Annotated in this window: 52 protein-coding genes and 5 pseudogenes (1 of these 57 only partly in view); 35 read left to right on the top strand and 22 right to left on the bottom strand. The window is 70.2% G+C overall.

The genetic code is table 11. The features are described from left to right. The 7 genes from ACIBTS_RS37510 to ACIBTS_RS37480 all read left to right on the top strand — a co-directional run. On the top strand, positions 1-79 hold the 3' portion of the coding sequence (locus ACIBTS_RS37510; protein ID WP_399325157.1) for a HipA family kinase. The gene continues 677 nt to the left of window position 1, outside the view; 79 of the gene's 756 nt are visible here — the last part of the coding sequence; the start codon falls outside the window, past its left edge; its stop codon occupies positions 77-79. Continuing rightward, complete coding sequence (locus ACIBTS_RS37505; RefSeq protein WP_334583112.1) at positions 76-492, top strand: DUF3037 domain-containing protein; 417 nt, start codon at positions 76-78, stop codon at positions 490-492. Before ACIBTS_RS37510 ends, ACIBTS_RS37505 begins: the two co-directional genes overlap by 4 nt. A 155-nt stretch (positions 493-647) precedes the next feature. Then, complete coding sequence (gene fabG / locus ACIBTS_RS37500) at positions 648-1409, top strand: 3-oxoacyl-ACP reductase FabG (protein WP_399325156.1); 762 nt, start codon at positions 648-650, stop codon at positions 1407-1409. 13 nt (positions 1410-1422) lie between these two features. After that, complete coding sequence (locus ACIBTS_RS37495; protein WP_319672636.1) at positions 1423-2178, top strand: SDR family oxidoreductase; 756 nt, start codon at positions 1423-1425, stop codon at positions 2176-2178. Positions 2179-2397: 219 nt separating this feature from the next. Next, the gene (locus tag ACIBTS_RS37490; protein ID WP_399325155.1) at positions 2398-3981 is read left to right on the top strand and encodes an ABC transporter substrate-binding protein; all 1584 of its coding nucleotides are present in this window, start codon (positions 2398-2400) and stop codon (positions 3979-3981) included. A gap of 78 nt (positions 3982-4059) precedes the next feature. Then, a complete protein-coding gene (ung, locus tag ACIBTS_RS37485) occupies positions 4060-4743 on the top strand; it encodes a uracil-DNA glycosylase (protein ID WP_399325154.1) in 684 nt (227 codons plus the stop codon). A gap of 124 nt (positions 4744-4867) precedes the next feature. Beyond that, the gene (locus tag ACIBTS_RS37480; protein ID WP_319672638.1) at positions 4868-5335 is read left to right on the top strand and encodes a hypothetical protein; all 468 of its coding nucleotides are present in this window, start codon (positions 4868-4870) and stop codon (positions 5333-5335) included. On the opposite strand, the gene ACIBTS_RS37475 is transcribed toward ACIBTS_RS37480, so the two are convergent. Both ACIBTS_RS37475 and ACIBTS_RS37470 read right to left on the bottom strand, forming a co-directional pair. Next, positions 5323-5751 carry a hypothetical protein gene (locus ACIBTS_RS37475; protein WP_399325194.1) on the bottom strand — a complete coding sequence of 143 codons (429 nt, stop codon included), beginning with the start codon at positions 5749-5751 and terminating at the stop codon, positions 5323-5325. The two genes, ACIBTS_RS37480 and ACIBTS_RS37475, sit on opposite strands and share 13 nt — an antisense overlap. 161 nt (positions 5752-5912) lie before the next feature. Further along, positions 5913-6425, bottom strand: coding sequence for a DinB family protein (locus ACIBTS_RS37470; RefSeq protein ID WP_399325153.1), 513 nt, complete (start codon positions 6423-6425; stop codon positions 5913-5915). Positions 6426-6604: 179 nt separating this feature from the next. Here ACIBTS_RS37470 and ACIBTS_RS37465 point away from each other — a divergent pair, with 179 nt between their 5' ends. Next, positions 6605-7516 carry a Gfo/Idh/MocA family protein gene (locus ACIBTS_RS37465; RefSeq protein ID WP_399325152.1) on the top strand — a complete coding sequence of 304 codons (912 nt, stop codon included), beginning with the start codon at positions 6605-6607 and terminating at the stop codon, positions 7514-7516. On the opposite strand, the gene lnt is transcribed toward ACIBTS_RS37465, so the two are convergent. Together lnt and ACIBTS_RS37455 are read right to left on the bottom strand one after the other, a co-directional pair. Then, a complete protein-coding gene (gene lnt / locus ACIBTS_RS37460; protein WP_399325151.1) occupies positions 7434-9041 on the bottom strand; it encodes an apolipoprotein N-acyltransferase in 1608 nt (535 codons plus the stop codon). The two genes, ACIBTS_RS37465 and lnt, sit on opposite strands and share 83 nt — an antisense overlap. Positions 9042-9114: 73 nt before the next feature. Further along, positions 9115-9588 (bottom strand): nuclear transport factor 2 family protein, encoded by a 474-nt coding sequence (locus ACIBTS_RS37455; protein WP_399325150.1) that lies wholly within the window; start codon positions 9586-9588, stop codon positions 9115-9117. A gap of 110 nt (positions 9589-9698) precedes the next feature. Here ACIBTS_RS37455 and ACIBTS_RS37450 point away from each other — a divergent pair, with 110 nt between their 5' ends. Continuing rightward, a complete protein-coding gene (locus ACIBTS_RS37450) occupies positions 9699-9941 on the top strand; it encodes a DUF4291 family protein (protein ID WP_399325149.1) in 243 nt (80 codons plus the stop codon). 39 nt (positions 9942-9980) lie between these two features. Here ACIBTS_RS37450 and ACIBTS_RS37445 read toward each other — a convergent pair whose 3' ends face one another. The 3 genes from ACIBTS_RS37445 to ACIBTS_RS37435 all read right to left on the bottom strand — a co-directional run bounded on the left by ACIBTS_RS37445 (position 9981) and on the right by ACIBTS_RS37435 (position 13288). Beyond that, on the bottom strand, positions 9981-10574 hold the full coding sequence (locus tag ACIBTS_RS37445; protein WP_399325148.1) for a DUF4291 domain-containing protein: 594 nt from the start codon (positions 10572-10574) through the stop codon (positions 9981-9983). 200 nt (positions 10575-10774) lie between these two features. Beyond that, the gene (locus ACIBTS_RS37440) at positions 10775-11170 is read right to left on the bottom strand and encodes a hypothetical protein (RefSeq protein ID WP_399325147.1); all 396 of its coding nucleotides are present in this window, start codon (positions 11168-11170) and stop codon (positions 10775-10777) included. Between the two features lie 57 nt (positions 11171-11227). Beyond that, positions 11228-13288, bottom strand: a complete 2061-nt coding sequence (locus tag ACIBTS_RS37435) for a restriction endonuclease (protein WP_399325146.1) — start codon at positions 13286-13288, stop codon at positions 11228-11230. Positions 13289-13460: 172 nt separating this feature from the next. On the opposite strand from ACIBTS_RS37435, the pseudogene ACIBTS_RS37430 reads away from it, so the two are divergent. The 6 genes and pseudogenes from ACIBTS_RS37430 to ACIBTS_RS37405 all read left to right on the top strand — a co-directional run bounded on the left by ACIBTS_RS37430 (position 13461) and on the right by ACIBTS_RS37405 (position 21140). Then, positions 13461-14008 (top strand): annotated as a pseudogene (locus ACIBTS_RS37430) (DUF4291 domain-containing protein). A 400-nt stretch (positions 14009-14408) separates the two neighbouring features. Next, positions 14409-15671: an MFS transporter gene (locus ACIBTS_RS37425; protein ID WP_399325193.1), complete on the top strand. Its 1263-nt coding sequence runs from the start codon at positions 14409-14411 to the stop codon at positions 15669-15671. Positions 15672-16065: 394 nt separating this feature from the next. Continuing rightward, positions 16066-18135, top strand: a complete 2070-nt coding sequence (locus tag ACIBTS_RS37420; protein WP_399325145.1) for a flavin monoamine oxidase family protein — start codon at positions 16066-16068, stop codon at positions 18133-18135. After that, positions 18132-19985, top strand: coding sequence for a thiamine pyrophosphate-binding protein (locus ACIBTS_RS37415; protein WP_399325144.1), 1854 nt, complete (start codon positions 18132-18134; stop codon positions 19983-19985). The genes ACIBTS_RS37420 and ACIBTS_RS37415 overlap by 4 nt, the downstream gene beginning before the upstream one ends. A gap of 42 nt (positions 19986-20027) precedes the next feature. Further along, positions 20028-20537 carry an inclusion body family protein gene (locus ACIBTS_RS37410; protein WP_399325143.1) on the top strand — a complete coding sequence of 170 codons (510 nt, stop codon included), beginning with the start codon at positions 20028-20030 and terminating at the stop codon, positions 20535-20537. 153 nt (positions 20538-20690) lie between these two features. Next, on the top strand, positions 20691-21140 hold the full coding sequence (locus ACIBTS_RS37405; RefSeq protein WP_399325142.1) for an SRPBCC domain-containing protein: 450 nt from the start codon (positions 20691-20693) through the stop codon (positions 21138-21140). A gap of 103 nt (positions 21141-21243) precedes the next feature. On the opposite strand, the gene ACIBTS_RS37400 is transcribed toward ACIBTS_RS37405, so the two are convergent. Both ACIBTS_RS37400 and ACIBTS_RS37395 read right to left on the bottom strand, forming a co-directional pair. After that, the gene (locus tag ACIBTS_RS37400; RefSeq protein ID WP_399325141.1) at positions 21244-21423 is read right to left on the bottom strand and encodes a hypothetical protein; all 180 of its coding nucleotides are present in this window, start codon (positions 21421-21423) and stop codon (positions 21244-21246) included. A 156-nt stretch (positions 21424-21579) separates the two neighbouring features. Beyond that, the gene (locus tag ACIBTS_RS37395) at positions 21580-22455 is read right to left on the bottom strand and encodes an undecaprenyl-diphosphate phosphatase (RefSeq protein ID WP_399325140.1); all 876 of its coding nucleotides are present in this window, start codon (positions 22453-22455) and stop codon (positions 21580-21582) included. A 357-nt stretch (positions 22456-22812) separates the two neighbouring features. Here ACIBTS_RS37395 and ACIBTS_RS37390 point away from each other — a divergent pair, with 357 nt between their 5' ends. The 4 genes and pseudogenes from ACIBTS_RS37390 to ACIBTS_RS37375 all read left to right on the top strand — a co-directional run bounded on the left by ACIBTS_RS37390 (position 22813) and on the right by ACIBTS_RS37375 (position 26364). Further along, positions 22813-24012, top strand: a complete 1200-nt coding sequence (locus tag ACIBTS_RS37390) for a Gfo/Idh/MocA family protein (protein WP_399325139.1) — start codon at positions 22813-22815, stop codon at positions 24010-24012. After that, the gene (locus ACIBTS_RS37385) at positions 24009-24938 is read left to right on the top strand and encodes a PmoA family protein (protein ID WP_399325138.1); all 930 of its coding nucleotides are present in this window, start codon (positions 24009-24011) and stop codon (positions 24936-24938) included. Before ACIBTS_RS37390 ends, ACIBTS_RS37385 begins: the two co-directional genes overlap by 4 nt. After that, positions 24932-25638 (top strand): annotated as a pseudogene (locus ACIBTS_RS37380) (cupin domain-containing protein). Before ACIBTS_RS37385 ends, ACIBTS_RS37380 begins: the two are co-directional and overlap by 7 nt. Positions 25639-25668: 30 nt before the next feature. Further along, the gene (locus ACIBTS_RS37375; RefSeq protein WP_399325137.1) at positions 25669-26364 is read left to right on the top strand and encodes a hypothetical protein; all 696 of its coding nucleotides are present in this window, start codon (positions 25669-25671) and stop codon (positions 26362-26364) included. A 41-nt stretch (positions 26365-26405) separates the two neighbouring features. Here ACIBTS_RS37375 and ACIBTS_RS37370 read toward each other — a convergent pair whose 3' ends face one another. Next, positions 26406-26930 carry a winged helix-turn-helix transcriptional regulator gene (locus ACIBTS_RS37370; RefSeq protein ID WP_399325136.1) on the bottom strand — a complete coding sequence of 175 codons (525 nt, stop codon included), beginning with the start codon at positions 26928-26930 and terminating at the stop codon, positions 26406-26408. A 144-nt stretch (positions 26931-27074) separates the two neighbouring features. Here ACIBTS_RS37370 and ACIBTS_RS37365 point away from each other — a divergent pair, with 144 nt between their 5' ends. Then, entirely contained in the window at positions 27075-28244 is a 1170-nt protein-coding gene (locus ACIBTS_RS37365; RefSeq protein WP_399325135.1) for a thiolase family protein, read from the top strand. Between the two features lie 23 nt (positions 28245-28267). Here the strand turns inward: ACIBTS_RS37365 and ACIBTS_RS37360 are convergent, their stop codons facing one another. Further along, the gene (locus tag ACIBTS_RS37360; RefSeq protein WP_319672827.1) at positions 28268-29077 is read right to left on the bottom strand and encodes a VTT domain-containing protein; all 810 of its coding nucleotides are present in this window, start codon (positions 29075-29077) and stop codon (positions 28268-28270) included. A 488-nt stretch (positions 29078-29565) separates the two neighbouring features. Between ACIBTS_RS37360 and tuf the strand changes: the two genes are divergently transcribed. Together tuf and ACIBTS_RS37350 are read left to right on the top strand one after the other, a co-directional pair. Then, entirely contained in the window at positions 29566-30735 is a 1170-nt protein-coding gene (gene tuf, locus ACIBTS_RS37355; RefSeq protein ID WP_399325134.1) for an elongation factor Tu, read from the top strand. 122 nt (positions 30736-30857) lie between these two features. Further along, positions 30858-31649, top strand: coding sequence for a spermidine synthase (locus ACIBTS_RS37350; protein ID WP_399325192.1), 792 nt, complete (start codon positions 30858-30860; stop codon positions 31647-31649). Positions 31650-31740: 91 nt separating this feature from the next. Here ACIBTS_RS37350 and ACIBTS_RS37345 read toward each other — a convergent pair whose 3' ends face one another. Continuing rightward, a complete protein-coding gene (locus ACIBTS_RS37345) occupies positions 31741-32790 on the bottom strand; it encodes a hypothetical protein (RefSeq protein ID WP_399325133.1) in 1050 nt (349 codons plus the stop codon). Positions 32791-32901: 111 nt separating this feature from the next. On the opposite strand from ACIBTS_RS37345, the gene ACIBTS_RS37340 reads away from it, so the two are divergent. Continuing rightward, positions 32902-33339 (top strand): DUF4442 domain-containing protein, encoded by a 438-nt coding sequence (locus tag ACIBTS_RS37340; protein WP_079663679.1) that lies wholly within the window; start codon positions 32902-32904, stop codon positions 33337-33339. Positions 33340-33438: 99 nt separating this feature from the next. Here the strand turns inward: ACIBTS_RS37340 and galU are convergent, their stop codons facing one another. Next, positions 33439-34377 carry a UTP--glucose-1-phosphate uridylyltransferase GalU gene (gene galU / locus ACIBTS_RS37335; RefSeq protein WP_399325132.1) on the bottom strand — a complete coding sequence of 313 codons (939 nt, stop codon included), beginning with the start codon at positions 34375-34377 and terminating at the stop codon, positions 33439-33441. Positions 34378-34774: 397 nt separating this feature from the next. Between galU and ACIBTS_RS37330 the strand changes: the two genes are divergently transcribed. After that, positions 34775-36697: an RICIN domain-containing protein gene (locus ACIBTS_RS37330; RefSeq protein ID WP_399325131.1), complete on the top strand. Its 1923-nt coding sequence runs from the start codon at positions 34775-34777 to the stop codon at positions 36695-36697. A gap of 250 nt (positions 36698-36947) precedes the next feature. Continuing rightward, positions 36948-37601: a DedA family protein gene (locus ACIBTS_RS37325; protein WP_319670500.1), complete on the top strand. Its 654-nt coding sequence runs from the start codon at positions 36948-36950 to the stop codon at positions 37599-37601. A gap of 3 nt (positions 37602-37604) precedes the next feature. On the opposite strand, the gene ACIBTS_RS37320 is transcribed toward ACIBTS_RS37325, so the two are convergent. Next, positions 37605-38132: a gamma carbonic anhydrase family protein gene (locus ACIBTS_RS37320; protein WP_319345381.1), complete on the bottom strand. Its 528-nt coding sequence runs from the start codon at positions 38130-38132 to the stop codon at positions 37605-37607. A gap of 76 nt (positions 38133-38208) precedes the next feature. On the opposite strand from ACIBTS_RS37320, the gene ACIBTS_RS37315 reads away from it, so the two are divergent. Next, positions 38209-39006 carry an acyltransferase gene (locus ACIBTS_RS37315; RefSeq protein WP_399325130.1) on the top strand — a complete coding sequence of 266 codons (798 nt, stop codon included), beginning with the start codon at positions 38209-38211 and terminating at the stop codon, positions 39004-39006. A gap of 9 nt (positions 39007-39015) precedes the next feature. Here ACIBTS_RS37315 and ACIBTS_RS37310 read toward each other — a convergent pair whose 3' ends face one another. After that, positions 39016-39873, bottom strand: coding sequence for an EamA family transporter (locus ACIBTS_RS37310; protein ID WP_399325129.1), 858 nt, complete (start codon positions 39871-39873; stop codon positions 39016-39018). A 105-nt stretch (positions 39874-39978) separates the two neighbouring features. Between ACIBTS_RS37310 and ACIBTS_RS37305 the strand changes: the two genes are divergently transcribed. Both ACIBTS_RS37305 and ACIBTS_RS37300 read left to right on the top strand, forming a co-directional pair. Continuing rightward, positions 39979-40557, top strand: a complete 579-nt coding sequence (locus ACIBTS_RS37305; protein WP_099937760.1) for an XRE family transcriptional regulator — start codon at positions 39979-39981, stop codon at positions 40555-40557. A gap of 43 nt (positions 40558-40600) precedes the next feature. Continuing rightward, on the top strand, positions 40601-41158 hold the full coding sequence (locus ACIBTS_RS37300) for a YbaK/EbsC family protein (RefSeq protein ID WP_399325128.1): 558 nt from the start codon (positions 40601-40603) through the stop codon (positions 41156-41158). Positions 41159-41160: 2 nt separating this feature from the next. Here ACIBTS_RS37300 and ACIBTS_RS37295 read toward each other — a convergent pair. Then, positions 41161-41340 (bottom strand): annotated as a pseudogene (locus tag ACIBTS_RS37295) (cation transporter dimerization domain-containing protein); the annotation flags it as partial. On the opposite strand from ACIBTS_RS37295, the pseudogene ACIBTS_RS37290 reads away from it, so the two are divergent. Further along, a pseudogene (locus ACIBTS_RS37290) lies at positions 41329-41477 on the top strand (transcriptional regulator); the annotation flags it as partial. The pseudogenes ACIBTS_RS37295 and ACIBTS_RS37290 overlap by 12 nt on opposite strands. A gap of 1 nt (position 41478) precedes the next feature. Here the strand turns inward: ACIBTS_RS37290 and ACIBTS_RS37285 are convergent. The 3 genes from ACIBTS_RS37285 to ACIBTS_RS37275 form a co-directional block, all read right to left on the bottom strand. Next, positions 41479-42687: a 4-hydroxybenzoate 3-monooxygenase gene (locus ACIBTS_RS37285; protein WP_399325127.1), complete on the bottom strand. Its 1209-nt coding sequence runs from the start codon at positions 42685-42687 to the stop codon at positions 41479-41481. Positions 42688-42694: 7 nt separating this feature from the next. Beyond that, positions 42695-44338 (bottom strand): APC family permease, encoded by a 1644-nt coding sequence (locus ACIBTS_RS37280; RefSeq protein WP_399325126.1) that lies wholly within the window; start codon positions 44336-44338, stop codon positions 42695-42697. Between the two features lie 143 nt (positions 44339-44481). Next, the gene (locus tag ACIBTS_RS37275; protein ID WP_399325125.1) at positions 44482-44898 is read right to left on the bottom strand and encodes a CoA-binding protein; all 417 of its coding nucleotides are present in this window, start codon (positions 44896-44898) and stop codon (positions 44482-44484) included. Positions 44899-45012: 114 nt separating this feature from the next. Here ACIBTS_RS37275 and ACIBTS_RS37270 point away from each other — a divergent pair, with 114 nt between their 5' ends. From ACIBTS_RS37270 to ACIBTS_RS37260, 3 genes are read left to right on the top strand one after another with little or no spacing between them, the layout of a single operon-like run. Continuing rightward, positions 45013-45759, top strand: a complete 747-nt coding sequence (locus ACIBTS_RS37270; protein WP_399325124.1) for a hypothetical protein — start codon at positions 45013-45015, stop codon at positions 45757-45759. Further along, the gene (locus tag ACIBTS_RS37265) at positions 45756-46328 is read left to right on the top strand and encodes a SixA phosphatase family protein (RefSeq protein WP_399325123.1); all 573 of its coding nucleotides are present in this window, start codon (positions 45756-45758) and stop codon (positions 46326-46328) included. Before ACIBTS_RS37270 ends, ACIBTS_RS37265 begins: the two co-directional genes overlap by 4 nt. Positions 46329-46348: 20 nt before the next feature. Then, positions 46349-46975: a YigZ family protein gene (locus ACIBTS_RS37260; protein WP_399325122.1), complete on the top strand. Its 627-nt coding sequence runs from the start codon at positions 46349-46351 to the stop codon at positions 46973-46975. Positions 46976-47082: 107 nt separating this feature from the next. Here the strand turns inward: ACIBTS_RS37260 and ACIBTS_RS37255 are convergent, their stop codons facing one another. Further along, positions 47083-48189, bottom strand: coding sequence for a ricin-type beta-trefoil lectin domain protein (locus tag ACIBTS_RS37255; RefSeq protein WP_399325121.1), 1107 nt, complete (start codon positions 48187-48189; stop codon positions 47083-47085). A gap of 754 nt (positions 48190-48943) precedes the next feature. On the opposite strand from ACIBTS_RS37255, the gene ACIBTS_RS37250 reads away from it, so the two are divergent. The 3 genes and pseudogenes from ACIBTS_RS37250 to ACIBTS_RS37240 all read left to right on the top strand — a co-directional run bounded on the left by ACIBTS_RS37250 (position 48944) and on the right by ACIBTS_RS37240 (position 52431). Continuing rightward, the gene (locus tag ACIBTS_RS37250; RefSeq protein ID WP_399325120.1) at positions 48944-49243 is read left to right on the top strand and encodes a hypothetical protein; all 300 of its coding nucleotides are present in this window, start codon (positions 48944-48946) and stop codon (positions 49241-49243) included. Then, positions 49215-49475 (top strand): annotated as a pseudogene (locus ACIBTS_RS37245) (non-reducing end alpha-L-arabinofuranosidase family hydrolase); the annotation flags it as partial. The gene ACIBTS_RS37250 and the pseudogene ACIBTS_RS37245, both read left to right, overlap by 29 nt. Positions 49476-49740: 265 nt before the next feature. Further along, on the top strand, positions 49741-52431 hold the full coding sequence (locus tag ACIBTS_RS37240) for an RICIN domain-containing protein (RefSeq protein WP_399325119.1): 2691 nt from the start codon (positions 49741-49743) through the stop codon (positions 52429-52431). 77 nt (positions 52432-52508) lie between these two features. Here the strand turns inward: ACIBTS_RS37240 and ACIBTS_RS37235 are convergent, their stop codons facing one another. Then, positions 52509-54560 carry a family 43 glycosylhydrolase gene (locus tag ACIBTS_RS37235; RefSeq protein ID WP_399325118.1) on the bottom strand — a complete coding sequence of 684 codons (2052 nt, stop codon included), beginning with the start codon at positions 54558-54560 and terminating at the stop codon, positions 52509-52511. A gap of 31 nt (positions 54561-54591) precedes the next feature. Beyond that, positions 54592-55188, bottom strand: a 597-nt coding sequence (locus ACIBTS_RS37230) for an RICIN domain-containing protein (protein ID WP_399325117.1), incomplete at its 5' end; no start/stop codon positions are given.

Genomic DNA, 55188 nt, shown 5'->3' with positions numbered 1-55188 from the left:
CTCGCTCCGGCGCGCCTACGCGGCACCGCTCCTCGCGCGCGCCGCCGTCATCCACGACCGCATCAAGGGGACCGAGTGACCGAGCGCCACATCATCAGGCCGGGCCAGGGCGGCGACCGGGACGTCTTCGAGTACGCCCTGCTGCGCGTCGTCCCACGGGTCGAGCGCGGCGAGTGCATCAACGCGGGGGTGCTGGTCTACTGCCGCGGCCAGGACTACGTGGGCGCCCGCACCCACCTCGACGAGGCGAAGCTGCTGGCGCTGGACCCGGAGGCGGACGTGGCCGGGGTGCGGGCCGCCCTGCGGGCGGTCGAGGGCGTGTGCGCGGGCGGCGCGTCGGCCGGGCAGGCGGCGGTTGACGACGCCGGCCGCCGCTTCCGCTGGCTGATCGCGCCACGCTCGACGATCGTCCAGCCGGGCCCGGTGCACACGGGGCTGACCGCCGATCCGGCCGCCGAGACGGAGCGGCTGCTGGACCTGCTGGTGAGGTAATGGATCACACCGGCGACGTGTGGCGTTGACACCGGGTGCCAGGGCTTCTAGCGTCACGTCTGCCGAAGGTACTAAGCGGTCGCTCACCAGTCGGGCGCATCGAGCGCCCACCCCCGGGGCGCAACAGGCTTTCTCAAGGGCGAGGAGAACCAGCAATGTCCACCACTGAGCAGCGGGTCGCCGTGGTCACGGGCGCGGCGCGCGGCATCGGAGCCGCCACCGCCGTACGACTGGCCGCGGAGGGCCGCGCGGTCGCGGTCGTCGACCTCGACGAGGCCGCCTGCAAGGACACCGTGGAGAAGATCACCGCGGCCGGCGGCCGGGCGATCGCGGTCGGCGCGGACGTCTCCGACGAGGCCCAGGTCGAGGCGGCGATCGCCCGCGTCGTCGCGGAGCTCGGCGCGCCGACGATCCTCGTCAACAACGCGGGCGTGCTCCGCGACAACCTGCTGTTCAAGATGAGCGCCTCGGACTGGGACACGGTCCTGAACGTGCACCTGCGCGGCTCGTTCCTGATGACCAAGGCCGTCCAGAAGCACATGGTCGACGCCGGCTTCGGCCGTGTCGTCAACCTGTCCTCCTCGTCGGCGCTCGGCAACCGCGGCCAGGCCAACTACTCCGCCGCCAAGGCCGGTCTGCAGGGCTTCACCAAGACCCTCGCCATCGAGCTCGGCAAGTTCGGCATCACCGCCAACGCCGTCGCCCCCGGCTTCATCGCCACCGACATGACCGCCGCGACCGCCGCCCGGGTCGGCATGGGCTTCGAGGAGTTCAAGGCCGCGGCCGCCACCCAGATCCCCGTCGCGCGCGTCGGCGAGCCCGACGACATCGCCAACGCGATCGCCTTCTTCACGGGCGAGGCCGCCGGCTTCGTCTCCGGCCAGGTGCTGTACGTGGCCGGCGGACCGCTCGACTAGGGAACCGGGAATCATGACTGTGGAACTCTCCGGCAAGGTCGCCCTGGTCACGGGCGCCAGCCGCGGCATCGGTTACGGCGTCGCCGAGGCCCTCGTCGCCCGTGGCGACCGGGTCTGCATCACCGGCCGCAACGAGGACGCCCTCAAGGAGGCCGTCGAACAGCTGGGCGCCGACCGGGTCATCGGCGTCGCCGGCAAGGCGCACGACCTGGCGCACCAGGCCGCCGCCGTCGAGCGCACCATGGAGGCCTTCGGCCGCGTCGACTTCCTGGTCAACAACGCCGGCACGAACCCGGTGTTCGGGCCGATCGCCGATCTCGACCTGGACGTGGCCCGCAAGGTCTTCGAGACCAACGTGGTCTCCGCGCTCGGCTTCGCGCAGAAGACCTGGCACGCCTGGCAGAAGGACAACGGCGGCGCGATCGTCAACATCGCCTCCGTCGCGGGGCTCTCGGCGTCGCCCTTCATCGGCGCGTACGGCATCAGCAAGGCCGCGATGATCAACCTGACCCAGCAGCTGGCGCACGAGTTCGCGCCGCGCGTGCGGGTCAACGCGATCGCCCCGGCCGTGGTGAAGACCAAGTTCGCCCAGGCGCTGTACGAGGGCCGCGAGGAGGAGGCGGCCGCCGCCTACCCGCTGGCCCGGCTCGGCGTGCCCTCCGACATCGGCGGCACCGCCGCGTTCCTCACCTCGGAGCAGTCGGACTGGATCACCGGCCAGACCCTCGTCGTCGACGGCGGCATCTTCCTGAACGCCGGCGTGGCGTAGGGCAGGCCCTGGCCCACTGTACGCGAGCACGGGCGCCGTTTCCCTGACGGAAACGGTGCCCGTGCCGTCGTAAATGACGACATGTGCGCATCGTGCACGGGGATGACAACGTCGTCATACCCAGAGTGATCAAGAACGCTCCACAGGCGCTGGTTCACGCCATCTTTCGCTGCGGTATGGTCTGCCAACCCTTGGCATGGCAGATCGAGGAGCGTGCGCGTGTTCAACCGGAACCGATCCTTGCAGCAGATGGCGGCGATCGTGTCCATATCCCTGGTGGCCGGGTGCAGCCTCCTGGGGCAGGAGAGCTCCGACGACGCCGGGCCGATCGTCGTGGGCACCACCAGCGCTCCCAGCACGCTGGACCCGGCCGCCGCCTGGGACGGCTCCTGGGAGCTGTTCCGCAACATCTACCAGACCCTGCTGAGCTACCCCAACGGTGCGACCGACCCCCAGCCGGACGCCGCCAAGTCCTGTGTGTTCACCGACAGTTCGAACCGCACCTACAAGTGCGAACTGCGCGACGGCCTGAAGTTCTCCAACGGGGACAAGCTGGACGCCAAGGCCGTGAAGTACTCGATCGACCGGATCAGGACGATCAACGCGATCACCGGTCCCAACGGATTGCTGGGCAGCCTCGCCGGCGTGGAGACCAACGGTGAGCACGAGGTGATCTTCCGGCTCAACAAGGCCGACGCCACCTTCCCCTTCGTCCTCGCCACCCCCGGCATGTCCCTGGTCGACCCCGACGACTACCCCGCGAGGTCCCTGCGCAAGGACGACAGCGTCGTCGGCTCCGGGCCGTACCGGCTGCACTCCTACGACGAGGGCAAGCAGGCCGTCCTCGTGCGCAACGACAACTACAAGGGCTTCGCCGACCGCAAGAACGACGCGGTGACCATCCGCTACTTCCAGGACTCCGGCGAGATGGTCAAGGCCCTGCGCGCCAAGGACATCGACATCACCTACCAGGGGCTCGCCGCCGACGACATCGTCGACCTGGAGGGCAAGGGCGCCGCCAACGATGGCCTGCAGCTCATCGAGGCCGCCGGCAGCAACATCAACTACCTGGTGTTCAACCCCAAGGACCCCGTGTCGAACAAGCTCGCCGTGCGCCGGGCCGTCGCCCAGGTCGTCGACCGCGCCGCGATCGCCCACAAGATCTACAAGGACACCGTCGACCCGCTGTACTCCATGGTCCCGTCCGGCCTGACCGGCCACACCACCGCGTTCTTCGACGTCTTCGGCGACCCGGACACCAAGAAGGCCCGCAAGATCCTCAGCGACGCCGACATCAACACGCCCGTCCCGCTGACCCTCTGGTACACCACCGACCGCTACGGCTCCGACACCGGCCTGGAGTTCAAGGAGCTCAAGAGCCAGCTGGACGCCTCGGGCCTGTTCTCCGTCACCCTCAAGAGCCGCCCCTGGAACGCCTACGTCAAGGGCTACCAGAACGGCGAGTACCCGGTGTTCGGGCGCGGCTGGGCCCCCGACTTCCCGGACGCCGACAACTTCATCGCCCCCTTCGTCGGCGAGCAGAACGCCCTCGGCACGCCGTACCCGGACCAGCGGATCACCCAGGTGCTGCTGCCGCACTCCCGTCAGCAGAGCGACCGCGCCAACGTGACCAAGGACTTCGAGGAGGCCCAGCAGATCCTCGTCGACGACGCCCGGCTGCTGCCGCTGTGGCAGGGCAAGCAGTACATCGCCTCCTCCGAGGACGTCTCGGGCGGGGAACGCTCCCTGGACCCGTCGACGATCATGATGGTGTGGGAGCTGTCCCGCAAAACCAGCTGGTGAGCGGCCGGCCGCGTCGATTGTCAGTGGTCGCCTGTAGGTTCTGTCATCTGAAGCGACCGCACACCGAAGGACGTTGACGTGACCGACATCGCCATGCTGCCCGAGTCCTGGCGCGGGGTTCTGGGCGACGAACTGCAGCAGCCCTACTTCAAGGAGCTGACGGAGTTCGTCGAGGAGGAGCGGGCGAAGGGCCCCGTCTACCCTCCGCGCGAGGAGGTGTTCGCCGCACTCGACGCGACGCCGTACGAGCGGGTGAAGGTGCTCGTCCTCGGCCAGGACCCGTACCACGGCGAGGGCCAGGGGCACGGCCTGTGCTTCTCGGTGCGGCCCGGGGTGAAGATCCCGCCGTCCCTGCGCAACATCTACAAGGAGATGCACGCGGAGCTGGGCACGCCCATCCCGGACAACGGCTACCTGATGCCGTGGGCGCAGCAGGGCGTCCTGCTGCTCAACGCGGTCCTCACGGTCCGCTCCGGGGAGGCGAACTCGCACAAGGGCAAGGGCTGGGAGAAGTTCACGGACGCGGTGATCCGCGCCGTGGCCGACCGGCCCGACCCGGCCGTGTTCGTGCTGTGGGGCAACTACGCGCAGAAGAAGCTCCCGCTCATCGACGAGAGCAGGCACATCGTGGTCAAGGGCGCGCACCCCTCCCCGCTGTCGGCGAAGAAGTTCTTCGGCTCCCGCCCGTTCACGCAGATCGACGCGGCCGTCGCGCAGCAGGGTCACGAGCCGATCGACTGGACGATCCCGAACCTGATCTGAGAGCGCTGCCGCCGGGCCGGTCCCTCCGCGGGCCGGTCCGGTGCCGCCTGACCGGGATTGCCGGCGGCTGCCGTTAGCGTCGTCCCGAGGACGCGGCGTCGTCCCGGGACGTAAGGAGGATGCGGTGGCGGAGCGACAGGGGCGGACGACACCGGACGCCCTGCTGACGCGCATCGGGCAGGTCGTGATGCTGCACCACGGGGGAGACCGCGAGGAGGCCCGGCACCGCCTCCTCGACCTGTGGAGGGAGCTGGGCGAGGACGGCGACCCGCTGCACCGCTGCACCCTCGCCCACTACCTGGCCGACACCCACGACGACCCCTCGGACGAGCTGGCCTGGGACCTGCGGGCGCTGACGGCGGCGGAGGAGGAACACGAGGGGTCGGTCGAGGCCCGGGCGCTCTATCCGTCGCTGCACCTCAACCTGGCCGCGGACTATGTGAAACTCGGCCGCGCCGAGGCCGCCCGCACCCATGTGCGCCGGGCCCGCACGGCGGCCGTGGCCCTGCGCGACGACAGCTACGGCGACGGCGTACGGGCGGCGATCAGCAGGCTGGAGCTACAGCTGGGGGAGGGGCCTCACCGCCCGTAGGTCTGTCCGCAGATCACCGCTTCCGGGCTGTCCCGCTGCCAGCCGCCGTACTTCCTGCCGAGCGCACACACATCGGTGTTCCCGCGCGCCTCCGCCCCGTCCGGGATCTCCACGCGCGGCCGTGCGCCCCGCCGGGGCTCGGTGGGGGCCGGCCGGGGGTGGTGCGGACGGGAACGGGACGAGGGTTCCTGCGCGGTCGCCGGCTGCCGACGCTGCGCCGGCACCGTGGGCCGCGGTTTCGGGGACGGCCCGACCAGCGCCAGCGCCTCCCGGGCCGGAGCCTGCACGACCTGCGTCCTGGGCCGCCCCTCCGGCCGCGGCACGGACGGCGGGGAGGGCGGGGACGCCGCCACGGCCGGTCCGGGCGCGGGCGGGCGCTGGAGCGTCACGCACCCGGCGAGGGCCGAGAAGGCCATGGTGACCAGGAGCGTCGCGGTGGCCGTCGTCGTTCGATGCACCCGCGCCACTTTGGCGGTCACGGCCGCCCGAGCGACGGCGGACGAGGGGAGCTTGCCCCGCACGGGTGATCTCCTACCCCGTACGAGGGTGCGGGGAAGGCCGGGTTGACGTGCGGGTCCTAGTCGCCGGTCGCGCCGTCGACGCGCTCGCGGATCAGGTCGGCGTGGCCGTTGTGCCGGGCGTACTCCTCGATCATGTGGGTGTAGATCCAGCGCAGGCTGAACGGCTCGTCGGTGAACCTGCTCCGGCCGCGCGAGAGTTCGTCCAGGGCGAAGCCGGCCGCGTGCCGCCGGGCGACCTCGATCTCGGCCTGCCAGGTGGCGTGGGCCTGCGCCCAGGTGTCCTGCTCGGTGAGGTGGAACTCGCCGTCCGGGTCCTCGTCGCTGTAGTAGATCGGCGCCGCGCCGTCCCCGACCAGCACCCTGCGGAACCAACTGCGCTCCACCTCCGCCATGTGCCGCACCAGGCCCATCAGGGACAGCTTGGACGGCGGCACCGAGGCGGTGCGCAACTGGACGTCGGTGAGGCCCTCGCACTTCCCTGCCAAGGTCTGCCGGTGGTAGTCCAGCCACCCCTCCAACATGGTGCGTTCGTCGGCGTTCTGGGCGGGCTCGGTGCGCTGCGTCGTCATCCCCGCATGGTCACCCCGGCCGACCCGCCGCCACCAGCGATTTTCCGCTGCCGGGCCTGCCGAGGTGACGAGGAGGGGCCGTATGCTGCCGTGCAGGTACGCACAGGCACGCGCAGGTGAGTCGGGCAGTGGCAGGCGGGCAGGCCGCGACCTGCGGGGCAGGCAGTGAGGGAGCGCTCGTGAAGGTCGGCTGCATCGGGCTCGGTGACATCGCGCAGAAGGCGTATCTGCCGGTGCTCGGCGCACTGCCCGGGATCGAGCTCCACCTGCAGACCCGCACCCCGGCCACCCTCGACCGGGTCGCCGACACCCTGCGCCTGTCCCGTGAGCAGCGCCACCGCGACCTCGACGCGCTCCTCGCCGTCGGACTGGACGCGGCATTCGTGCACGCGCCCACCGCCGCCCACCCCGGGATCGTCACCCGGCTGCTGGAGGCGGGCGTCCCCACGTACGTCGACAAGCCCCTCGCCTACGAACTCGCCGACTCCGAGCGGCTCGTGAGGCTCGCGGAAGCGCGGAACACTTCCCTCGCCGTCGGCTTCAACCGGCGGCTCGCGCCCGGCTACGCGCAGTGCGCCGACCATCCGCGCGAGCTGATCCTCCTGCAGAAGAACCGGATCGGGCTGCCCGAGGAACCCCGCACGATGATCCTCGACGACTTCATCCACGTCGTCGACACCCTGCGCTTCCTCGTGCCCGGCCCGGTCGACGACGTGACCGTGCGGGCCCGCGTCGAGGACGGACTGCTGCACCACGTCGTCCTCCAGCTCGCCGGAGACGGCTTCACCGCGCTCGGCGTGATGAACCGGCTCAGCGGTTCGAACGAGGAGATCCTGGAGGTGTCCGGGCAGGACACCAAGCGCCAGGTCGTCAACCTCGCCGAAGTGATCGACCACAAGGGGCAGCCGACCGTGCGGCGGCGTGGCGACTGGGTGCCGGTGGCCCGCCAGCGCGGCATCGAGCAGGCGGTCCTCGCCTTCCTGGACGCCGTACGTGCGGGAAAGGTGCTCAGCGCCCGGGACGCGCTGGCGACTCACGAACTGTGCGAGCGGGTGGTCCGAGCGGTGCAGGACCGCTCCGCCGCAGCCTGACCGCCCGCGCCCCCTGCGTGACCCCGAGGGCCGCGAGCACCAACAGGGCCAGGTGGACCGGCCAGTCGCCATAGCGGACGTACGGGGTGACGCCGTCGGCGAGCGGGACGTCGTAGACGGCCGTCGTGCTCGCCTCCGTGCCCAGCCACGAGCCGAGACGCCGGCCGCTCGCGTCGTACACGGCGGAGACGCCGGTGAGGGTGGCGTGCACGAACGGCCGCCCGGTCTCCGCGGCGCGCAGCGCGCCCAGCGAGGCGTGCTGCTCGGGTGCCCAGCTCTGCTGGAAGGTGGAGGTCGAGGACTGGGCGACCAGCAGGTCCACGCCGTCCTCGGCGAGGTGCCGACTCATGTCGGGGAAGGCCGTCTCGAAGCACACCATCGGCCCGATGCGCAGGCCGGGCCCGGCGTTCATCACGACCTGCTCGGTGCCGCGCCGCCGGTCCTCGCCGGCCGCCTTGCCGACGGAGGTCGCCCAGCCGAGCAGGGAACGGGCCGGTATGTACTCGCCGAAGGGCACCAGCCGCATTTTGTCGTACCGGTCGCCGGTCGGGCCGTCCGCGCCGACGAGGATCGAGCTCTTGTAGATGCCGGGCCGGTCGGAGCGGCGGGCGTCGACGTTGACGAGGATGTCGGCGCCGGTCGACCGGGACAACGCCGCGATCCGCCTGGCCAGATCCGGCCGCTCGGCGAGGTCGTATCCGACGCTGCTCTCGCCCCAGACGACCAGATCGACGTCCTGCCCGACCAGCCGACGGGTCAACTGCTCCTCGCGGTCGAAGCGCCGGTCGGGTCCGTCGATCACACCCGGCTGCACCACCGCGATCCGGGCCCGCCCGTCGACGTCGGGGCGCGGCGCCCACATCCAGGCGGCGGAGGCCGTGGCGGCGGTGGCGACGAGACCGGCGACGGCCGGCACCCGGGACGCCGGAACGGCGACGAGGACGGCGACCGCGACGTTCACCGCCACCACCAGGAAGCTGAGCAGCCACACCCCGCCGACGGAGGCGAGCCGCAACGCGGGCTCCACCTGCCACTGGCTGGCCCCGAGCATGCCCCAGGGCCCGCCGAGCCCCTGCCAGGAACGGACGAGTTCCACGGCCAGCCACGCCGAGGGCAGTACGAGAAGCGCGGCGAACAGCCGCCCGCGGGACGGGGCGGTGTTCTCGGCGCCTCGGCTGCCCTCGGCGAGGAATCGGCGGACCAACCACGCCCACGGCGCCCACAGCGCACCCAGCAGCACGGCGAGGACGAGCGTGAACACATGCAGGCTCGGCAGCAGCCAGTGATGCATGGCCAGCATGAAGCCGAACCCGCCGCTCCAGCCGTCGTACGCCGCCCGCCTCGCCGTGGGCGCGCAGCGGGCCAGCAGGATCCAGGGGACCAGCGCGACATAGGCCCACCACCACAGCGCCGGCGCCGGGAACGCGAGCACGGGCAGCGCGCCCGCGAGAGCCGCGACGGCCGAACGCCGCTTGGGGGAGGTGAGCCAGTGGCCGAGCGTCATCCGGCTCTCCCGGATCTCCATGAGGCGCCTCCCTGCCCACTGGGTGCCTCCAGTGTGCGCGCCCCGGACGATCTACGACAGGGCGCGTTTCGGCTCAGCCCGGCAGCCGCCGCCACTTCTCCCGTACGACCACCTCACGCACCCGCCAGCCGTCGTACGTCCGCAGCAGCCCGAAGGCGTACCGGCCGCCGCAGACGAAGTCGGGCGCGCCGGCCGTGGAGCCGTCGCCGTCACCGTCCGTGGCCAACCGCATCGGGTTGACGTAGTCGGCCTGCACCCGGGCCGTGTCGCCCGTGTCCTGCTCCAGGATCCCGAACCGCACCCGGCGATTGACGATGAGATGCTGCCGCATCGCGAACACCTGCATGCTCTCGGCCAGCCATGAGGCGACGTTCCCCGCATCTCCCTCGATGCCGCCGGCCGAACGGTAGTCCGCTCGCCCGTCCGACGTGAACAGTTCCCGATAGGCGGTCCAGTCGCCGTCGTCGACCGCCACCGCGTAGTCGGTGATCAACCCGTCGACGGCCAGCCGGTCCAGCACGGTAGCGAGCTCCACACGCTGCGTCATGGCCCGAGTGTTGGGCATGGCGGCTGCTCAGCCAAGCTCTGTGCGGCATCGGTCGGCGATCGATACGTAATCGGGTGGCCCGACACCGGACGATCGGCCAGGCTGCTCCCGTGAACGACCTGAACGACCTGAACGACCTGAACGACCTGAACGACCGACCCGTCGAGCCGGAACCCGAACCGAGGTTCCGTATCCGTGCCCGCTACACCGAGTCCACGCTCACCGTCTACCAGGCGTACCGCCCGGAGATCGGCGACGCGGCGGCCCGCACCGGCCGCTTCCCGTCGACGTGGAGCCGGGAGCGCATGACCTGGATCGTCAAGCGACGTTCACAGACCTATGTCGCCATGTGACCCGTGGGTGGTGCCGGCGGTTGTGCCCGGATTGTCGGGTCAGGGACACAGGTGAGCCAGGAGTTCTGCACCGGCGGGGTATTTCTGCTCCTGGGGGAGCAGTCGGGCAGCTGAGTCCAGTTCGCCGTCCCTGACGAGTGCGTGGATCTCGATGGCGAGCGGGGTCACGTCACTGATGGACACGATCCACTCGTCCGAGTAACGCGCGGATGCCTCTCCCGAGAGCCCCAGTTGCAGCGAGCGGTGCGGCAGGGGACGCAGGTGCAGATCGCGTTCGGGATCCCACTGGACGCGGGCCGGTGCGCGCTTGAGATCACGCTGCCAGGTGCCGCGATCGGGGTGCAGTCCGCGGACGTAACTCGACAGGCAGGCATGGCGCAGCGCCCAGTCGAAGCCGTCGCGAGTGATCTCGACGGCGAGAACAGTCTCCTGACCGTCCTTTGTGCCCCAGCCGGAGCGGTACATCATCCACATGAAACTGGGCTTGATCCACGTCATGCGGTCAGGCTTCCACGCGGCCGGAAAGCGGCCGTCTCGGACGGCAAGCAGTCCGATCTCAGGGGAGTACGCCTGGTAGACGGTGATCGTGGACGCCGTGTGGAGCGCACGGATTCTGCGGAGCGGTTCTTCCATGGCGAACAGCGTGGGCTCGGTCAGCTCAGGTAACCACCGATTTTTTGTCCTGGGTGGCAGTGCCCAGACGATCGGCGTCCGCAGCGTCGATTCATAGGGTGGACCCGTCTCGGAGCTGTGAACACCACTTAACCTGAACCATCGAGCAGCGTTCCCAGACCACTGCGCGTCGGCCGGAGAGACGGGAGTCACTGCGGTTCTCAGAGGCCGGCTGGGTGGCTTGAAAGCCAGTCTGTGTGTCGGTCACGCACACGGTCACGCTCTGCGGGCGTGGCAAGGATGACGTCTGCGCCCCCGTCGTAGGGATGGTGGATGCGTCGCAGTTCCGTGTCGGCGATGAAGACTTCGGCGAGCTTTTCGTCCGCGACTGCTCGCAACAGCCCGTCGATGCAGCCGTGATTCCACCGGTGCCGGTCCGCGTACAGACGCGAGTGGGTGTGGAACTCCGGGTCGGGGTCATCCTGGTCTGACTCGGTCCACCAGCGGATGCTCTCGGGGTGCAGTGTCGGTCGTGGCGTCGAGTAGCCCGCGGGCCCGGTCGGTGTGTCCGACCAGTCCATTGTCACCACGAACACATCCGTGTCCGCGAACATCATCAAGCCGCGTTCACAGACCACAACCGTCCTGCTGGCTGCATCTGGATGCCAGCTGAGCTACTCCACGTCGATGCCGTAGTCCTGGACGAGTTCTTCCAAGCCGCCCGTGTAGCCCTTGCCGCCGAGGACGAAATCCCAGTCGCCGTTGGACCTGAGACGGAAGGAGCCAAGCACCAAGGCGGTCTCGTGCGGCCGGCCGTCGGAAACCTCAAGGCGTCCCAGCTCGGTCATCCTTGGATCGAGCAGCCGGATGCAGGCATCTGTGAAGCCGGAGAGATCGGCGTTCGGGTTGACCTCTGGGTCGATGGCCGCCACGAGAACAAACCGGTCAGCTGCGTCTGGCAACCCGTCGAAGGACACGCAGATCGCAGCCTTGTCCGGCCCCGTTGCTGGAAGGGCCCGCACTGAGCCGTCCGGCGTCTGAGGGTTGTTGAAGAAGACGAAGTGATCGTCGCTGAGGACGCGGTTGCCATTGCAGACGAGAGCGCACACGTCCAAGGCGACGCTTCCGGTCCAGGACATACCCAGGACGTTGTAATCGTCTGGCAGCCGCGTGTCCGGCCCTGAGGGCGTCGGTGGGGCTGAGGCTTGCCGACCGCCCTCGCCCAGTCGCCCACGCAGCCCATGGCGATGCAGAAGATCTACCAGTTCAGGGCCCGAGATAAGTTCCAGCGGCTTGCCATTGGCGAAGGTGTGCGAGCCGGGGCCGAACCCTGAGGTTGTCACGAGGACACCCTTGTTGGCGCCGGCGTCCTGCACCGTTCCGTACAAGTCACGGACAGCGGTGGGCGGCACCGTATTGCGGTAGCGCTTGACCTGTACGACGATCTTGCCGCCTCGGATCGGTGTCGGGTCCAGTGCGTCGACGTCCACGCCGCCGTCGTTGGAGCGTTGGGTGGTCACTGCCTGCATGCCCATGGCACGGAAGAGATCGGCAACGAGATTCTCGAAGGCGATGGGATCCATGTCGTACAGGTCCGGTTCCTCATCGCTGCCATGAGCGACGACGCGGTTCCCGACGTCCTGGGGCTGCCGACTCGGCCGCACTGATGTGAGTTGGTCCGGCCGAGTGGAGAGCTGCCCTCGCAGTGCATCAGCGAGGCAACTGCCTGCGTCAACCTGCGCCAGGTGCAGGTCACGGAACGCCGAGTGCGATGCCATGACAGTTGCGAGAAAGATGTGGCCCGGTCGGCCTGTTATGGGGTCGTGACCGTCGACGAACCCGTTCAAGGCCACCGACTCCAGCGCACCCAGCTCATCTGCGGCGAACAGTTCGTGCAGAACAAGCAGCACGCACTGCGCGAGAACCTCCGTGTACAGAGCCCGGCGCTGGCCTACAGGGCGAGGAGTCTCCTTGTCCTGATCGACCCCGGACATATACCGAACAGCCTTGACCTCCGGCACGATGCTGTAAGCGGGCAACTCCCAATCCAGTACCAGCTGTCGGGCTGCCGGGTCGTAGGCTGCGGCAACCTGACGGGGGAAACCCTCCGGCCACGCCGTCGAGGCGTAAAGGGCGGCAGAGAAGTACTCGACCACGGCATCGGGATCCCGGTGCCTCACTCCTTCGGTTACCGCGACGACGCCGGCGTTGTGGCGCCGTACATCAGCAAGCTGAGCATCTGCCCACTGTTGGTACTCACGCTGGTACGACGCCAGCTGTTGCTGTCGATGAGCCTCTGCGGCCTGGGCAGTCTGCCGGTCCCGCTCGTAGCGCGCCTGGGCTTCGGCCTGCGCTTGGGCTCGGCGACTCGCAGTCCAACCGCTCTGCGTTTGGTAGTGATTGAAATCCGGCATTGGCACGGGCTGCGCCAACGGTCCTGGAGCGAAGGGCTGCACCTCCTCAGGCCGCATGAGAGAGGAGGCTCTGAAAGCCGGAGCCTGGCAACCCGAGGCGAGAAGACCTTGCAGCGACGCAACCTGCGCGTCGAGTTCCTCCGTGCGACGTTGCGCCTCTGCCTGCCTGTACTCGCGGTGGCTCTGAGCGGCTCGCCGCTGGTAGGCACGTGCTTGCTGTTCTTGTTGCCTCCGCTGCCTGGCTTCGGCCTCCAGCTGGCGCTGTTGCTGGCGTTGCACTTCAGCCCAGACGCCGACAAAACCAGTAGAGCGACGACTCATGTGCTCCAGGCCCTCCCCAGGACGTTGGCAGCCGAAAGGCACTTTGGTTGTCCCCACAACCAGTTGTGACGAGACGACTCTATACAGCAATCGATGTGTCGGACATCCACTCGTCAAAGGCAATCTGATCGAGCCATCCCCGCAGGTCACCGTGACTCGAGGGTAGCCAAGGCTGCGCTGGGTCCGCAGTGCCCGAACCTACGCTTTTCTCAACGTTGACCCCGCCGGGTGCCCCAGTCGCAGAAAGGTCTGTGAACGTGGCTTGACCTGGATCAAGCCCAGTTTCCTGTGGATGATGTACCGCTGCGGCTGGGGCGCGAAGGAGAGGCAGGAGACCGTCCTGGCCGTGAAGATCAGTCGGGAGGGGTTCGAGTGGGCGCTGCGCAACGCGTGTCTCTCGCACCACGTCCCGGACCTGCACGGGGAACAGGCCGACTGGAAGCGGCAGTTGAAGCGATCTCCCGCGCGGGTGCAGTGGGACCCGGAACGGGACCTGCGCCTGCAGCCCCTGCCACCGTTCCCTGCAACTCGGCCTCTCCGGTGAGGCCGCCCGGCGCTACGCGGACGAGTGGACGGTCGCCGTCCGCGACGTCACCCCGCTCGCCCATGAGATCCACGCCCTCGTCAGCAGCGGTGACCTGGACTCCGCCGCGCGACTGCTGCCTCCGGAACGCCCGTACCCCCGCTGGAGAGGAACTCCTTGCCCACCTACGCGGATGACGGGACGCCGGCTCATCTGACGGCCGCCTGCGCGGACCGCGGCATCAAATCGTGTTTCCTGCTCGGCCGTCGAGGGTTAGTGTTCGGGTTCGGCGAGTCACCCATGAGGAGCTGAGAGATGCTCGGTCGTCCGAGCGCGCGTTGACGTTCTGGGCCGTGATCGGTCTGTCATCGCGTGCTGCCCTTGATGTTGCGGCATAGCGAGCCTTCCCCTGCCTGAACCGTCGGTGCACCTGTTGGGCGCCGGGGGCCGGGCCTCGTTGTCGGCAATCAAGGGATCCTCGTGCCGTCCGCATCCTCTGCGTCCTCCGCATCCTCTGCGTCCTCTGCGTCCTCTGCGTCCTCCGCATCGTCCGCGTCCTCCGCCGTATCCGATTCCGGTCGATCTGTTCCGTCGAGCCTGTGGCGGGACGCCGAGTTCCGCAGGCTCTGGATGGGGCAGACGGCTTCCCAACTCGGTGAGCACGCGAGTCTGGTGGTTCTGCCCCTCTTCGCCGTGCTGACGCTCAGCGCCAGTGCAGGCCAGCTGGGCGTTCTGCGCGCGGTGGGCCAGACGCCGATCCTGTTGCTCGCGCTTTTCGTCGGCGCGTGGGTGGACAACTGGCGGACCCGCACGGTGATGGTGCTGACGGACGCCGGCCGAACCCTGGCACTGGGCGCCGCCGCCTTGGCCGGTCTCCTCGGTTGGCTCGGCCTGTCCGCGCTGTTCGTGATCGCCTTCGCCGTCGGGGTCCTGTCCGTGTTCTTCGACGTTGCCTACCAGGCCTCTCTCGTACGGCTGGTGAGACGTGATCAGCTGGTGCGGGGCAACAGCGCGCTCGAAGGCAGCCGGTCCGCGGCGCAGATCGGAGGCCCCGCCCTCGGCGGTGCGTTGGTGTCGTTTCTGTCGGCGCCGATCGCTGCCGCCGCCAGCGCGTTCTTCTTCGCCCTGTCCTTCCTGTCGATCCGACGGATCCGCCGCCGCGAGTCGGTCCCGGAGCACTCGGAACGTTCCCCTCGCATAGGGCGGCGAATTCACGAGGGCCTCCGTTTCGTCGTCGGCGATGCCTTGCTGCGGACCGTGTGCCTCGCCTCGGCAGCCTTCCAGTTCTCCTTCGCCGCCCTGATGACCGTCTATCTGCTCTTCCTGCCGCGGGAACTGCATCTGTCGGGCACCGTCGTCGGGCTGTCGCTGGCGGCGACGGGGCCGGGCGCGCTCCTGGGCTCGCTGCTGGCCGCCCGCCTGCCGGGCCGATTCGGTCATGGCGCGGTGCTCGTGTCCGCGGCGGCGCTCGGCGACAGCGCATTCCTGTGGGCGCCCGCGCTGCACGGCTCCTCTGCGGTGGCGGTCGCCGTGCTCCTGGCGGTCGGCTTCACGTTCGGGGCGGGTGGCCAGTTGGTGAATGTCACGATCATGGCTGTCCGACAGGCGGTCACGCCGGACGGTATGCAGGCCCGTGCGGCAGCGACGATCACGTTTGTCGGCATGGGGCTGACCCCGCTCGGCTCTCTGCTCGGCGGATTCCTCGCGGAGGAGTGGGGGTTGCGCGCCAGCCTCCTGGTGACGGCCGCAGGCATGCTGCTGTCCCCGGTGCTGATGGCTGTATCCCCGCTCGCCCGCCTGGGCCGGGAGCTTCCAGAGCCCGCAGGGCGTGTCGCGGAATGCTTGCCGTCATCACAGTGACTCGTCAGGGTTTTCGAATTGCTTGCGAGTCTCCGTGTGAATGTTCGGAACTCGCCGCCGGGCGGTCCGGGCCCCAGGCGAGCGTGGCGGCGACTACTGGCCGGAGTGTGCCGCCCTCCTTGTCCTCCCTGTTCCCCCTCGTCACGGTCGGTCGGTAAAACCGTCGTCATCGAGGGTCCTGGATTCCCATGTTCCGTGCCGGATTTCGTTGTTCCGCGAGCGAATCGCCTGTCGGAATAACTCCCCTTTCCCTTCCGTCCCTGGCGAATCTTCGGTTCTTGCCAGGGAAAGCCGGGCAAGTCAAAATTCCGCCAGGCGGTGCGATCGGTGTTTTTAGGACTTTATCCGTCGAAGGAACCAGGAAATCGTTTCTCCATATCTACGATCGCAAGCTATGACCGACATTCCACGGGACAACTCCGCGACCCGTGCGCGCTGGCAGACGTGCCTCAGGCTCGCCCGTGAACTCCTCCTCGTCGGGCCGGACGGCAAGGACCTCAAGCTCGGCTATCTCCACACCCTCATCGACACGGGCCACCTCGGCTCCACCCCCCACCCGCGCAAGAAGATCCTCGTCATCGGCGCCGGCATCACCGGCCTCGTCGCCGGCCGCCTGCTCAAGGACGCCGGTCACGACGTCACCGTCCTGGAGGCCAACGCCGGCCGCGTCGGCGGACGCATCAAGACCTTCCGCGCGACCAAGCACCACCAGCCCTTCGACGACCACGCCCAGTACGCCGAGGCCGGCGCCATGCGGCTGCCCGACTTCCACCCGCTGGTCCTCGCCCTCGTCGACAAACTCGGGCTCGGCCGCCGCCAGTTCTACAACGTGGACGTGGCCCCCTCCACCGGCAGCCGGCCCGATGTCCCCGTCCCTCCGGTGACATACACCTCCTTCACCGGCCGGAGTTGGACGTACGGCGACGAGAGCCCCGACTTCCGGGAACCCGACAAGCGCGGCAACTCCTGGATCCGCGCCAACCGCGTCCAGGTGCGGCGTGCCGACTACGCCACCACTCCCGAACGGATCAACGAGGGCTTCCATCTCACCGACGACGAGGTGCGCGCCCCCGTCGTGAAGATGGTCGACGACGCACTGGAGAGCGTGCGCGACTACTACTCCGACGTCGTCGACGGAAAGCGCGTCAACAAGCCGTTCGACGAGTGGGTCGAAGGCTGGGCCCGGGTGATCCGTGACTTCGACGGCTACTCGATGGGCGGCTTCCTGCGCGACCACGCCGGGCTCAGCGACGAGGCGATCGAGGCCGTCGGAACCCTGGAGAACATGTCCTCCCGGCTGCACCTCTCCTTCTTCCACAGCTTCCTGAGCCGCAGCGACATCAACCCCGGTGTCCGCTACTGGGAGATACCCGGCGGCAGTTGGCGCCTGCCGCACGCCCTCCATCAGGGCCTGCGCGACGAGGTGCGGCTCGGCCACCGCATGATCCGCCTCGAGTACCACGACCCCAGCCGCGACACCGACCCCGAGGGCACCGGCGCGGTCGGGCCCGACGGCTGGGGCGTGGCCGTGCAGACCGTCGCCGAGAACGACCCGCAGGCCCCGCCGCGTCTGTGGACGGCGGACCTGGCGATCGTCACCATCCCGTTCTCCGCCCTGCGCTTCGTGGAGATAGTCCCCTCGATGTCGTACAAGAAGCGCCGTGCCGTCATCGAGACCCACTACGACCAGGCCACCAAGGTGCTGCTGGAGTTCAGCCACCGATGGTGGGAGTTCACCGAGGACGACTGGCGGGACGAACTCGAGAGCATCGCACCGGGCCTTCACGAGTTCTACCGGCTGAGCGCCGAGGCGGTCCCCGATCCCGCGCTCGCGCTCGCCGCGTCGGAGACCGGTCCCACCCTCATGCTCCCCGGCCAGAACGCCGGCCTGCTCGGCGCCGCGGTCAAGGACGGCAGTGTCACCGAGGAAATGCGGCAGATCGACAGTGCCCTGCCGCTGCGCGGACCGGCGGTGCGCCCCGCCACCCACTGCTTCGGAGGGGGCTCTGCCACCGACAACCCCAACCGGTTCATGTACTACCCGTCGCACCGGGTCGAGGGCAGCACCGGCGGAGTGGTGCTCGCCTCGTACTGCTGGTCCGACGACGCCGCGCGCTGGGACTCCATGCCGGATGCGGAGCGCTACGTCTATGCGCTGCGCAACCTCCAGGCCCTGCACGGCCGCCGCATCGAGGTGTTCTTCACCGGCCGGGGCGCCACCCAGAGCTGGGCCCGCGACCCGTACGCCTTCGGTGAGGCCGCGATCTACACCGCCCACCAGATGACCAGCTTCCACCTGGACGTCTCCCGGCCCGAGGGCCCCGTGCACTTCGCCGGAGAGCACACCTCCCTCAAGCACGCCTGGATCGAGGGAGCCCTGGAGAGCGCCGTCCGTGCCGCCGTCGCCGTACACCAGGCTCCGCCGGTCACCACCCCGGGCCCGAACGTGGAGGACTGTTCATGACCGCGATCACCCCCGAGTGCACGGTCGCCCGCTATCTAGCCCTGCGGCTGGCCGAGTTGGGCATCACCCATCTGTTCGGCGTCCCCGGCAACCACCTCGGCCCGTTTCTGACGACCCTGCGGGCCGAGGGCGACATCGAGTGGGTCGGCACTCCCACCGAGGGCGGCGCGGGCCAGGCCGCCGACGCCTACGCCCGCATCCACGGCGTCGGCGCGGCCGCGGTCACATACAGCGTCGGCGCGTTCAACCTGCTCAACGCCTGCGGCGGCGCCTACGTCGAGCAGGTCCCGCTCATCGCCGTCAACGCCTCCCCGCCGTACGAGCAGTGGCAGAACTATCGCGCCCTCGGCATGCTCACCTCACACATGAGCCCCCGTCCGGAGAGCAACCTGGACGTCTACCGGCAGGTCACCGTGGACGCGCAGGTCATCTCCAACCCGGGCCTGGCCGCCGGTCAGATCGACGCCGCGCTCACCGCGTGCCTCTCCGAGCGCAGGCCCGTCTACCTGGAGGTCATGGAGGACCTGTGGGACGAGCCCTGCCCCGGGCCCGAGGAGCCGATCGTCCGTCACGAACGGCCGTTCAGCGCGCGTAACCAGGCCATGCTCGACCAGGCCGTGAACGCGATCCTCACCCTGGTCGAGGAGCATCCAGGGCCGGACGGCAGGCCCCGCCCGATCGTGTGGGCCGGCGAGGAGATCGACCGGCTCCGCCTCGGCGGCCGGCTCACCGACCTGGTCGAGGCCACCGGCGTGCCGTTCTGCACCACCGTCGGCGCGAAGGCCGTCGTCGACGAGGACCTGCCGCAGTTCCACGGCGTCTACAACGGCCACGCCAGCCACCCGGACGTGTACCGGATGTTCAAGGACTGGGCCACCTGCCGGATCGGGCTCGGCGCCTGGTCCACGTCGAAGAACCTCGGCGGCGAGCAGTGCGTCGGCGGCGACTGGGTGATGGCCGCGCACGGCGGCGTCAGCGTCGGCACCTCCTACTTCCCCGACGTCCAGCTCGCACAGCTGCTGCCCGCCCTCCAGGACGCCCTGGTGAAGGCGTACGGCTGCGGAGGCCCGGCCGCCGACTACTACGCCGAGGCCCACGCCCACCACGGACCGTTCGGCGGCCGCCCCGCCGCCTTGCGACACCACCGCGCCTCCCTGCGCACCAGCGGCTCGCGGTCCCGGCACGCCGACCGCCAACAGCTCACCTACGACGGCGCGTTCGACCGGATCAACCACTTCCTGGGCCAGGAGACCGAGGAGGACTGGACGGTCGTCTCCGATGCCGCGTTCTCCCTCATCGGCTCGATGAACCTGGCCCTGCCCGCGGGCGGGTTCCTGTCACAGGTCAGCTGGCTGTCCATCGGCTGGTCGGTGGGCGCGGCCACCGGCGCCGCGCTCGCTCCCGAACGCGGGCGCGCCCGCCCGATGGTGTTCGTCGGCGACGGCGCCTTCCAGGAGACCTGCCAGGAGATCTCCACCCACACCAGGCTCGGGCTCCGGTCGGTGGTGTTCGTCATGGACAACGGGCACTTCTACGGCATCGAGCAGATGCTGGTGCACCCGTCCTACTACTCCGAGCCGGGCTCCGCGGACCCGGAGGGCGCCGACTTCTACAACGTCCTGCACCCGTGGCACTACGACCGCCTCGCGGACGTCTTCGCCGGCAAGAACACCCCGGCGAACGGGATCAGCATCACGCACGCCTTCGAGCTGGACGACCTGCTGGCGCGCCTCACCGACCCGAACGACCCGGTCAACGCCGGACCGCTGCTGGTCCGCGTCCGCCTGCGCCGGCACGACTACCCGCGGGCGATGGCCTACAAGGTGCCGAAGCCCTCCGCGACGGCCTGAACCGGAAATCCAGGAAATTCTCGTATTCGAAAGGGGCAGGAAATGGCTGATCTCAACGTCCTGATCGCGTTCGACGCGGCCACGATCGTCGAGCAGAATCCCAACGCGTCGCGGAACCCCGACGCACCGACGTACGTCGACCACGGCCTGATCTACATGACGACGCGACACGATCACATCGTCGGTACGTCGGGGGCCGAGCTGAACCTCCTGGCGGAACCCGGGGACAGCATCAGGTGGCGGGAGACGACGCTGTCGCTCAGCAGCGACTACAAGGCACTGCTGTACAGGTACGTCAGCAGCGACCCGGAACACCAGCTCATCAGGACGCCGGAGATCGAGGTGATCGACGGCATCTTTCCGATTCCGAAGGAGGGGAGCGAGGGCAGGCCGGAATTCGTGACGCAGAACTACCAGGATCATTACTGGCGGGCGACCGTCAAAAAGCCCGGCAAGGTCGTGTACCACTTCTACTTCCAGATCCTGGACCGCCATCGGCAGTTGAAGGGGTATTTCCAGTGGGACCCCTTCATCACCATCGAAAATCCCTGACGGTGCCCGGTCGAGGGAGGCGGCCGACAGCCGCCGTCCTCGGCACGCTGGGCCGGCCCACCTGTGGGGGCGGGCCGCAGCGATGAGTTTCCGCGTCCGCGGGTGTCTGTCAGGCGACCTTTCCGAGCAGGCATCCGCACAAGGAGACGAACCATGAGCACCGAGCAGTCCACCCCGGCCAACGGCTTCTCCTACCACCTCACCCGAACCCTGTCCGCCCCCGTGGCGAAGGTGTGGCAGGCGTGGACCACCCCGGAGCAGTACGCCCGGTGGGCCTACGCCGTCGCCGGATCCGTCGAGATGGACGTACGGCCGGGCGGAGCGTGGAAGGCCACGGTGGCCACGCCGGACGGCGAGCAGGTCCCGCTGACCGGCTCCTATCTCGAGGTCGTCGAGCACCGTCGCCTGGTGGTCGGCATGGACGTACCCGGCAAGTCCGCGCCCGCGGCCATGACCATGGAACTCGACGAACAGGACGATCGCCAGACGCGGATCGGGCTCCACCAGACCTGCGACACCGCCGAGGAACGCGCCATGGCCGAGCAGGGCAGCACGATGCTCCTCGACAGCCTGACCGCCTTCCTGGCCGAAGAGAGCGAGTAGCCGACAGGACGAGTGGCCGGCAGGGCGAGTTGCCGGCACGGCGAGTGACCGAACCCTGCCCAGACCTGTACGCCGCTCACGGCACGTGGGCGGCGGGCGGGGCTCAGGCCGCCGTGACCACCTCGCCGCGGATCGCCGCGGCCCACTCCACCACCAGCAGCTCGTACTCCGCCCGCTCCTGGGCGGACAACGAGCCGCCCGCGCGCCGCCAGAGGGCCCGGATCTGCTCGTTTAACTCGGCTGCAGACCGCACGGAACCAGAGGTCACAGAATTGGGGGACATGCGCCAAGCCTAGGCGGAAGCACTGACACTGCGCTACCGGACGGCTACGCGTGCGGATATGGGGTTGGTCACGGCTGATCGATCAACCCGGGCTGCTCGCCGGCGAGTCCGGCGAGCAGCGGTTTGGAGCGGCGAGCAGCGGTGGTGATGAAGGGGTCAGCCCGCGGACTCCGCCGCGTGCGGGCTGAGCGCGCCCGTCGTCACCAGCGCGATGATGACGATGCCGAGGATGACGCGGTAGTACACGAACGGCATGAACGACTTGGTGCTGATGAACTTCATGAACCAGGCGATGACGGCGTATCCCGACGCGAAGGCGATCACCGTCGCGAACATCGTCGGCCCCCATGCCACGTGACCGCCCTCGAGGGCGTCCTTCGTCTCGAAGACCCCGGAGGCGAGTACGGCCGGAATGGCCAGCAGGAAGGAGTATCGGGCCGCGGCCTCGCGCTTGTAGCCCATGAACAGGCCGCCGCTGATGGTGGCGCCGGAGCGCGAGACGCCCGGGATGAGGGCGCAGGCCTGGCAGAGGCCGAAGATCAGGCCGTCCTTGACGCCCAGGTTCTCCAGGGTCTTGCGCTGCTTGGGCGCGCGGTGCTTTCCGCCGGTCTCGTCGCGGGCCGCGAGCCGGTCGGCGACGCCGATCACGATGCCGATGACGACGAGCATGGTCGCCGTGATCCGCAGGTCACGGAAGGGGCCCTCGATCTGGTCCTTCAACGTGACGCCCAGCACGCCGATCGGAATCGAGCCGACGATCACCAGCCAGCCCATCTGGGCGTCGTGGTCCTTGCGCATCGTCTTGTTGAACAGTGACCGGCTCCATGCCGAGATGATCCGGCCGATGTCCTTGCGGAAGTAGATCAGCACCGCTGCCTCCGTGCCGATCTGCGTGATCGCCGTGAAGGCGGCGCCCGGGTCCTTCCACCCGGAGAACGCCGCGGTCAGCCGCAGATGTGCGCTGGAGGAGACGGGGAGGAACTCGGTCAGCCCCTGGACGAGTCCGAGGATGAGGGATTCAAACCAAGACATGAGGTTACGGAGTCCAAGTGCCGATCGGGGAGGGCGACGGCGACGGCAGGCCCGCCGCGCGAAGTGATCAGGTGATCAAGTGTGTGCCGAGGGAAGCGTAGCGGTCCGCGACAACGGTCCCGGCACAGGGGTTTGGCAGGCGCCCCGCCACCCCTGAGCCGACGACACCCGCCTTGCGCCCCGACCGGCATGCGCCCGCACGTCCGACATCCCCACATGGTTGACCGGCTGCCCGGCCGCCGCATACGTTGCTGCTCAGGGAAAGCGCTTGCTGCGTGTGCGTGCTGCAGGCTTTCTGCTTGGTTGCTGGCCCGTCCGGTCTTGTGGCCGTTCGTCGGAGGAGTGCTGATCACGCCCATGTCCCCATCCAGTCGGCCGTCCGCTCCGCTGCCCGCGCCGCTCGCCGGGCGCCGTATCCGGGCTGCCGTCATCGGTACCGGCGCCATCGGTCGCGGCTCTCATCTGCCTGCCCTCCAGCAGCTCGCCGCCGAGGGCGAGATCGAGGTCGTGGCGGCTGTCGACATCGATGCCGGTGCCGTCGAGACGTTCTGCGCGCAGGGCGGCGTCCCGCACGGCTACACCGATCTGGAGCGGATGCTGGCCGAGCAGCGCCCCGACCTGGTGACCATCTGCACCCCGCCGACCCTGCACCGCGAGCAGAGCGTGGCCGCGCTGCGGGCCGGCGCCTGGGTGTGGTGCGAGAAGCCGCCGGTGCCGACCCTCGCCGACTACGACGCCGTAGAAGCGGAGGAGGGGGCGCACAGCGGCGGCCCGTACGCCTCGATCGTCTTCCAGCACCGCTTCGGATCCGGGTCGCGGCACGTGCGGCGGCTGCTCGCCGAGCAGGCTCTCGGGCGGCCGCTCGTCGCGCACTGCCAGACCACCTGGTACCGCGACACCGCCTACTACGCCGTGCCCTGGCGCGGCCGCTGGCAGACCGAGGGCGGCGGCCCCGCCATGGGCCACGGCATCCATCAGATGGACCTGCTGCTGGACCTCCTCGGTCCGTGGAGCGAGGTGCGGGCCATGGCCGGCCGGCTCGTGCACGACGTGGAGACGGAGGACGTCTCCACCGCGCTGGTCCGTTTCGAGAGCGGGGCCATGGCCACGGTCGTCAACAGCGTCCTGAGCCCCGACGAGGTCAGCCGCATCCGTATCGACTGCGAGCGCGCCACCGTCGAACTCACCCACCTCTACGGCCACTCCAACGCCGACTGGCGTATCACCCCAGCCCCCGACGTCCCCGGCGAGCAGGCCGCGGCCTGGCAGGACTTCGGCGCGGACGTCCCCAGCTCGCACCTGGCGCAGCTGCGCGAACTGGTCGCGAGCATGCGGGCCGGCCTGCGGCCGCGCAGCAGCGGCGTGGACGGGCGCACCAGCCTGGAGCTGATCACCGCGCTGTACAAGTCGGCGTTCACGGACACGACGGTGAAGCGGGGCGAGGTCGGACCCGGCGACCCGTACTACACGGCCCTGCACGGCGGCGCCCCCGGCTGGGCTCCGAACCCGAACCCGAACCCGAACCCGGTCACGGTCGACGCGGAGGTGTCCCCATGAGCGGCGACCTGCGTCTCGTCCACGCCCACGGCGACCGCCTCACGGTGACCGACCGGGTCACCGGCGTCGAACTGCTCGCCTACGTCTACCGGCCCGAGGCGGCCTGGGAGGCGCCGAAGCCGTACCTCCACCCGCTGCGGACGCTTCGGGGCGACCTCGTCACGGACTACCGGCCCAACGACCACCGCTGGCACAAGGGGCTGTCGCTGACCGCCTCCCACCTCTCGGGCGCCAACCTGTGGGGCGGCAATTCGTACGTCGACGGCGAGGGGTATCTCGCCCTCCCCGAGCGCGTCGGGTCGATGGCGCACGTCGGCTTCGACGAGGTGTCCGCCGTCGGCGGCCGGGTCGTGATCGCCGAGCGGCTGACATGGCACCCGTACAGCGGCGAGCTGTGGGCGGACGAGGCGCGCAGGATCGAGGTGCACGACGTCGACCCGGACGCCGGTTCCTGGGCGCTGACCTGGACCAGCGCCGTCACCAACCGCCGCGACGAGCCGCTCCGCTTCGGCAGCCCGACCACCGCGGGGCGCGAGCTGGCGGGCTATACGGGCCTGTTCTGGCGCGGCCCGCGCGCCTTCCGGGACGGCCGGATCATCGGCCCCGAGGGCGAGGGGCCCGGGCTGATGGCCTCACAGAGCTCCTGGCTCGCGCTCTCCGGCGAGCACGACGGCGCCGACGGTCACGCCACCGTCGTCTTCGAGCACGCCCCCGGGAACGACCACTCCGGTGCCCATGGCGCTCACCCCGCCCACTGGTTCGTCCGCAACGAGCCGTTCGCGGGGATCGCGCCCTCCTGGGCCTTCTTCGAGGAGCTCGTGCTCGCCCCCGGCGACACGCTCACCCGTCGTTACCGGGTGGTCGTGGCCGACGGGGCCTGGGAGCGGGAGGAGATCGCCAAGTACCTGGAGACGCACCCGTGGTGAACGCGTACCGGGGGCTGCCCGGCGGGGTCGCCGTCTCGCACCTGTGTGTGTACGACTGGCCGGCAGCCGACGGTCTGCTCGGCGGAACTCCCCATATGCACCTGGCCTGTTCGGAGGGATACGTCGTCACGGGCGGGGCGCCGTGCAGACCCTGACGGCGTCCGGGTACGAGGTCACGCCCCTCGCGCCCGGCACGGTCGCCTGGTTCACGCCGGGCACCATCCACCGGCTGGTCAACGAGGGTGACCTGCGCATCACGGTGCTGATGCAGAACAGCGGGCTGCCGGAGGCGGGCGACGCGGTGCTCACCCTGCCCCCGCGGTACCTCGCCGACCCCGCGACGTACGCCGCGGCGACCGCGATCCCGGCCGACGCCCCGCAGGAGGAGCAGGCCCGGATCGCCCGCGCCCGGCGCGACCTCGCGCTGGAGGGCTACCGGGCGCTGCGCGAGGCCCCCGAGGGGCTGGCCGCCTTCCACCGGGCGGCCGCCGCGCTCGTAAGGCCCAGGCTGACCGAGTGGCGCGAGCGCTGGCTCCGCGGCGCGCGGGCGGCGGCGCAGGCCACGGGTGAGCAGCTCGACCGGCTCGTGGACGGGGACGTCGCCCACCTCGCCGAGGCCGTGGTACGGGCCGAACAGCCGTCGGTGCGGGGGAAGTTCGGGATGTGCGGACGGCTGGACACGTACCCGCCCCCAAAGTGATGTCACACCGGCGGTGCAGAATGCCGCTCCATGACGCACCCCCCGACCGACTGGTCGCAGCTCAGGCACGCCTACGGGCCCGCCGACGACATACCCGGCCTCTTCGCCCGGCTGGAGGGAGGGCCGGGCGACCGGGAGATCTGGCACGCCCTCTGGTCGTCCCTGTGCCACCAGGGGGACGTGTACGGGGCGAGCTTCGCCGCGCTGCCGGTGCTCATGGACATCGCCGCCGGGCGGGCGGCCGGCGACCGGGACGAGGCGGTCGGGCTGGCCGGCTGCATCGTCGCCGAGGCCGATGAGGGGCTGAGGGCCCGGTACGCGGGTGAGATCGCCGAATTGCTCGCGGTGGGCCTGGAGTGCGTGACGCGGGTCCCCGCCGGCGACCCGCGGGACTTCGCGTACCGCCTGCAGTTCCTGCTCGCCTTCGAGGGCGTGCCGTTCTGGTCCCGGGAGCTGGAGTGCCTGCTGGAGGAGTTCGAGGCCGAGTGCCCCGAGTGCGAGGCCTCCACCCTCGTCCTGATGGGCGAGTACCTCGACGAGTGCGAGGCCGAACTCCATCCGGCCGACCCCGCCGAACTCACCGGCATCGGAGCCCGTCTGCACGCACTGGCCCTGGAGGCCGGACAGGACGTCGTGGCCGGCTGGCTGGTCCATCTGTTCGGCCGGGTGACGTGCTCCGAGTGCGAGACGGTGTTCGGCCTCGCGGAGAGCGCCGCCGCGTCCTGAGGCGACTTCGGCACGCACCCTCGATCCCGCCGGGCGACGTGCTACGCCGCTGACGGGCCCGCCACCGTCCACCCCGGTGCTTGCGGGTGGGCGCTCAGGTCCTCGTGACGGACCTCCTCGCCGCAGGCCGAGCAGGTGACCAGGGGGACCAGTTCGTTGCCGCAGACATGTTCGATCACCATGGGGCGGTCGTCGTCCTCGCGGAGGTGGCGGTCGCCCCACGCCATGAGCGTCATCAGGACCGGCTCCAGTTCGAGCCCCGCCGGTGTGGGCCGGTACTCGAAGCGCTGCGGGCGCTCGCTGTAGGCGTGCCTGGTCAGGATCCCGGCGTCGACGAGGCGGCGCAGCCGGGTGGCCAGGATGTCGCGCGGGGCGCCGATGTTGCGCACCAGCTGGTCGAAGCGGCCGTTGCCCATGCACACCTCCCGCAGGACGAGCAGGGAGTACTTCTCACCGACGAGGGCGAGGGCGTCGGCGATCGAGCAGGGGCGCGGGGCTTTCGAGCCCTTGGAGCCCCGGGAGCCCTTGGAGCCCTTGGAGTCTTCGGAGTGGTTGGTGGCGGCCATGCGATCAGTCTAGGGGAGCGTTGGAAAAACAAACCCGGGTTAGTTGGATTTTCCAACTCGCAGGGTTATGGTGGGTTTGAATTTCCTACTCGCCAGTAGGCGCCCCAGGCATCCCTGCTCGTGCTCGTCATGGAGGCCCCGCACATGCGTGACGCAGTCATCGTCGAAGCCGTACGCACCCCCATAGGCAAGGGCAAGCCGAACGGCTCCCTCGCCCACATCCACCCCGTCGAACTCCTCGCCCACACCCTGCGCACCCTCGTCGAGCGCTCGGGCGTCGACCCCGCGCTGATCGACGACGTCATCGGGGGCACCGTCGACCAGGTCGGCGAGCAGGCCATGAACACCACCCGCTACGCGCTGCTGTCGGCGGGCTTCCCCGAGACGGTCCCCGCGACCACCGTCGACCGTCAGTGCGGCTCCTCCCAGCAGGCCGTGCACTTCGCGGCCCAGGGCGTCATGTCCGGCGCCTACGACCTCGTCGTCGCCTGCGGGGTCGAGTCGATGAGCCGGGTGCCGATGTGGTCCAACGTGCCGCCCGGCAAGGACCCCTTCGGCCCGGGCGTGGCCGAGCGCTACCCCGAAGGGCTCGTCCCCCAGGGCGTCAGCGCCGAGCTCATCGCCGCCAAGTGGTCGATCACGCGGGAGCAGATGGACGCCTTCGCGGTGTCCTCGCACCGCAAGGCCGACGCGGCCAATTCGGCGGGTCTCTTCGACGCCGAGGTCGCTCCCCTGGACGGTGTCTCGCGCGACGAGTGCGTACGCCCCGGGAGCACGACCGAGATCCTCGCCGGCCTCAAGTCCGCCTACTACGACCCGGCCTTCGCCGAGCGCTTCCCGCAGATCGAGTGGAACGTCACCGCGGGCAACGCGAGCCCCGTCAACGACGGTGCGTCGGCCGTGCTCATCACCTCCGGCGAGACCGCCGCCCGCCTCGGTCTGCGCCCGCTCGCCCGGCTGCACAGCTTCGCCGTCACCGGCTCGGATCCGCTGCTGATGCTGACCGGCGTGATCCCGGCGACCGAGAAGGTGCTGCACCGGGCGGGGCTACGGCTCGACGACATCGACCTTTTCGAGGTCAACGAGGCCTTCTCCAGCGTCGTCCTGGCCTGGCGGCAGGAGATTGGCGCCGACCTCGCCAAGGTCAACGTGCACGGCGGGGCGATCGCCCTCGGGCACCCGCTGGGCGCGAGCGGCACCCGTCTGACGACGACGCTCGTCCACGCGATGCGTGAACGCGGCGCCCGCTACGCCCTGCAGACGATGTGCGAGGCGGGCGGGCTCGCCAACGCGATGATTCTCGAAGGCGTCTGAGGCGTTGTGAGGCGTCCGATACGTCAGGTCCTGCGCAGGTGGTGGCGTTTACGCCAGGCCACCGCCGCGCCGCCGACCGCCGGCAGGGCGATGCAGGCCATGGCGATCAGGAAGGCGGGCGAGGTCGGCGAGGAGGCACGCGCCCCGGCGACGACGTACGCGGCGGTGTTCGGTATCGACCCCAGCGCGGTCGCGGCCAGGAACGGCAGCCAGCCCATGCGGGAGACGGCGGCGCAGTAGTTCGCGGCCCAGAACGGCACCCCCGGGAACAGCCGGGCGGCCAGCATCGAGCGCATGCCGTGCCGGCTCAACTGGCCGTCCGCCGCCTTGAGCAGCCGGCCGCGCAGCAGCGGACGGAGCGCGTCCTGTCCGAGGACACGGCCGAGCCCGAACGCGATGCCGGCCCCCAGCACCGTGCCCGCCAGCGACGCGGTGAGACCCCACTGCGTGCCGAACAGTGCACCCGCGGCCAGGTTCAGCAGCGGTCTCGGCACGAACGCCACGGTGCACAGGCCGTACGCCACCGCGAAGACGGCGGCCGCCGAGACGCCGCCCAACTGCGGTGGCCAGCCGTCCGCGAGGAGCTTTTGCGGTTCGAAGAGCAGCACGCTCGACGCGGCCGCCGCGAGCAGCGCGACCAGCAGCGCGAACCGGGCCCAGGGCGAGCGAAGCGCTCTGCCGCAGCGCGCGGTGAAACCGCCGGACGCGGCGACGGGAGCCGCGACGGACGTGGCGAAGGGCACGGGAGCCGGTACGGGGACGAAGAGCTCCGTGGCGGTGGCCCGGGGAGGGGCCGTGGCGGTGCCCCCAGAGCGGGTGGTGGCATCGAGCATCCCGCGACAGTAACCGACGGACATGTGTGATCGCCGTATGGTCCGTCTCACCACCGTCACAGGTGCGGGCGCCACCCGTGCGTCGGGGCGTGCGGTCTCGCGCAGCGGAACGGCACCGAGAGCTGGTCGGCCGGGCGGGGTCGGCGGTGACGGCGAGCAGGATCACGAACCGGTCGTGGACCGTGTCCCCGTCCCAGACGGCGCGCGCCGCCGCAAAGCGGGCGTTCTGGAGGACATACGCCAACCGCCGAAAACCATTCGACACCGGACGAACCCTCGGCGATGATCGACACCATGTTCCGGTACGCCTTCGTCCTCGCAGCATCCGCAGTCGCGGATGCACCGAAGGCTGCCGTCCCGCTCCTCGTGGCCGCTGTCGACGGCGCCCGAAGCTGACCCTCTCCGGATCGTCCGGCGACCCCGCAGGGGGAGGGTCGGCCAGCTCCTCGGGGTCCCCACTTCCTACGGACACGCTTCGAGGTACAGCCATGCCCAAGACCGCCTACGTGCGCACCAAGCCGCACCTGAACATCGGCACCATGGGTCACGTCGACCACGGCAAGACCACCCTGACCGCCGCCATCACCAAGGTCCTCGCCGACCGCGGCGCCGGCACCTTCGTGCCGTTCGACCGCATCGACCGTGCCCCGGAGGAGGCCGCGCGCGGCATCACCATCAACATCGCGCACGTCGAGTACGAGACCGACACCCGGCACTACGCGCACGTCGACATGCCGGGCCACGCCGACTACGTCAAGAACATGGTCACCGGCGCCGCACAGCTCGACGGGGCGATCCTCGTCGTCTCCGCGCTCGACGGGATCATGCCGCAGACCGCCGAGCATGTGCTGCTCGCCCGCCAGGTGGGCGTCGACCACGTGGTCGTGGCCCTGAACAAGGCGGACTCCGCCGACGAGGAGCTCGCCGACCTCGTCGAGCTGGAGGTCCGGGAACTCCTCACCCAGCACGGCTACGGCGGCGACGCCGCGCCCGTCGTACGGGTGTCGGGCCTCAAGGCCCTGGCGGGCGACCCGCGGTGGACGGCCTCCATCGACGCGCTGCTCGACGCGGTCGACACGTATGTGCCGATGCCCGAGCGGTATCTCGACGCGCCGTTCCTGCTGTCCGTGGAGAACGTGCTCACCATCACGGGCCGGGGGACCGTCGTCACCGGCGCGGTGGAGCGGGGCACGGTCCGGGTGGGCGACCGGGTCGAAGTGCTCGGCGCCGGGCTGGAGAGCGTCGTCACCGGCCTGGAGACCTTCGGCAAGCCGATGGAGGAGGCGCAGGCGGGGGACAACGTGGCACTGCTGCTGCGTGGGGTGCCACGGGACGCCGTCCGACGGGGCCATGTGGTCACGGCGCCGGGGAGTGTCCGGCCGAGTCGTCGCTTCACGGCCCAGGTGTACGTGCTCTCGGCGCGCGAAGGAGGACGTACGACGCCCGTCTCCACCGGGTACCGGCCGCAGTTCTACATCCGCACGGCTGACGTCGTGGGCGATGTGGACCTGGGGGAGGTGGCCGTGGCGCGACCGGGGGAGCGGGTCGTCATGACCGTCGAACTGGGGCGGGAGGTTCCGTTGGAGCCGGGTCTCGGGTTCGCCGTCCGTGAGGGCGGACGGACCGTGGGAGCTGGCACCGTGACTGCCGTTCTGTGAGGGTGCGCGGGAGCCGTGTGGGTGACGGCCCCGCGCCCCTTCGGGGGTCGCAGTGCAGGCACAATGAACAGGTGGAAGCCATACCCGTCACCCGCGACGTCGATCACGGCATCGCCAAGCTGATGCCCGACGTCGACCGGGAGCGGGCCTGGCTGCTGACCGTCGACGGGGCGCCGCAGTCGTACGTCGACCTGGACGACCCGACGTATCTGGAGTTCGAGTACGCGCGGCGCCTCGGGCACGTCCTGGACACCGTCGCCGAGGCGGGACGGCCGCTGGCCGTGCTGCACCTCGGCGGCGGCGCCCTCACCCTGCCCCGGTACCTGGCTGCGACCCGCCCGGGCTCCCGGCAGGACGTCGTCGAGTTCGACCGCGCTCTGCTGGACCTGGTCGCCGAGCACCTGCCCGTGCCGGCCGGTGCGGACATCGCGCTGCACGCCGCAGACGCGCGGGCCTGGCTGGAGGCGGCCCCGGACGGCTCCGCCGACGCGCTCGTCGCCGACGTCTTCGGCGGCTCCCGGGTCCCCGCCCATATGACGTCCCTGTCCTACGCCCAGGAGGCCGGACGGGTCCTGCGTGACGACGGCGTCTATCTGGCGAACCTCGCCGACGCCGCGCCCTTCGGCTTCCTGCGGTCCCAACTCGCCAACCTCGCCGCGGTGTTCGAGGAGCTGGTGCTCATCGCCGAGCCGGCCGTCCTGCGCGGCCGCCGGTTCGGCAACGCGGTGCTCGTCGCCGCGCACCACCCGCTCGACGTGACCGCACTGGCCCGCCGCACCGCCTCCGACGCGTTCCCCGCCCGGGTGGAGCACGGCCCCGGCCTGCGTCAATTCATCGGCGACGCACGCCCGGTACGCGACGAGGACGCCGTACCCTCACCCGTGCCGCCCGACGGCGCGTTCGGCATCGGCTGAGCGGCCGACGCACGTGCGGGCGTATCTGTGCTGATCCCGCCCAGGACCGAGGACATCGGCATGCCCTCGGTCGCGGCCGGTCATGAGTCGGTCAGTTGTGCGTCGGCGTCCCGTGCAGCCGTACGGTGCTGAGGATCTGCATGATCGTGGCCTTCGGGAGCTCGTCCTTCACGCCCTTGGCCCCGTACAGGTTCCATGACACGTAGTCGCCGTTGGAGTTCTTGAAGCCGAACGTGATCGCCTTGCCGTCGCTGTCGCACTTGCCCTTCTGGGGCGTGTTCGTCGACTGGGCCCAGGCATAGCTGCCCTTGACGCCGGAGGCGGTCGTGAAGGGGGTGGCCTTCTTGTCGAAGGTGATGCTCTTCTTGTCCGGGTCGGTGTAACCGCCGAAGACCCACCACGCGGGCGTGTTGATCGCGATCTCGTCGGTGGTCTTGGCCCCCTCGGCCCCCTTGGAGCCGACCACGGCCAGCGCGGTGTCGTCGACCTTGCCGTCCTTGTCGGAGTCCGTGGAGCACCACTTCGACTTGAACTCGGCCGTGCCCCCCTGAAGGATGCGGTCGTAGCCGTCGGACTTCTTCTTGTCCTCCCACTCGAAGCCCTGGCTCAAGGTCGGGGACTGCACCTCCCAGTCCGCCGGCACGTCGAAGGCGATCCCCCACTTGGGGTTCACGACGACCTTCCAGCCGGCGACGGTCGGCTTCTCCGTCTCGTTGCTGCGCGGGTTGTCGTCCGTGTCGGACGAGGACGACGCGGAAGCGGAGGCCGACGTCGAGGTCGTGGGACTCGCGCTGCCCTTGCCCGCGTCGACCGGTTTGTCGTCGTCGCCGCCCAGCACCAGGAACCCGGTGACACCGGCGGCCACGACGACGGCCGATGCCGCGACGATCGCCACCAGCTTCGTCCGGTTGCCGCCTCCGCCGCCTGCGCCGGGCGGCGGGGTGGGCGCGCCCGCGGGCGCCGGTGCGCCCCACTGCGGCTGCGTGGGCGGCTGCGCGGGCGGCTGCGCATAGGGGTTGGGCTGCTGCTGGTATCCGGGCTGCTGATACGGATTCGGCTGCTGGTATCCCGGCTGTTGGTACGGATTGTTCTGCGCCTGCGGGTTCTGCTCTCCCCCGGGCGGCTGCTGTCCTGGCCACATGGCCAGAAACCCTAGTGCCGCCGGGGCATGGTGCGGTCACCGCCCCTGTCAGGACGTGCTGGCCAGCCGAAGCTACTCACAGGTAACATCGTGGTCATGAGCGCAGACCAGATGTCCATCGGCGAGATGCTCGCCGCCACGGTGCCCATGGCCCGGACCCTGAATCTCGAGTTCCTCGAGGCCGGTCCGGAGAAGGCCGTGGTCGCCCTGCCGGACCAGAGCGAGTTCCACAACCACGTGGGCGGGCCGCACGCCGGGGCGATGTTCACGCTCGGCGAGTCCGCCAGCGGCGCGATCGTCCTGGCCGCGTTCGGCGACCAGCTCTCCCGCGCCGTGCCGCTCGCCGTCGGCGCCGAGATCGCCTACCGGAAGCTGGCCATGGGCGCGGTCACCGCCACCGCCACCCTGGGCCGCCCGGCCGCCGAGGTCGTCGCACAGCTCGACGCGGGGGAGCGCCCCGAGTTCCCGGTCGCGATCGAGATCCGCCGCGCGGACGGTGCCGTCACCGGCGAGATGACCGTGATCTGGACCCTGCGCCCCAACGGCTGAGCGTCGTGCGTACGAAAGCGACGGCCCCGGGCAGGTGCACACCACCGCCGGGGCCGTCGCGCTGTCCCGGGCCCGTGACGCAATCGCGCCGTCAGGCCGTCAGGCCGCCAACCGCTCCCGTTGTGTCCCGCCGCCTTCCAGGCTCGCCACGAACTCCTTGAGCCAGGCCACGAACTCCGGTCCCAGGTCGGGACGGTCGCAGGCCAGCCGGACGACCGTGCGCAGGTAGTCGGCCTTGTCGCCGGTGTCGTAGCGGCGGCCGGAGAAGATCACGCCGTGCACCGTGCCGCCCGCCGCGAGTTCCTGCAGGGCGTCGGTGAGCTGGATCTCGCCGCCGCGGCCCGGCTGGGTGCGCTCCAGGACGTCGAAGACGGCCGGGTCGAGGATGTAGCGCCCGATGACCGCGTACCGGCTCGGCGCGTCCTGGCGTGCGGGCTTCTCCACCAGGCCGGTGACGCGCACGACCCCCTCCTCGCCGGACGGCTCCACGGCCGCGCAGCCGTAGAGGTGGACCTGCTCCGGCGGGACCTCCATCAGGGCGACCACGCTGCCGGCGTACCGCTCGCGGACCTCGAGCATGCTGCTGAGCAGGGTCTCGCGCGGGTCGATGAGATCGTCGCCCAGGAGCACGGCGAACGGCTGGTCGCCCACGTGGTTGCGGGCGCACAGCACCGCGTGGCCGAGGCCGAGCGGGTCGCCCTGCCGGATGTGGTGGATGTCGGCGAGCCGGGCCGGGTCGCGCACCGCGTCCAGTCGCACGGTGTCGCCCTTGGCGGCGAGCGCCTGCTCCAGTTCGAAGGCGTGGTCGAAGTGGTCCTCGATGGCGCGCTTGTGCCGGCCGGTGACCATCAGGACGTCGTCCAGACCGGCGGCGGCAGCCTCCTCGACGACGTACTGGATGGCCGGCTTGTCGACGACCGGCAGCATCTCCTTGGGGGTCGCCTTGGTGGCCGGCAGGAAACGGGTGCCGAGACCGGCGGCCGGGACGACCGCTTTTCGGACACGGGGTGCGGAGTGGGGGGTGCTCATGCGGAGCATGCTGGCCCACCGGGATGGGAGAACGCCGAGAGCCGCCTCTGAGATTCCTGTGGGCCGGTCCCGTACCGGGGCGGCCGGCCCCGCGAGGGCCGGAAGTTGGAGATTCCGTGCCTCATCCGGCTTCCCGCGTACACAAGTTGAGTCCCACAGTCCGGGTCATTTTCGAATGCGGGTGCGGATACCGCCGGTAACTTATCTGAAATTTCCGCGCTTTGAACTTGGGTCACTCGAACTCCTTGTTTCCCGTGAGGCGCGTGTGCGAAGGTGAGCCTCCCCTTACGGATGGGTCGGATCCGGCCAACGCGCCCGATCGGGCCAAAGGTACGCACCAATCAGGCACCTGCTTTCCGACGACGTGTTTTCCGTGCCGTCCGTCGGCTTGGAAGGAAATGGTTCCGTGCAATCCCCGAACCCCCCACGACCGCCCTACCCGCCCCGCCCCGGCCGGCCCCCCGGCGATTCCGACCCCCAACTCGCCGCCCGGCTGGGTGACGTCGACGGACGCGCCCGCGCGGTCGCCCTGCTGATCGCCCGCCACTGGCGGGCGGCCCACGACTACGCGACCGTCTGCCTGGCCGGCACCGAGGACACGGCGCGGCTCGTGGCCGCCGCCGCGTTCCACGAGGTGCTCGGCCGGCTGACGGACGGGCGCACCGGGGGCGCTCTGCGTCCCCAACTCCTCGTCGCCGTACGGGAGACGGTCAGGGAATGGGCCGGCGCCGACGGGGTGTCCACCGTTCTGCCGGAACTGCGGAAAACCGTCGGCGGCCGGGGACTGCGCGCGGCACGGCCCGTGACGTCCGAAAGGCGGCAACTCGCCGAGCGCGCTTTCCGGTCACTCCCGGCCGCCTCCCAATGCCTCTTGTGGCACACGGAGGTGGAGGCGGAACCCATATCCGTACCGGCCGGTCTGTCGGGCGTGGACGACATCACCGCGGCGGCCGTCCTGGAACAGGCGCGGGAACAATTCCGGGCCGGTTGCGTGCGCGCCCACCGTGAACTCGCGCCGACGAGCGAATGCCGTTTCTACAACCGTCTCCTGGACGTTCCCCTGCGCCGCGGCGGAACCCTGCTGCCCGATGTCCGCTCGCATCTCGCGCACTGCCGCTTCTGCCGGCACGCCGCCGAACAGCTCAGCCATTTCGACGGCGGACTGGACGTACTGCTCGCCGAGACCGTGCTCGGCTGGGGCGCCCGCCGCTACCTCGACTCCCGCCCCGGACGCGTCACGTCCGCCGATGCCCCGGCCCGGCCCGCCGGGGCGCGCCCGTTCGTCGGCGGAGGCCGGCACCGCACCACCTCGGCGGGGTTGCTCGCGTTGCCGGGCAGACGGCCCAAGGCCGTGCTCGTGGGCGTGGGGCTGACCTCCCTGGCGCTGGTCGCGACGGTCCTCGTTGCCAAGGGCTGGACCGACGACAACGGTGTCCCCGCGCCCCGCGCCACCTGGGGAGCGCCGGTCGGCGGGACCAACACCCCGGCCGCCGACGGACAGGGCGTCCCGGGCCGCTCCGACGCCGGCCCGCCCTCCGGATCCCCGTCGGCCGCCTCCGCGTCCGACTCCCGGGCCGCCGAGACCGGCCACGGCAGGCTGCGCAGCCCGGTCAGCGGACTCTGCCTGGACGCCGACGGCGGCCGGACCGAGCCCGGAACGCCGATCGTCGTGGCCGCGTGCTCGTCCGCCGCCTCCCAGCAGTGGTCGTACCAGGACGACGGACTGCTGCGCAGCGCCGCCGCCCCGACGCTCTGCCTGACCGCCGACCCCGGCCACCGCACGACCGCCCTGGCCGCGTGTCTGGTGCACTCCGGCGAGACGTTCTTCGACCTGACCGTCCGCGGTGAGATCCTGCTGCGCCGGGACGGCGGCCTGGTCGTCGCCCGCGGTGCCGGAGGGGCGAGGAAGGCCGTCGTCGCCGAGCGGGACGGGTCGGCCGGACAGCGCTGGGTGTTCGACACCGCCGACGCGGCGGCCGGGGCCCCCGGCCCGGAGGTGCGCGGGACGGCACAGCCGCCCGGCCCGGGTACCGCGCACCCTCCGGGTGATCCGGGCCTCCCGGCGTCCTCGACCCCGCCCGGCGCCGCGCCCTTCGCCCCCGACACGGCCCCGGCGCCCGCTCCGGCCGAACCCGCCCCGCTCGCACCGGAGTTCGCAACGAGGGTCGCCCAGGTGGGCTGCTGTGGAGCCGCGGCCGACCCGGCCGGACCGACAGCGGGAACGGCCCCCGCCACCCTCCTCGACGCCATCCCGGCCCCCGGCGAGGTACCCCGCCTGCTCGGCGACGCCGTCGTGAACGTGACCAAGCCTCTTTCGCTCGGTCACTGAGCGACGAACCGAAGGCCGAAGGAGGGGCCGCCCGAGGGGAGCGGCCCCTCCTTCTCGTTGCCGACCACCCGGTGACGTCACCCGGTCACGAGGGGCAGACGTCCCTGAGCTCGGCCGCCGCCACGAGGGACCGCATCCCCGGATCCGTGGTGCAGCGCGCTGCACCACGAGAGGGACCGGGCCCGGCCGACCCGGTAGGCTTCCCGGGTACGCAAGGCTGCCGAGGGACGTCAAACGGGAGGAACGCGCGGTGCACGTGCAGGAATGGCTCGACACGGTGCCCGCGGCCGCCGTATACGCAGTGGTCGCCCTGGTCATCGGACTCGAAAGCCTCGGCATCCCGCTGCCGGGCGAGATCGTCCTGGTCTCGGCCGCGCTGATGTCCTCCCAGCACGGCGGTATCAACCCCGTCGTCCTCGGCGCCTGCGCCACCGCCGGCGCGGTGATCGGCGACTCCATCGGCTACGCCATCGGCCGCAAGGGCGGGCGCCCGCTGCTGGCCTGGCTCGGCGCGAAGTTCCCCAGGCACTTCGGCGAGGGGCACATCGCCACCGCCGAACGGTCCTTCGAGAAGTGGGGCATGTGGGCCGTCTTCTTCGGCCGCTTCATCGCCCTCCTGCGCATCTTCGCCGGCCCGCTCGCGGGCGTCCTGCACATGCCGTACTGGAAGTTCCTGATCGCCAACGTCCTCGGCGGCATCGCCTGGGCCGGCGGCACGACGGCCGTCATCTACTACGTGGGTGTCGTCGCGGAGTCCTGGCTGAAGAAGTTCTCGTACCTGGGGCTCGTGGCGGCGGCGCTGATCGGCCTGATGTCGTTCCTGATCATCAAGCGCAAGGCGAAGCGCGCCGCCCGGGAGGCCGAGGCGAAGGCCGAGGTCGAGACGGTGGCCGCCGCCGAGTAGTGCCTACTCGTGGATCTCACCATGGGCTTTGGCCAGGTCCGCGTAGAGCGTGCCGTTGAGGGTCACTCCCTGACGCTCCTCCTCGCTCAACTCCCGTTTCACCTTCGCCGGCACCCCTGCCACCAGTGACCCCGGCGGCACCTCCATTCCCTGCGGCACGAGCGCCTGCGCGGCGACCAGCGAACCCGCCCCGATCACCGCCCCGTTGAGCACGGTCGCGCCCATCCCGATCAGGCAGTCGTCCCCGACCGTCGCCCCGTGCACGACCGCGTTGTGGCCGACGGACACCCGCTCGCCGATCGTCACCGGAAAGCCGGGGTCGGCGTGCAGCGTCACGTTGTCCTGGATGTTGGCGTCGCGCCGGACGGTGATCCGCTCGACGTCACCGCGCACGACCGCGCCGTACCAGACGCTCGCGCCCGCCTGAAGCGTCACGTCCCCGATCACCGAGGCCGTCGGCGCCACGAACGCCTCCGCGTCGACCTCGGGTTCCCTGCCGCCGATGCCCACGATCAGCGCCTTGTGCGTCATCACCGTCTCCTCGTGTCGATCGTCCTCCCGCACGGTACGCCACCCGGTAGGGCGAAGATCACAGGGCTTCGCACCCATGGCCGCAACGCGCGCTGAGTACGGTGAGCGGGTGCCGAAGCGCAAGAACACGTTCTCATCATGGCGGCGTCGCCTGGGGCAGCGCGCCGTCCAGGCCGGCTGGGCCTGGGTGCAGCGCACCGGCTCCGTCACCGCCGAACACCCCGGCCGCTTCCGCTTCGGCTCGATGGGCACGGGCACCCGGCTCGCCTTCCCGCTCGGCACGGTGTTCGGGGAGCCGTGGATCCACCTCGGCGCGCACTGCATCGTCGGCGAGCAGGTGACTCTCACCGCCGGTCTGATGCCCGACCTCGACCTCGGCCCCGACCCGATCCTGCGCCTCGGCGACGGAGTGGTCCTCGGCCGGGGCAGCCATGTCATCGCCGACACGACGGTCACCATCGGCAGCGACTGCTACTTCGGCCCGTACGTGTATGTGACGTCGACGAACCACTCCTACGACGATCCGCACGAGCCCATCGGCAAGCAGTGGCCCCGCATGGAGCCCGTGGAGATCGGCCCCGGATGCTGGATCGGCACGGGGGCCGTGATCCTGCCGGGAGCGCGGATCGGACGCAACGTCGTGGTCGCGGCGGGGGCGGTGGTGCGGGGCACGGTGCCCGACCACTCCGTCGTCGCGGGGGCGCCCGCCAAGGTCGTACGGCGCTGGACGCCCGCCGAGGGCTGGCAGCCGCCGCTGCGCACGCCCGCGCCGGTGCCGATACCGGACGGGGTCACCCCGGACCAGCTGGTCGCGCTGTCGGAGCTGGACGAGGAGACCGTCGAGAAGCTGGCCCAGCTGGAGCCGGAGGGCTGAGAGCCTGTGTCAGCCCGCCGCCAGCAGCAGCGTGCCCACCAGCGCCAGTCCCGCGCCCGCGGCCTGGACGGCGCGCAGCCGCTCCCGCAGGAAGCCGCGCGCGGCCAGTGCCGTCACCACCGGGTAGAGCGAGGCGAGCACCGCGGCGACCGTGACCGGGCCGTGCTGGGCGGCGACGGCGTAGGTGCCGTTCGCGGCGACGTCGGCCAGCCCGACGAACCCGAACGACGGCAGCGAGGCCCACGCGAGCCCGCCCGCGGGCAGCGCGGACGCCCCGCGCCGGACGGCGACGTACAGCGCCGCACCGCCCGTGGCCACATTGGTCACGCGCTGCACGAACAGGGCGAGGAACAGGCCGGTGACGGTCGTGGACGCCTCGGTGATCAGCACGAACCCCGTGCCGAAACCGAGCGCCGCGACCAGCGTGAGCAGCACGGCCTGCCGCTGCACCGCCGCGCCGCGCAGCTGCGGACCGCCCGCGAGGACGACCCCGACGACCGCCACCGCGATGCCCGCGAGCTGGACGAACCCCGGTCGCTCGCCGAGGACCAGCCCGACGGAGACCGGCACGGCCACGCTCAGCGTGGCCAGCGGGGACACGACCCCCATGGGGCCGAGCGCCAGCGCCTTGTAGAACGAGAGCAGGGCGAGGGGCCCCACCAGCCCGGCCGCGACCGCGAACCACAACCGGGGACCGGCCTCGCTCCAGCCACCGGTGGCGATCACGATCACGCCGAGGACGGCCGCCGCGATCGACTGCGAGACCATGACCACCGTGAGCGCCGGGGTCCTCCGGGTCAGCAGCCCGCCGCCGAAGTCGGCCAGGCCCCACAGCAGGCTGGTGGCCAGGGCGAAGAGTGCTGTCACGGGGTCCTCGCAGTACAGTTCGGTGCACGGTCGGGTGCACCACACCGTAGTGCAGGGCGCTGAACCCTGTCATCCAGAATATTGGACTCCCGAAGTGGACGGAACGTGTCGGACCTCGAACTCCTGACTCAGTCCCTGGCGCGCAACGTCAAGCACTGGCGCGCGGTGCGCGGCTTCACCCTCGACACGCTCGCGGCCCGCGCCGGGGTCAGTCGCGGCATGCTGATCCAGATCGAGCAGGCCCGCACGAACCCCAGCCTCGGCACGGTCGTCAAGATCGGCGACGCGCTCGGGGTGAGCATCACCACCCTGCTCGACTACGAACAGGGACCGAAGGTCCGCGTCGTCCCCGCCGAGCAGGCGGTACGACTGTGGCACACCGACGAGGGCAGCTTCAGCCGGCTCCTCGCGGGCACGGAGGCGCCGGGCCCGCTGGAGATGTGGGACTGGCGGCTCATGCCCGGCGAGAGCAGCGGCTCGGAGCCGCACCCGCCGGGCACCGTCGAGATCGCCCATGTCACCGCCGGTGAACTCACCCTCACCGTCGACGGCGTGGAGTACCGCGTGCCGACGGGCGCGAGCGTCACGTTCGAGGCCAATGCCGCGCACCGGTACGGCAATCAGGGCGAGGTCCCGACGGAGATGGTGCTGACCGTGTCGGTGCCGCCGCCGCCCGTGAGCTGAGATCCCCCTCCGGCGGGCGTGGACGGGCTGTTAGCGTGCGATCATGCGCGCACCCATCGGTCACTTCGACACCGCCGTCCCCGCCCCCGACTGCCTCGACGAGCTGACCGACCCGGTCGCCGACGCCGTACGCCACTGGAGCGGCAGCGTGCCCGCCGACCGGATCGTCTACGTCGACACCGACCCGCAGTGGGCGGACACGGCCGTGTTCGTGGAGCACTACGGGCGCGAACTGCTGGAGCAGTCCGCGAACTGCGTGGTGGTGGCCGGCAAGCGCGGCGGCGAGACGACCCTCGCCGCCTGCCTCGTGCTGTCCACCACCCGGGTCGACGTCAACGGCGTCGTCCGTCGCCAACTGGGCGCCCGCAAGGCCTCGTTCGCCGCCATGGACACGGCCGTCGGGGAGACCGGCATGGAGTACGGCGGGATCACCCCCATCGGACTCCCCGCCGCCTGGCCGGTGTTGGTGGACTCCGTCGTCGTCGACCTGCCGTACGTCCTGGTGGGCAGCGGGCGCCGACGCGGCAAACTCCTGGTGCCGGGCAAGGCCCTCGCCGAACTGCCGGGCGCGGTGGTGCTGGAGGGGCTCGGGGTGGCCTGAGCTCAGGCCACCCCGTGATGGGCGAGGGCCAGATGCGGGCCGTCCTCGCCCGGGGTCGGCGCCGGGTCCGCGTGGACCAGCGCGGCCGTCAGCCGGGGGACGGCGTGCAGCAGCGCGTGCTCCGCGTCCACGGCGATACCATGCGCCCGACGTACCGTCACCTCGCCGTCCACGACGGCCGCACCCGGCTCGCCCTGCTGCACGCGGAGGGCCGCCGGGTGATCTACTGGCTCTCCGCGACGGCCATCTGCGCCGCCTGGTGGACGAGGCGCCGAACGTGGCGGGCCACCGGCTGGGGGACGAACCGCCGCACGCCTGACTCAGTAGTGTTCCGCGGTCCCGAGGTACTGCTCCGCGAAGGCGGCAGCGGCGGTGGGAGACGTGAACAGCCGGCGCAGCCGGGCGAACGTCGTGCCCGCCAGGAACGGGTCGCCGGCCGCGGTCCCGTGGTAGACCTCGGACAGCCACTGCGAGAACTCCTGGTAGTCCCACACCCGGCGCAGACATGTCTCCGAGTAGCTGTCCAGGCCGGCCCCGTCGCCGCCGTCCAGGTAGGCGACCAGTGAGTCGCCCAGCAGGAACGCGTCGTGCAGGGCGAGGTTCAGGCCCTTCGCGGCGATGGGCGCCACGAGGTGGGCCGAGTCCCCGGCCAGGAAGAGCCGCCCGTACGTCATCGGCTCGACCACGTAGTCGTGCATGTCCAGCACCCGCTTCTCGATCAGCGGCCCCTCGGTGAGCGGCGGACCGTCGGACGCACCGAGGCGCTGGTGCAGCTCGGACCAGATCCGGTCGTCGGACCAGTTCTCCGGGTCGTCGCCGGGCGGGCACTGCAGGTAGTAGCGGGTCAACTCGGGGCTGCGGGCCATGTGCCCGGCGAACCCGTTCGGATGGACGCCGAACAGCACGCAGTCGGCGGACGGCGGCGCCTCGGCGAGCAGCGCCAGCCAGCCGATGCCGTAGTCGTGCCGCGCGATCCGCGCCCGCTTTGGCGTCAGCGCGGTCCGGCCGACCCCGCGCGCCCCGTCCGCGCCGACCACGAAGTCGCAGGTCAGCACCTGCCGTTCAGCCGTGTCCCGGCAGGTGTACGAGACCGTCGGCCGGGCCGTGTCGAGGTCGTGCAGTTCGACGTCGCGCACCGAGAAGCGGGCGTCGCCGCCGCGTACCTCGACGTAGCTGTGGACGAGGTCCGTCACCAGCAACGGCTGTGGATACACCCAGTGGTGATGACCCGTCAGTTCGGTGTAGGAGAAGCGGTACCGCTCGCCGCCGAAGCGGAACTCGCACGCGGAGTGCCGCTGAGCACGCTCCGTCAAGTGGTGTGCCAGGCCCCGTCGCTGCAGTCCGCGCACCGCCCACTCCTCGATGACGCCGGCGCGCGGCCGCCGCTCGATGAACTCACGGCTCTCCGTCTCCAGGACGACACAGTCGACGGACGCGGCCCGCAGGATGTTGCCGACGGTGAGACCCGCGGGGCCCGCGCCCACGACGACGACCGGAGTGTGGTGAGAGGAGGGGGAGTTGGTGGTCACCCGCACATTATGGGTGGGCCGGGGCGTCCGCGACCGTGACCTCCCCGATGCTGCGCTCGATCTCCTCGGGGCGGGACGCGGACGCCTTCGCCCAGTAGTAGACCGCCAGCGAGAATCCGGTCACGACCAGCATGTCCCACCACAGTCCCAGGTGCCCCTGGCCGCCGAAACCGCCCTGCCAGGAGATCAGGCCGAGGCCCAGCAGATAGACGGGAAGCCACTGCGCGGCCTTCCAGTCCAGCCGGGGCGCGTCGGGCAGCCCGGCGCGGACGGCGTACCAGGCGTAGCCGCCGAGCAGCACATAGCCGATGACGATGGCGACGCCGAGCCGCCACAGCGTGTCCCAGCCGGCCCAGTAGATGATGAGGTTGGCCACCGCGAACGACGACGGGGAGATCCACCTGCCGCCCGGCAGCCGGTACGGACGCTCGTGGTGCGGCAGCCGGTCGGCGAACACCCCGTAGGCCAGCGGCGCGCCGGCGTACATCAGCACGCTCGCCGAGGTGATGAAGCCGACCAGCTCCTGCCAGCTGGGGAACGGCAGGAAACAGACGACGCCGGTCACGAACGACATGACCAGCCCGAACCAGGGCACACCCCGCCTGTCGGTGTGCGTGAACACCTTCGGCGCGTAGCCGTTGCGGGCCAGGCCGAAGGAGATCCGGGAGGTCGCGGTGGTGTAGATGAGGCCGGTCCCGCCGGGGGAGACCACCGCGTCGAGGTACAGCACGGCGCTCAGCCAGCCCAGCCCCACCAGGGTCGCCAGGCCCGCCCAGGGGCCGCTGATGCCCGCGTAGTTCAGCTTGGCCCAGCCGTCGGCGAAGGCGCTGTGCGGGAGCGCGGCGATGAACACGACCTGGAGCAGAACATAGACGACGGCGCCGATCGCGACCGAGCCGAGGGTCGCCCTGGGCAGGTCCCGCTTCGGGTACCGGCTCTCCCCGGCGAGCTGGATCGCCTGCTCGAACCCCAGCAGGGCGAAGATGATGCCGGACGAACTGATCGCGCTCAGCACGCCCTTGGCGCCGAACGGCGCGAAGCCCTCCGAAGTGAAGTTGCCCGGATGGAAATTGCCGGCCGCGATGACGAATATCGCGACCAACGGCACCGCGATCTTCCACCAGGTGGCGGCGCTGTTGGTGTGCGCGAGCGCCCGGACGCCGAAGAAGTTCACGGCGACGAACACGGCCATGAGGAATACGGCGACCAGGAACCCGTCGGTGGTGAGGGTGCCGTCGGAATGCTGGAAACCCCGCGCCCAGCTCCAGTGCCCGGCGTATCCGATCATCGCCTCGACCTCGATCGGCGCCACGGTCGCCGCCTGCAGCCAGGAGAACCAGCCGAAGGACATCCCGGCCAGGCCGCCGAAAGCGTAGTGCGGATAGCGGGCCGTGCCGCCCGCGACCGGGAACATACCGCCGAGCTCGGCGTGCACCAGGGCGAGGAGCACGATCGCCACGGCCCCGATCACCCACGACACGACCGCGGCGGGACCGGCCACCACGACCGCCTTCTGGGCGCCGTACAGCCAGCCGGAGCCGATGATGGATCCGACCGACGCCCACATCAGCCCGATCAGTCCGACGTCCCGGCGCAGTCCGCCCGAGCCCGGGTTCTCCTTGGCCTGGGGAATGGGATCGACGCTTACCATGTTTTCAACGGCCTCTCACAAATGACTTACCTGGAAGGTGAGTTCGTCATTTATCGGAGGCTCAGAATAGGAATCGACCACCGCCGCAATGAAGACCGCGGGCGCAGTTTTGACCTGTGTGCGGGTATCTCCTGGGCAACTTTTCAGGAGTCGCGGCCCAGCCTGGGAATCTCGATCGCCGGGCAACGGTCCATGACCATCTCCAGTCCGGCGGCGCGCGTACGGTCGTAGGCCTCTTCGTCGACGACGTCCAGCTGGAACCACACCGCCTTCGCGCCCTTGGCGACCGCCTCGTCGGCGACGGCGCCCGCGAGCTCGCTGTTGACGAAGACATCGACGACATCCACCTCGAAGGGGATGTGCGCGAGGGAGGCGTACCCCTGCTCCCCGTGCACCGTCTCCGCCTTCGGGTGGACGGGGACGACCCGCTTGCCGTACCGCTGGAGCACCTCGGCGACCCCGTAGGCCGCGCGCCGGCGGTTCGACGACAGGCCCACCACGGCCCAGGTGTCGCCGAGCCCGGTGAGGATCTTCCGGATCGTTTCCTCGTCGCCGTACACCGGCGGCCTCCTTCGGGTCGGACACAAGCTGTCCTCCACTGCAACGGAGCACGGCGGACGCTGATTCCGGGCGCTTGCCTGCGAACCGTCCGCCGTCCGCCTACGCTCGGCCTCGTGCTGCGCATCATCGACGCCCGAACCGGCGAGTCCGTCGTCGCCGCCCCCGTCCGGCGGGGCCTGACCCGTGTCGAGGCCCATGCCTCGGGGTACGGCTCCGGGGCGCTCCGCGTCCTGCTCGTCGCCGATCTGCTCCTTCGCGCGCTGGAACTGGGCGGTACACCCGTCTTCGCCCTGCTCACCGGCGAACGCGAGCAGGCGGAACTCCGGGCGGGCGCCACCGCCCTCGGCATGCACCCCTTCGAGGACGGCCGCGAACTCGGCGGCGGAGTGGGCGAGGCACAGATCCTGCACGTCGTGGGGGCGGACGGCCCGGCCCCCGACGGCGTACGGGTCGCCGTCGCGCCGGCCGAGTGGGCGGCCGGGCCCGGGGAGCCGGAGACGGACGCCGTATCGGCCCCCGACCCCGCCGTGCTGCGCCTCGCCCTCCTGTCCACGCCCCGCAGCGAGCCCGTCCGGCTCGACGCGGCCGTGCTGGGCGAGGCCCACGACACCCTCGTACGGTGGAGGAGAGCCGTCGCCGACTGGGCGCGGCGGCCCTCGCGGCCGGTTCCCGAGGATGTGCGCGGCCGGCTGCGCACCGCATGGGAGGACGACCTGGACATGCCGGAGGTGCTGCGGGTACTGCGGTCGGTGGCCGACGCCGGCCCCGAGCTGCCGGACGGGGCCCGCTTCGAGACCTACGCCTACGCCGACCGTCTTCTCGGCCTCGAACTCACCCGCGATCTGGGGGCCCCGGCGTGACCGGGCCCGTCGGCCGGGGGCCGCGTCGGCTGGTCGTGCTGCGGCATGCCAAGTCGGCCTGGCCGGACGGCGTCCCCGACCACGAACGGCCGCTGGCCCCGCGCGGCCGCCGGGACGCACCGGCCGCGGGCCGCGCGCTCGCCACGGCCGACTGCCTGCCCGACCTCGCCCTGTGCTCCACCGCCGTCCGCGCCCGCGCCACCTGGGAACTGGCGGCCGCCCAGTGGCCCGGCCCGACGCCCCCGGTGCGCTTCGACCCGCGGCTCTACGCGGCCGACGTACCCGAGCTGCTGGACGTCGTTCACGAGACGCCCGCCGAGGTCGGCACCCTGCTGCTGGTCGGGCACAACCCCGGACTGGAGGAACTGGTCCTCGACCTGGCCGGGGACGGTCTCCACGACGCCCTGGACGAGGTGCGGCTGAAGTTCCCCACGTCGGCCGTCGCCGTCCTCGCCTGGCACGGACCCGACTGGCGCGCCCTGACCCCCGGCACGGCCCTGCTGACCTCGATGACCGTCCCCAGGGGCAAAAAGCCGCCCACAGGTTCTGCTCCATGGGGATGCCCTTAATTACGGATTAGGCTGGCCGGATGCAGGACGAGTACCGCACAGTGGCCCACGCGGGCGTGCACGAGACCGAGGTCAACCGCTCCCGCTTCCTGTGCGCCCTCGCCCCGGCGGCCACCGAGCAGGAGGCCCAGGACTTCATCGCCGCCGTCCGCAGGGAGCACGCCGACGCCACCCACAACTGCTGGGCGTACGTCATCGGCGCCGACGCCTCCGTCCAGAAGGCGAGCGACGACGGCGAACCCGGCGGCACCGCGGGCGTGCCGATGCTCCAGATGCTGCTGCGCCGCGACATGCGGTACGTCGTCGCCGTCGTCACCCGCTACTACGGCGGCGTCAAGCTGGGTGCCGGCGGCCTCATCCGGGCCTACGGCGGCGCGGTCGGCGAGGCCCTCGACACCCTCGGCACGCTCACCCGCCGCCGCTTCCGCCTGGCCACCCTGACCGTGGACCACCAGCGCGCGGGCAAGGTGCAGAACGACCTCCACTCGACCGGCCGCGCGGTACGGGACGTCCGCTACGGCGAGGCGGTCACCATCGAGATCGGCCTCCCGGACGCCGAGGTGGACGCCTTCCGCGCCTGGCTGGCGGACGCGACGGCGGGCACGGCGGCCTTCGAACTGGGCGGCGAGGCGTACGGGGACGCGTGAGGTGTGCCGCGTGCCGCGTGTTGCGTTGAGCGAACGGGCGGGGCCCGGGAAGCCGCGACCCCGACGGGGCCTCGGCCTCCCAAGGGCTCAGGTCCCGGGAGCGGGGGTCATCCGGCGGTGAGAGTGGTCCACTTCTGGTTGGCACCGCCGTTGCAGTCCCACAGGTGGAGCTGCGTGCCGTCGGCTGTGGAGGAGCCCGGAACGTCGAGGCAGCGGCCGGAGGCGGGGTTGCGGTAGCCGCCGTTGTAGGGCTGCCAGACCTGGTTGGCGCCGCCGTGGCAGGCCCAGATCTGCACCTTGGTGCCGTTGGCGGTGCTCCCTCCGGCGGCGTCGAGGCATTTGCCCATGGAGCGCAGCGTGCCGTCGGTGTAGGCGGACCAGAGCTGGTTGGCGCTGCCGCTGCAGCCCCAGGTCTGGACGGCGGTCCCGTCGGCGGTGTTGGCGCCACTGACATCCAGGCACTTGCCGGCGATGCCGGAGGACACGCGTGCGGGTGCGGGTGCGGGGTTTCTCAACCACCCGGCGCGGTCCGCGGCCTGGACGCCGCGGTGGAAGGCGTCGGCCATCTTCTGGTACCCCGCGTCGTTGGGATGCAGGGCGTCGGCCAGGTCGGCCGTGGTCAGGCTGCTCATGTCCACGTACGCGACGCGCTTGCCCGCGGCCTGTGCGTCGCTCACGATCTGGGGAATGGCCTGGTTGTACGCGGCACGGTGCTGTTCCTCCGAGCCGCTGGTGGACACGACCAGGGAGGCCACGAGGACGGTTGCGTCGGGGGCCGCGACGGTGATCTGGTTGACCAGCGACTTCAGCCGGGCGGTGGCGGTGGGGACCTGGTAGTTCCCGTTGAGGTCGTTGGTGCCGATCTCCAGCGTCACGACGTTGGGCCGGTAGCGGGTCAGTGAGGCGTCGGCGAGTGCGGCGATCTGGTCGATGCGGTACCCCGAGTGACCCTCGTTGTCGGGATCGGACATCGAACCGGCCCGCCCGGTGCCCACGAAGTCCAGCGGATGGCCGTCCGCCGCAAGCTTGTCCCACAACGGCGCCCGGTAGCCGTTGCCGGTACTGCTTCCCACGCCCCAGGTGATGGAGTCGCCCAACGGCATCACCCGCAAGGGCGTGTTGGAGGCGGCGGAGGCAGGGGTCGCGCCTGCTGCCGTCATCCCGAGCACGGCGGTGACCAGCGTGATGAGGGGCAGGATCCAAGGCTTTCTCATGCAGGTGTCCTCTTCTGCGAGTGAGTGCTGAATCAACGCGGCTGATCGCCGTCCGTGTCGGCAACTCGGCCGTCGCGCCGTCTCGTCGGAGCCGCCTGACGTACGGGCGGAACGACGTGGTCGGCGGGCGTGTTGCGCTGTGAGCGTTGACGACACCGAACCTGTCCGGCGTCCCGTCTGCCTCGAACCTCCTGTACCGAGCGGGTCGGCCCGAGGCGGCCCCAGCGCACTCGTAGAGATACCACGCTGATCCCCGTCGGGGGCATCCCATGAATGCAAGAAATTCGGAGCGGGCGACACGGGGGCGAGTTCTGTGTCGGTTCGTCCCATCATCCCTGTTCCCATGGGCAGTTCGCCGTTCTCTGCCTCTCCGGCACAGATGCGTGAACATCCCATGTCCGGCGATGCATTCGACGTCGTTCGATCGCGCTCGGCAACAGCGGCGCGCCGCATCCCGGTGGCGGGCTGCATGTCGCCATCGGCCCGGAACATTGGATGGATGGGTTGGGTGCGGAGGGAGTGCCGTCCGGAGTTGGGGGCATAAATGCCCAGCGTATGGCGGACAGTTGGGCTTCACTCCCTGACTTTCGTCTCGCTGAACATGGGATGTATTTACTCGTAGTAACAGTTGACGTGAGCATGTCCGATGCCTACGGTCCTGCGACGGAACCGAACAGATTTCAACAATTCGATGCCAGGGGACGGGCGGCCGCACTCAGCGGAAGGAGATGCAGATGAAGGGCATGCTCAGGGCATGCAGGATCCCGTGCCGGGGCCGCGGGACGCGAATGGGGTGCTCGGCGCGGTGACCGCCTTGATGGCGGCGCTGCTGACCGGGTTGGGCGCCGCCGGGACGGCGCGGGCGGCCGCCGTGGACACGAGCGCGAGGTACGGGCTGGTCAACCGCGGCAGCGGCAAGGCCCTCGACGTGTCCGGCGCGACCGCCGCCGGCCCCTCCGGCTGGGGCCTGGTGCAGTTCACCTTCGACGACTGGTCCCAGGCCGCCTCCGCGCCGCAGACCTACCACGGAGAACCAGCCCTTCGCCGGCCGTGACAACGTCACCTTCCCCGGCGGCGCCTGGACCCGGGACATCAGCCGCGGCGAGATGGTCCGGGCCGGCAACGACCAGACCCTGACCGTCGATCGGACCCTGACCATCGATCCGTGCCGCCTGTAGTACGTCTACCAGGGCATGGACCCCAACGCCGGGGGCGACTACATCCGCCTGCCCTGGCGGATGGGCCTGCTCACCCAGACCAACTCCCCTGCTGACCGCCTGAAATGAGTAGTATTCATTTTTGGGGAGCAGTTCCGTCGGACAGGTGGGGTGGGCGGTGGCAAGCGTGCTGATCGCCACGGCGAACTGCGCTCCTACCTGGGGAGATTCTGCGCTCCAGGTGGTGTGCGCGGTACCGGACCTGATGTGCCCGCAGGTCATCGGCGTGTGCGCTACCGACAAATAAGTATGCCTATCGTCTTGACTGGGGTCCCTCTATGCCTCGATAAATGCAACTCATAGGAAACGGGGGCTTGGAGGAGGGACACCACAGATGAGACCCCTACGCATCGGCGCGGGGACGGTCAAGGCGCTCGCGGCGGCGGCTGTCGTCTTCGCGGCCGTGTTGCCCGCTCAACCCGCCTACGCGGCCACGACGAACTTCTACGTCGACCCTGTCAACGGCAGTGACAGCAACTCGGGAACCAGCACTGCCGCGGCGTTCAAGACCGTCCAGGCCGCCCAGGACGCGGTGCGGGCCGTGAACGCGAACATGTCCGACGACATCGTGGTGAACCTGCGCGGCGGCACCTACTCCCTCACCAGCCCGGTCAGCTTCGGCACCAGCGACTCGGGCACGAACGGCCACACGGTCGTCTACCAGGCGTACAACGGTGAGACGCCCGTGATCAGCGGCGGCAAGGCGATCACCGGCTGGACCTCGGCGGCGGGCGGCGAGTACAAGGCCTCCGTGGGCAGCCTCAACTTCCGGCAGCTCTACGTCAACGGGGTCCGCGCCACCCGGGCCCGCTTCCCCGACGCCGGCACGGACTTCCAGCTGCAGGGCAGCGACAAGACCAACAAGCTGCTGAAGGTGCTCAGCTCACAGGTCTCCAACTGGAACAACCTCAACCAGGTCGAGATGCTGCTGGAGACGCAGTGGGGCGAGAGCTACCTGCGGCTGAAGTCGACCAGCTCCGCCAATGGCACCGCCGACGTGTCGATCCAGGACCACGAGGCGGGCATCCTGTTCCCGCGCCCCTACCCGATCCTCGCCAACGGCTCTCCCCTGCACTTCGAGAACGCCCACGAGTTCCTCAACGAACCGGGCGAGTTCTACGTCGACATGGCCGCGCAGACCGTCTACTACAAGCCCCGCCCCGGCGAGGACATGTCCACGGCCACCGTGCAGGCGCCGACGCTCAAGACGCTATTCGACATCAAGGGCACGAACCTCGACAGTCCCGCCCACGACCTGCGCTTCTCCGGGATCACCTTCACCCGGACCACCTGGATGGAAGCGACGGACAACGGCTACCTCAACGGCCAGGGCGGCAACTACAACACCTCGGCCGACACCTCCAACAACCAGTACGTCGGCCGTCCGCCGGCCGGGGTCCAGGCGTCGAACGCCGACCGCCTCTCCTTCACCGGCAACACCTTCACACAGATGGGCGCCACCGCCCTCGACCTGCACCACGGCGTGCACGACAGCACCGTGACCGGCAACCTCGTCCACGACATCGCCGGCAACGGAATCATGGTCGGCAAGTTCTCCGACCCGACCGTGGAGTTCCACACCGTCTACAACCCGCCCACCTCGCCGGCCGGTGAGGACGCCCGGGAGGTCGTCAAGAACGTCACCGTGAAGAACAACCTGATCACCCGGATCGGTCAGGACTACCTGGGCACCGCCGGCATCAACGCGGGCTTCGTCAACAGCACCGCCATCGACCACAACGACATCTCGGACACTCCGTGGGCGGGCATCTCGCTGGGCTGGGGCTGGCAGTCGGCGGCCAACGCCGAGGGCAACAACAGCGTCAGCTACAACCGGATCGGCAACGTGCTGAACCGGCTCTGCGACGCCGCCGGTATCTACCACCTCTCCAGCGACCCGGGCACCGTCTTCAACGGCAACTACATCCACGACGCGGTGCGTATGCCGGCCGCCTGCACTTCCGCGGTCAGCGGCATCTACCTGGACGAGGGGTCGAACAACATGACCCTGTCGAACAACGTGCTGTCGCACACCGACGGATTCATCAACCAGAACCGCAACGGCACCAGCGTCACGCTCACCAACAACAGGACCTCCGGCGACTCGGTGATCAAGGCTTCTGGTCTTGAGCCCGCCTACCAGGGGCTGGCAGCCAAGATCAACCTCGCGTACAACAAGCCGGCCTCCGCGTCCACGGTCCTGAACTCCGGGTGGGCGGCGTCCAAGGGCAACGACAACGACAGTGCCACCGGCTGGTCGCCGACCGGGAGCGACACCTCGGCCTGGTGGCAGGTCGACCTGGGTCAGGCCTACCAGCTCGGACAGTTCTCGCTGACCACCCGCCAGGACCTGGACCAGCCCGAGACCCGTGGCAACTTCGAGATCCGGGGCTCCAACGACCCGTCCTTCGGCACCTACACCGTCCTGGGACGCCAGACGAGTACCCTGCCGCTCGCCTCGACGCTCACGGGCGACATCGACGTCCGCCAGAAGTTCCGCTATGTGCGGGTCGCCAAGACCGACGGCGCGTACTTCTTCATCGCGGACTTCAGTGTGCAGCAGGCCGGCGGGGCGCTCGAGGACGCGACCGGTACGCCGAACACCAACCCGTCGACGTACTACACGATCAAGAACGTCAACAGCGGGCAGCTGATGGACGTCTCCGGGGGGTCCACCGCCGACGGCGGGAGCGTCGTCCAGTGGCCGAGCAACGGCGGGACCAACCAGCAGTGGAACATCGTTCCGGTCAGCGGTCAGCTCTACCGGATCGTGAACCGGAACAGCGGCAAGGTCCTCGACATCAACAACTTCAGTCACCGCAGGGGGACCGCGCTGCAGCAGTACACCTTCGCCGGCGGCAACAACCAGCTGTGGTACTTCGAGCCGACCAGCGGTGGGTACGTCATCCGCAACTTCGAGAGCAGGCAGATCCTGGAGGTCGGTGGCGGATCGACGGCCAACGGAGCCGCCATCAGTCAGTGGATGCCCCTGAACCAGCCCAACCAGGCCTGGACGATCCAGTGACCGGGTGACCGACTCGGGGCGGGTACGCGATGAGGCCGGAAAGCGATGGCTTTCCGGCCTCACTGCTTGCTTCCGGGCTAGCCGATGACGCGTTGGAAGGTCCAGCGCTGGTTGGAGCCGCCGACGTCGCGGTACTGGATGAGTGCGGTGCCGTCGGCGGTGCTGCCTCCCTTGACGTCGAGGACCTTGCCGCTGTTGCGGTTGACCAGGGTGAACTCGCCGCCGGTCTGCGGGCGTAGCTGCCACTGCTGGCTGGTGCGGCCGTCGGCGGTCGTCTGGACGACCGGTGCGCCGTCCGCTGTCGAGGACCCCGCCACGTCGAGGACCTTGCCGCTGTTGACGCAGGTGATGGTGTGGTAGCCGTCCCCTGTGGACTGGAAGGCCCAGTGCTGGTTCGGTTTGCCGTTGTCGGGCCACTGGATCACGGTGGCGCCGTCGGCCTTGGAGGCGCCGGAGACGTCGGCGAGCTTGCCGCTGCGCACGCTGACGCACTTGTAGGACCTGGTGGGTGCGAGGGTGTACTGCACCGAGTCGAAGTCGGCGTAGCCGGTGTTGTTCGGGTTGTAGGTGTACAGGCCGATCCGGTCGCCGCGGTATCCGCCCCAGGTGAGCTGGTAGGTGCCGCCGAAGGCGGTGTATGTGTTGCCGTCGAGGCTGTAGGAGAACTGGCTGACGCCGTTCACGTCCCAGGTGGTGCGCAGCCACACGGCGTTCTGCGAGACCACCGGGCCGTAGGTCAGGGTGCCGCCGACGTTCTGGGCGATCGTGGTGGTGGTCCCGGAGCGCCGCACGCCCAGCCCGGCGTAGGTGGCGGCGTAGTGGCACAGTCCGGCGTGCTGGCCGTCGGCGAGGCCGTCCAGTTCGAGGCGGACGGTCACCGTCGCGCCGCCCGCATTGCGCAGCACCCGTTGGGTGAGGGTGTTGCCGACCTTGGTCAGGTTGTCGGCCGCGAGCGGGGCGAACGCCTTGAGCCGGAGGTAGCCGGGGCGTTCGGTCAGTGACCAGTGGTCGGCGCGGGGCTGGTAGTACCACTCCCACTGCGGCTTGATGCTGCTGTCGGTGAACAGGTCACCGGTCACCACGGGGGGCAGTGCGTCCAGCGGCAGGCCGGGTGTGCCGCCGGCGGGTACGGGGCCGGTCCAGACCATGTTGCCGATGCCGTCCGTGCCGACCTGGCCCAGGATCGGCCAGCCGTCCACCCAGGTCACCGGGAGCAGGGACAGCGGCCGTCCCTCCCAGGCGCCGTGGCCGTGGTGGGTGACGAAGTACCAGGTGCCGTCCGGGGCCTGTACCAGGCCGCCCTGGTTGGGTTCGCGGTCCACGTTGGCGTTGACGTGTTCCAGCTGCTTGGTCTCGAAGGGGCCGTAGAGGCTGGAGCCGCGGTTCATCATCAGCACCCGCCCCTCGGACTTCACCTCGCTGTACAGGTGGTAGTAGAGGCCGTTGATCTTGTACAGCTTGTTGGCCTCGCTGCCCGGTGACTGGTGGATGACCGTGGGCGAGCCGACCAGCGACTTGCCGTCCGCGGACAGCTGGAACAGGTTGATCTTGTAGCTGTCCGAGTAGTGCGTGGTGACCAGGTAGCCCTGGCCGTCGTCGTCCCAGAACGGGCACGGGTCGTCCCAGCCGGAGGTCCGCCACACCGCCGTCAGCGGATCCCACGGCCCGGACGGCGAGGGGGCCGACGTCATGAAGAAGCCCTCGTCGGGGGTGTTGAAGTACACCCAGTACCGCCCCGCGTGATAGCGGATCGCGCCGGCCCACACGCCACGGCCGAAGCGGTTCATCCGGTCCCAGTTCAGCAGTGGTCCGATCTGGGTGAGATCGCTGACCGCCCCGCCGAGAGTGCGCCAGTTGACCAGGTCCTTGGAGTGCAGCACGGCCACGCCGGGCGAGTACCCGAACGTGCTGGTGATGCCGTAGTAGTCGTTGCCGACCCGGATGCAGTCCCAGTCGCTGAAGTCGCCCGGGAGGATGGGGTTGGCGTAGGTGCCGTCGCCCTGGTCGCCCCACGTGCCCGCGGGAGGTGTGGCTGCCGCCGCCCTGCCCGCCGGCAGCAGACCCGGCAGCAGGAGCCCTCCGGCGCCCACGACCGCGAACCGGCCGAGCTGTCGTCTTGTGATGTCCACGATGTCCTTCCTTGGTTGGGAGCCCCTGCGGTCAGTCCACGTTCACCGCTTGCCACAGCTGGTCGGCGGCATTCGTGTCCGTCGTTTGCACGAGCTGGGCACCTGCTGTCGTCGACGAGCCGGACACCGCGAGCAGCTTGCCGCTGTTCACATTCTTGATCTTGTAGTAGCCGTTTCCGGTGGCGACCAGGGTCCAGTGCTGGCTGGCGGCGTTGTTGTCGGTCGCCTGGACGATGTTCGCGCCGTCCGTGGTGGCGGCACCGCTGACGTCCATGAGCAGAGCGCTGTTCCGGCTGACGATCTCGTAGCTGCCGTCACCCACCGGGACGAAGCGCCAGTTCTGGTTCAGGGCTCCGGTGTCGTTCCACTGGAGGATGTTGGCTCCGGCGGTCATCGACGCACCTGAGACATCGATCGCCTTGGCGCTGTTCTTGTTGAGCAACTTGTAGTTGGCGTTCGTCGCGGGAAACGAGATGGAGGCGAACGCGTCCAGCGCGCAGACGGTGTTCGAAGAGGCCGCGTTCTTCGTGCCCGTGCACACCACCCTGATCGTGTGGGGGCCCGCGGCGAGATCCGTCTTCTCGAACAGCGGCACCTGCTTCGTCACCGTCGAGGCATAGGCGTCGAT

The sequence above is a fragment of the Streptomyces sp. NPDC050121 genome, from assembly GCF_044460385.1.
GTDB classification, from domain to species: domain Bacteria; phylum Actinomycetota; class Actinomycetes; order Streptomycetales; family Streptomycetaceae; genus Streptomyces; species Streptomyces soliscabiei.
The sequence above is the reverse complement of the archived record's forward strand: the minus strand, read 5'-3'. Positions and strand labels throughout refer to the sequence as shown.

Bases quoted from the DNA above. Each gene is read 5' to 3' on its own strand.
- galU (WP_399325132.1), bottom strand. From the start codon at position 34,377: ATGCTCCGCATGAGCACCCCCCACTCCGCACCCCGTGTCCGAAAAGCG.
- ACIBTS_RS37390 (WP_399325139.1), top strand. From the start codon at position 22,813: ATGTCCCCATCCAGTCGGCCGTCCGCTCCGCTGCCCGCGCCGCTCGCC.
- ACIBTS_RS37360 (WP_319672827.1), bottom strand. From the start codon at position 29,077: ATGCTCGATGCCACCACCCGCTCTGGGGGCACCGCCACGGCCCCTCCC.
- ACIBTS_RS37260 (WP_399325122.1), top strand. From the start codon at position 46,349: ATGCAGGACGAGTACCGCACAGTGGCCCACGCGGGCGTGCACGAGACC.
- ACIBTS_RS37420 (WP_399325145.1), top strand. From the start codon at position 16,066: ATGACCGACATTCCACGGGACAACTCCGCGACCCGTGCGCGCTGGCAG.
- ACIBTS_RS37385 (WP_399325138.1), top strand. From the start codon at position 24,009: ATGAGCGGCGACCTGCGTCTCGTCCACGCCCACGGCGACCGCCTCACG.
- ACIBTS_RS37495 (WP_319672636.1), top strand. From the start codon at position 1,423: ATGACTGTGGAACTCTCCGGCAAGGTCGCCCTGGTCACGGGCGCCAGC.
- ACIBTS_RS37415 (WP_399325144.1), top strand. From the start codon at position 18,132: ATGACCGCGATCACCCCCGAGTGCACGGTCGCCCGCTATCTAGCCCTG.
- ACIBTS_RS37340 (WP_079663679.1), top strand. From the start codon at position 32,902: ATGTCCATCGGCGAGATGCTCGCCGCCACGGTGCCCATGGCCCGGACC.
- ACIBTS_RS37370 (WP_399325136.1), bottom strand. From the start codon at position 26,930: ATGGCCGCCACCAACCACTCCGAAGACTCCAAGGGCTCCAAGGGCTCC.
- ACIBTS_RS37435 (WP_399325146.1), bottom strand. From the start codon at position 13,288: ATGAGTCGTCGCTCTACTGGTTTTGTCGGCGTCTGGGCTGAAGTGCAA.
- ACIBTS_RS37410 (WP_399325143.1), top strand. From the start codon at position 20,028: ATGGCTGATCTCAACGTCCTGATCGCGTTCGACGCGGCCACGATCGTC.
- ACIBTS_RS37405 (WP_399325142.1), top strand. From the start codon at position 20,691: ATGAGCACCGAGCAGTCCACCCCGGCCAACGGCTTCTCCTACCACCTC.
- ACIBTS_RS37365 (WP_399325135.1), top strand. From the start codon at position 27,075: ATGCGTGACGCAGTCATCGTCGAAGCCGTACGCACCCCCATAGGCAAG.
- ACIBTS_RS37315 (WP_399325130.1), top strand. From the start codon at position 38,209: ATGGCCGCAACGCGCGCTGAGTACGGTGAGCGGGTGCCGAAGCGCAAG.
- ACIBTS_RS37240 (WP_399325119.1), top strand. From the start codon at position 49,741: ATGAGACCCCTACGCATCGGCGCGGGGACGGTCAAGGCGCTCGCGGCG.
- ACIBTS_RS37395 (WP_399325140.1), bottom strand. From the start codon at position 22,455: ATGTCTTGGTTTGAATCCCTCATCCTCGGACTCGTCCAGGGGCTGACC.
- lnt (WP_399325151.1), bottom strand. From the start codon at position 9,041: ATGGAGATCCGGGAGAGCCGGATGACGCTCGGCCACTGGCTCACCTCC.
- ACIBTS_RS37445 (WP_399325148.1), bottom strand. From the start codon at position 10,574: ATGGAAGAACCGCTCCGCAGAATCCGTGCGCTCCACACGGCGTCCACG.
- tuf (WP_399325134.1), top strand. From the start codon at position 29,566: ATGCCCAAGACCGCCTACGTGCGCACCAAGCCGCACCTGAACATCGGC.
- ACIBTS_RS37345 (WP_399325133.1), bottom strand. From the start codon at position 32,790: ATGTGGCCAGGACAGCAGCCGCCCGGGGGAGAGCAGAACCCGCAGGCG.
- ACIBTS_RS37470 (WP_399325153.1), bottom strand. From the start codon at position 6,425: ATGACGACGCAGCGCACCGAGCCCGCCCAGAACGCCGACGAACGCACC.
- ACIBTS_RS37250 (WP_399325120.1), top strand. From the start codon at position 48,944: ATGCAGGATCCCGTGCCGGGGCCGCGGGACGCGAATGGGGTGCTCGGC.
- ACIBTS_RS37375 (WP_399325137.1), top strand. From the start codon at position 25,669: ATGACGCACCCCCCGACCGACTGGTCGCAGCTCAGGCACGCCTACGGG.
- ACIBTS_RS37440 (WP_399325147.1), bottom strand. From the start codon at position 11,170: ATGATGTTCGCGGACACGGATGTGTTCGTGGTGACAATGGACTGGTCG.
- ACIBTS_RS37400 (WP_399325141.1), bottom strand. From the start codon at position 21,423: ATGTCCCCCAATTCTGTGACCTCTGGTTCCGTGCGGTCTGCAGCCGAG.
- ACIBTS_RS37280 (WP_399325126.1), bottom strand. From the start codon at position 44,338: ATGGTAAGCGTCGATCCCATTCCCCAGGCCAAGGAGAACCCGGGCTCG.
- fabG (WP_399325156.1), top strand. From the start codon at position 648: ATGTCCACCACTGAGCAGCGGGTCGCCGTGGTCACGGGCGCGGCGCGC.
- ACIBTS_RS37255 (WP_399325121.1), bottom strand. From the start codon at position 48,189: ATGAGAAAGCCTTGGATCCTGCCCCTCATCACGCTGGTCACCGCCGTG.
- ACIBTS_RS37350 (WP_399325192.1), top strand. From the start codon at position 30,858: ATGCCCGACGTCGACCGGGAGCGGGCCTGGCTGCTGACCGTCGACGGG.
- ACIBTS_RS37475 (WP_399325194.1), bottom strand. From the start codon at position 5,751: ATGGCCTTCTCGGCCCTCGCCGGGTGCGTGACGCTCCAGCGCCCGCCC.
- ACIBTS_RS37300 (WP_399325128.1), top strand. From the start codon at position 40,601: ATGCGCGCACCCATCGGTCACTTCGACACCGCCGTCCCCGCCCCCGAC.
- ACIBTS_RS37455 (WP_399325150.1), bottom strand. From the start codon at position 9,588: ATGACGCAGCGTGTGGAGCTCGCTACCGTGCTGGACCGGCTGGCCGTC.
- ACIBTS_RS37320 (WP_319345381.1), bottom strand. From the start codon at position 38,132: ATGACGCACAAGGCGCTGATCGTGGGCATCGGCGGCAGGGAACCCGAG.